The sequence below is a fragment of the Mycobacterium sp. NGS51 genome (assembly GCF_059812525.1).
In genome coordinates, this window is record NZ_JCALCV010000002.1 from 284,561 (window position 1) to 341,336 (window position 56,776).

At 64.8% G+C, this 56,776-nt stretch carries 55 protein-coding genes and 1 pseudogene (2 of these 56 cut by a window edge); 30 read left to right on the forward strand and 26 right to left on the reverse strand.

Going from position 1 to position 56,776, the window contains the following annotated elements; genetic code table 11:
* The 4 genes from purH to AC5Y5W_RS04020 form a co-directional block, all read right to left on the reverse strand.
* Positions 1-1,093: the 5' portion of a bifunctional phosphoribosylaminoimidazolecarboxamide formyltransferase/IMP cyclohydrolase gene (gene purH / locus AC5Y5W_RS04005; RefSeq protein WP_500022114.1), read on the reverse strand. 476 nt of this gene lie to the left of the window's left edge; 1,093 of the gene's 1,569 nt are visible here — the first part of the coding sequence; it begins with the start codon at positions 1,091-1,093; the stop codon falls past the left edge of the window.
* Positions 1,090-1,719 carry a phosphoribosylglycinamide formyltransferase gene (purN, locus tag AC5Y5W_RS04010; RefSeq protein WP_500010115.1) on the reverse strand — a complete coding sequence of 210 codons (630 nt, stop codon included), beginning with the start codon at positions 1,717-1,719 and terminating at the stop codon, positions 1,090-1,092. Before purN ends, purH begins: the two co-directional genes overlap by 4 nt.
* Positions 1,720-1,747: 28 nt before the next feature.
* The gene (locus AC5Y5W_RS04015; protein ID WP_500010114.1) at positions 1,748-3,079 is read right to left on the reverse strand and encodes a cell division protein PerM; all 1,332 of its coding nucleotides are present in this window, start codon (positions 3,077-3,079) and stop codon (positions 1,748-1,750) included.
* A 95-nt stretch (positions 3,080-3,174) separates the two neighbouring features.
* The gene (locus AC5Y5W_RS04020; protein WP_500010113.1) at positions 3,175-4,077 is read right to left on the reverse strand and encodes a DUF5336 domain-containing protein; all 903 of its coding nucleotides are present in this window, start codon (positions 4,075-4,077) and stop codon (positions 3,175-3,177) included.
* Between the two features lie 246 nt (positions 4,078-4,323).
* Here AC5Y5W_RS04020 and AC5Y5W_RS04025 point away from each other — a divergent pair, with 246 nt between their 5' ends.
* Positions 4,324-5,172 (forward strand): LLM class F420-dependent oxidoreductase, encoded by an 849-nt coding sequence (locus AC5Y5W_RS04025; protein ID WP_499887002.1) that lies wholly within the window; start codon positions 4,324-4,326, stop codon positions 5,170-5,172.
* Between the two features lie 70 nt (positions 5,173-5,242).
* On the opposite strand, the gene AC5Y5W_RS04030 is transcribed toward AC5Y5W_RS04025, so the two are convergent.
* The 3 genes from AC5Y5W_RS04030 to sucC are packed head-to-tail and all read right to left on the reverse strand — an operon-like array spanning position 5,243 to position 8,904.
* Entirely contained in the window at positions 5,243-6,784 is a 1,542-nt protein-coding gene (locus AC5Y5W_RS04030; RefSeq protein ID WP_500010112.1) for an acetyl-CoA acetyltransferase, read from the reverse strand.
* Between the two features lie 37 nt (positions 6,785-6,821).
* The gene (sucD, locus tag AC5Y5W_RS04035) at positions 6,822-7,724 is read right to left on the reverse strand and encodes a succinate--CoA ligase subunit alpha (RefSeq protein ID WP_500010111.1); all 903 of its coding nucleotides are present in this window, start codon (positions 7,722-7,724) and stop codon (positions 6,822-6,824) included.
* A gap of 16 nt (positions 7,725-7,740) precedes the next feature.
* Positions 7,741-8,904, reverse strand: a complete 1,164-nt coding sequence (gene sucC, locus AC5Y5W_RS04040) for an ADP-forming succinate--CoA ligase subunit beta (RefSeq protein WP_500022115.1) — start codon at positions 8,902-8,904, stop codon at positions 7,741-7,743.
* Positions 8,905-9,159: 255 nt separating this feature from the next.
* Here sucC and AC5Y5W_RS04045 point away from each other — a divergent pair, with 255 nt between their 5' ends.
* Both AC5Y5W_RS04045 and AC5Y5W_RS04050 read left to right on the forward strand, forming a co-directional pair.
* Positions 9,160-10,224 (forward strand): M23 family metallopeptidase, encoded by a 1,065-nt coding sequence (locus tag AC5Y5W_RS04045; protein ID WP_500010109.1) that lies wholly within the window; start codon positions 9,160-9,162, stop codon positions 10,222-10,224.
* Positions 10,225-10,350: 126 nt separating this feature from the next.
* Positions 10,351-10,893 carry a hypothetical protein gene (locus AC5Y5W_RS04050; RefSeq protein WP_500010108.1) on the forward strand — a complete coding sequence of 181 codons (543 nt, stop codon included), beginning with the start codon at positions 10,351-10,353 and terminating at the stop codon, positions 10,891-10,893.
* A gap of 8 nt (positions 10,894-10,901) precedes the next feature.
* Here AC5Y5W_RS04050 and pcrA read toward each other — a convergent pair whose 3' ends face one another.
* Positions 10,902-13,208: a DNA helicase PcrA gene (gene pcrA, locus AC5Y5W_RS04055; RefSeq protein WP_500022116.1), complete on the reverse strand. Its 2,307-nt coding sequence runs from the start codon at positions 13,206-13,208 to the stop codon at positions 10,902-10,904.
* A gap of 202 nt (positions 13,209-13,410) precedes the next feature.
* Here pcrA and AC5Y5W_RS04060 point away from each other — a divergent pair, with 202 nt between their 5' ends.
* From AC5Y5W_RS04060 to pgi, 3 genes are all read left to right on the forward strand, one after another.
* On the forward strand, positions 13,411-13,719 hold the full coding sequence (locus AC5Y5W_RS04060) for a chorismate mutase (RefSeq protein WP_500010106.1): 309 nt from the start codon (positions 13,411-13,413) through the stop codon (positions 13,717-13,719).
* A 108-nt stretch (positions 13,720-13,827) separates the two neighbouring features.
* Complete coding sequence (ric, locus tag AC5Y5W_RS04065; protein ID WP_500022117.1) at positions 13,828-14,511, forward strand: iron-sulfur cluster repair di-iron protein; 684 nt, start codon at positions 13,828-13,830, stop codon at positions 14,509-14,511.
* Positions 14,512-14,550: 39 nt separating this feature from the next.
* Positions 14,551-16,209 carry a glucose-6-phosphate isomerase gene (gene pgi, locus AC5Y5W_RS04070; protein WP_500022118.1) on the forward strand — a complete coding sequence of 553 codons (1,659 nt, stop codon included), beginning with the start codon at positions 14,551-14,553 and terminating at the stop codon, positions 16,207-16,209.
* Positions 16,210-16,216: 7 nt separating this feature from the next.
* Here the strand turns inward: pgi and AC5Y5W_RS04075 are convergent, their stop codons facing one another.
* Positions 16,217-16,792, reverse strand: coding sequence for a TetR/AcrR family transcriptional regulator (locus AC5Y5W_RS04075; protein WP_500010169.1), 576 nt, complete (start codon positions 16,790-16,792; stop codon positions 16,217-16,219).
* 92 nt (positions 16,793-16,884) lie between these two features.
* Here AC5Y5W_RS04075 and AC5Y5W_RS04080 point away from each other — a divergent pair, with 92 nt between their 5' ends.
* A complete protein-coding gene (locus AC5Y5W_RS04080) occupies positions 16,885-18,213 on the forward strand; it encodes an oxygenase MpaB family protein (protein ID WP_500022151.1) in 1,329 nt (442 codons plus the stop codon).
* Positions 18,214-18,230: 17 nt separating this feature from the next.
* Here the strand turns inward: AC5Y5W_RS04080 and AC5Y5W_RS04085 are convergent, their stop codons facing one another.
* From AC5Y5W_RS04085 to cobF, 5 genes and pseudogenes are all read right to left on the reverse strand, one after another.
* The gene (locus tag AC5Y5W_RS04085; RefSeq protein ID WP_500022119.1) at positions 18,231-18,980 is read right to left on the reverse strand and encodes an SDR family oxidoreductase; all 750 of its coding nucleotides are present in this window, start codon (positions 18,978-18,980) and stop codon (positions 18,231-18,233) included.
* A gap of 91 nt (positions 18,981-19,071) precedes the next feature.
* Complete coding sequence (locus AC5Y5W_RS04090) at positions 19,072-19,545, reverse strand: zinc finger domain-containing protein (RefSeq protein WP_500022152.1); 474 nt, start codon at positions 19,543-19,545, stop codon at positions 19,072-19,074.
* A 153-nt stretch (positions 19,546-19,698) separates the two neighbouring features.
* Positions 19,699-19,935 (reverse strand): annotated as a pseudogene (locus tag AC5Y5W_RS04095) (DNA-formamidopyrimidine glycosylase family protein); the annotation flags it as partial.
* A gap of 16 nt (positions 19,936-19,951) precedes the next feature.
* The gene (locus AC5Y5W_RS04100; protein ID WP_500022120.1) at positions 19,952-20,353 is read right to left on the reverse strand and encodes a phage holin family protein; all 402 of its coding nucleotides are present in this window, start codon (positions 20,351-20,353) and stop codon (positions 19,952-19,954) included.
* 10 nt (positions 20,354-20,363) lie between these two features.
* Positions 20,364-21,110: a precorrin-6A synthase (deacetylating) gene (cobF, locus tag AC5Y5W_RS04105; RefSeq protein ID WP_500022121.1), complete on the reverse strand. Its 747-nt coding sequence runs from the start codon at positions 21,108-21,110 to the stop codon at positions 20,364-20,366.
* A 171-nt stretch (positions 21,111-21,281) separates the two neighbouring features.
* Here cobF and AC5Y5W_RS04110 point away from each other — a divergent pair, with 171 nt between their 5' ends.
* From AC5Y5W_RS04110 to AC5Y5W_RS04125, 4 genes are all read left to right on the forward strand, one after another.
* Positions 21,282-22,178, forward strand: a complete 897-nt coding sequence (locus AC5Y5W_RS04110; RefSeq protein ID WP_500022122.1) for an AurF N-oxygenase family protein — start codon at positions 21,282-21,284, stop codon at positions 22,176-22,178.
* On the forward strand, positions 22,175-23,344 hold the full coding sequence (locus tag AC5Y5W_RS04115) for a DUF4873 domain-containing protein (protein WP_500022123.1): 1,170 nt from the start codon (positions 22,175-22,177) through the stop codon (positions 23,342-23,344). The genes AC5Y5W_RS04110 and AC5Y5W_RS04115 overlap by 4 nt, the downstream gene beginning before the upstream one ends.
* 207 nt (positions 23,345-23,551) lie before the next feature.
* Entirely contained in the window at positions 23,552-24,310 is a 759-nt protein-coding gene (locus tag AC5Y5W_RS04120) for an STAS domain-containing protein (RefSeq protein ID WP_500022124.1), read from the forward strand.
* Between the two features lie 121 nt (positions 24,311-24,431).
* A complete protein-coding gene (locus tag AC5Y5W_RS04125; RefSeq protein ID WP_500022125.1) occupies positions 24,432-25,298 on the forward strand; it encodes a TIGR03619 family F420-dependent LLM class oxidoreductase in 867 nt (288 codons plus the stop codon).
* A 3-nt stretch (positions 25,299-25,301) separates the two neighbouring features.
* Here the strand turns inward: AC5Y5W_RS04125 and AC5Y5W_RS04130 are convergent, their stop codons facing one another.
* The 3 genes from AC5Y5W_RS04130 to AC5Y5W_RS04140 form a co-directional block, all read right to left on the reverse strand.
* Positions 25,302-26,102 carry an enoyl-CoA hydratase/isomerase family protein gene (locus AC5Y5W_RS04130; RefSeq protein WP_500022126.1) on the reverse strand — a complete coding sequence of 267 codons (801 nt, stop codon included), beginning with the start codon at positions 26,100-26,102 and terminating at the stop codon, positions 25,302-25,304.
* A 166-nt stretch (positions 26,103-26,268) separates the two neighbouring features.
* Positions 26,269-28,206: a fumarylacetoacetate hydrolase family protein gene (locus AC5Y5W_RS04135; RefSeq protein WP_500022127.1), complete on the reverse strand. Its 1,938-nt coding sequence runs from the start codon at positions 28,204-28,206 to the stop codon at positions 26,269-26,271.
* Between the two features lie 13 nt (positions 28,207-28,219).
* Entirely contained in the window at positions 28,220-28,972 is a 753-nt protein-coding gene (locus AC5Y5W_RS04140) for an ANTAR domain-containing protein (RefSeq protein ID WP_500022128.1), read from the reverse strand.
* A gap of 127 nt (positions 28,973-29,099) precedes the next feature.
* On the opposite strand from AC5Y5W_RS04140, the gene AC5Y5W_RS04145 reads away from it, so the two are divergent.
* Positions 29,100-29,483, forward strand: coding sequence for an anti-sigma factor antagonist (locus AC5Y5W_RS04145; protein WP_500022129.1), 384 nt, complete (start codon positions 29,100-29,102; stop codon positions 29,481-29,483).
* Here AC5Y5W_RS04145 and AC5Y5W_RS04150 read toward each other — a convergent pair whose 3' ends face one another.
* Entirely contained in the window at positions 29,484-31,733 is a 2,250-nt protein-coding gene (locus AC5Y5W_RS04150; protein ID WP_500022130.1) for an ATP-dependent DNA ligase, read from the reverse strand.
* 130 nt (positions 31,734-31,863) lie between these two features.
* Between AC5Y5W_RS04150 and AC5Y5W_RS04155 the strand changes: the two genes are divergently transcribed.
* Genes AC5Y5W_RS04155 through ku form a run of 5 tightly spaced genes read left to right on the forward strand, consistent with a single transcriptional unit; the run spans position 31,864 to position 37,417 of the window.
* Positions 31,864-33,405 carry a mannitol dehydrogenase family protein gene (locus AC5Y5W_RS04155; RefSeq protein WP_500022131.1) on the forward strand — a complete coding sequence of 514 codons (1,542 nt, stop codon included), beginning with the start codon at positions 31,864-31,866 and terminating at the stop codon, positions 33,403-33,405.
* Positions 33,402-34,181: an HAD family hydrolase gene (locus AC5Y5W_RS04160; protein ID WP_500022132.1), complete on the forward strand. Its 780-nt coding sequence runs from the start codon at positions 33,402-33,404 to the stop codon at positions 34,179-34,181. The genes AC5Y5W_RS04155 and AC5Y5W_RS04160 overlap by 4 nt, the downstream gene beginning before the upstream one ends.
* Before the next feature lie 13 nt (positions 34,182-34,194).
* Positions 34,195-35,601, forward strand: coding sequence for a mannitol dehydrogenase family protein (locus AC5Y5W_RS04165; protein ID WP_500022133.1), 1,407 nt, complete (start codon positions 34,195-34,197; stop codon positions 35,599-35,601).
* Positions 35,598-36,464 (forward strand): carbohydrate kinase family protein, encoded by an 867-nt coding sequence (locus tag AC5Y5W_RS04170; protein ID WP_500010080.1) that lies wholly within the window; start codon positions 35,598-35,600, stop codon positions 36,462-36,464. Before AC5Y5W_RS04165 ends, AC5Y5W_RS04170 begins: the two co-directional genes overlap by 4 nt.
* A 38-nt stretch (positions 36,465-36,502) precedes the next feature.
* Positions 36,503-37,417 (forward strand): non-homologous end joining protein Ku, encoded by a 915-nt coding sequence (gene ku, locus AC5Y5W_RS04175; RefSeq protein WP_500022134.1) that lies wholly within the window; start codon positions 36,503-36,505, stop codon positions 37,415-37,417.
* A 13-nt stretch (positions 37,418-37,430) separates the two neighbouring features.
* Here the strand turns inward: ku and AC5Y5W_RS04180 are convergent, their stop codons facing one another.
* A complete protein-coding gene (locus AC5Y5W_RS04180; protein ID WP_500022135.1) occupies positions 37,431-38,885 on the reverse strand; it encodes an HNH endonuclease signature motif containing protein in 1,455 nt (484 codons plus the stop codon).
* Positions 38,886-38,987: 102 nt separating this feature from the next.
* Between AC5Y5W_RS04180 and AC5Y5W_RS04185 the strand changes: the two genes are divergently transcribed.
* The 7 genes from AC5Y5W_RS04185 (at position 38,988) to AC5Y5W_RS04215 (ending at position 46,305) form a co-directional block, all read left to right on the forward strand.
* A complete protein-coding gene (locus AC5Y5W_RS04185) occupies positions 38,988-39,776 on the forward strand; it encodes an SDR family oxidoreductase (RefSeq protein WP_500010077.1) in 789 nt (262 codons plus the stop codon).
* A 1-nt stretch (position 39,777) separates the two neighbouring features.
* Complete coding sequence (locus tag AC5Y5W_RS04190) at positions 39,778-40,854, forward strand: NAD(P)H-dependent amine dehydrogenase family protein (RefSeq protein WP_500010076.1); 1,077 nt, start codon at positions 39,778-39,780, stop codon at positions 40,852-40,854.
* A 49-nt stretch (positions 40,855-40,903) separates the two neighbouring features.
* Complete coding sequence (locus tag AC5Y5W_RS04195; RefSeq protein ID WP_500010075.1) at positions 40,904-42,127, forward strand: Nramp family divalent metal transporter; 1,224 nt, start codon at positions 40,904-40,906, stop codon at positions 42,125-42,127.
* Complete coding sequence (locus tag AC5Y5W_RS04200; protein ID WP_500010074.1) at positions 42,127-43,188, forward strand: poly-gamma-glutamate hydrolase family protein; 1,062 nt, start codon at positions 42,127-42,129, stop codon at positions 43,186-43,188. The genes AC5Y5W_RS04195 and AC5Y5W_RS04200 overlap by 1 nt, the downstream gene beginning before the upstream one ends.
* 19 nt (positions 43,189-43,207) lie before the next feature.
* The gene (locus tag AC5Y5W_RS04205; RefSeq protein WP_500010168.1) at positions 43,208-44,032 is read left to right on the forward strand and encodes an LLM class F420-dependent oxidoreductase; all 825 of its coding nucleotides are present in this window, start codon (positions 43,208-43,210) and stop codon (positions 44,030-44,032) included.
* Positions 44,033-44,116: 84 nt separating this feature from the next.
* A complete protein-coding gene (locus tag AC5Y5W_RS04210) occupies positions 44,117-44,632 on the forward strand; it encodes an SRPBCC family protein (RefSeq protein WP_500010073.1) in 516 nt (171 codons plus the stop codon).
* Between the two features lie 272 nt (positions 44,633-44,904).
* The gene (locus AC5Y5W_RS04215) at positions 44,905-46,305 is read left to right on the forward strand and encodes an NAD-dependent succinate-semialdehyde dehydrogenase (RefSeq protein ID WP_500010072.1); all 1,401 of its coding nucleotides are present in this window, start codon (positions 44,905-44,907) and stop codon (positions 46,303-46,305) included.
* A gap of 91 nt (positions 46,306-46,396) precedes the next feature.
* Here the strand turns inward: AC5Y5W_RS04215 and AC5Y5W_RS04220 are convergent, their stop codons facing one another.
* Positions 46,397-46,843, reverse strand: coding sequence for a type II toxin-antitoxin system VapC family toxin (locus tag AC5Y5W_RS04220; protein ID WP_500022136.1), 447 nt, complete (start codon positions 46,841-46,843; stop codon positions 46,397-46,399).
* Positions 46,803-47,042: an AbrB/MazE/SpoVT family DNA-binding domain-containing protein gene (locus tag AC5Y5W_RS04225; RefSeq protein ID WP_500010071.1), complete on the reverse strand. Its 240-nt coding sequence runs from the start codon at positions 47,040-47,042 to the stop codon at positions 46,803-46,805. The genes AC5Y5W_RS04220 and AC5Y5W_RS04225 overlap by 41 nt, the downstream gene beginning before the upstream one ends.
* A 131-nt stretch (positions 47,043-47,173) precedes the next feature.
* On the opposite strand from AC5Y5W_RS04225, the gene AC5Y5W_RS04230 reads away from it, so the two are divergent.
* Positions 47,174-47,407, forward strand: coding sequence for an antitoxin (locus tag AC5Y5W_RS04230; protein ID WP_500010070.1), 234 nt, complete (start codon positions 47,174-47,176; stop codon positions 47,405-47,407).
* An 8-nt stretch (positions 47,408-47,415) separates the two neighbouring features.
* Positions 47,416-47,853 carry a type II toxin-antitoxin system VapC family toxin gene (locus AC5Y5W_RS04235; RefSeq protein WP_500010166.1) on the forward strand — a complete coding sequence of 146 codons (438 nt, stop codon included), beginning with the start codon at positions 47,416-47,418 and terminating at the stop codon, positions 47,851-47,853.
* Positions 47,854-48,353: 500 nt separating this feature from the next.
* Here the strand turns inward: AC5Y5W_RS04235 and AC5Y5W_RS04240 are convergent, their stop codons facing one another.
* The 4 genes from AC5Y5W_RS04240 to AC5Y5W_RS04255 form a co-directional block, all read right to left on the reverse strand.
* Entirely contained in the window at positions 48,354-49,286 is a 933-nt protein-coding gene (locus tag AC5Y5W_RS04240; RefSeq protein WP_499896300.1) for a M56 family metallopeptidase, read from the reverse strand.
* Positions 49,283-49,672: a BlaI/MecI/CopY family transcriptional regulator gene (locus AC5Y5W_RS04245; RefSeq protein WP_500022137.1), complete on the reverse strand. Its 390-nt coding sequence runs from the start codon at positions 49,670-49,672 to the stop codon at positions 49,283-49,285. Before AC5Y5W_RS04245 ends, AC5Y5W_RS04240 begins: the two co-directional genes overlap by 4 nt.
* Positions 49,673-49,736: 64 nt before the next feature.
* Positions 49,737-49,916, reverse strand: coding sequence for a hypothetical protein (locus AC5Y5W_RS04250; protein WP_499896303.1), 180 nt, complete (start codon positions 49,914-49,916; stop codon positions 49,737-49,739).
* An 11-nt stretch (positions 49,917-49,927) separates the two neighbouring features.
* On the reverse strand, positions 49,928-51,382 hold the full coding sequence (locus AC5Y5W_RS04255) for an NAD(P)/FAD-dependent oxidoreductase (RefSeq protein WP_499896305.1): 1,455 nt from the start codon (positions 51,380-51,382) through the stop codon (positions 49,928-49,930).
* Positions 51,383-51,656: 274 nt separating this feature from the next.
* Between AC5Y5W_RS04255 and AC5Y5W_RS04260 the strand changes: the two genes are divergently transcribed.
* From AC5Y5W_RS04260 to AC5Y5W_RS04275, 4 genes are all read left to right on the forward strand, one after another.
* On the forward strand, positions 51,657-52,067 hold the full coding sequence (locus AC5Y5W_RS04260; protein WP_499896307.1) for a DUF302 domain-containing protein: 411 nt from the start codon (positions 51,657-51,659) through the stop codon (positions 52,065-52,067).
* A 92-nt stretch (positions 52,068-52,159) separates the two neighbouring features.
* Positions 52,160-52,408, forward strand: coding sequence for a metal-sensitive transcriptional regulator (locus AC5Y5W_RS04265; protein ID WP_499896771.1), 249 nt, complete (start codon positions 52,160-52,162; stop codon positions 52,406-52,408).
* 86 nt (positions 52,409-52,494) lie between these two features.
* Positions 52,495-52,926 carry an MmpS family transport accessory protein gene (locus tag AC5Y5W_RS04270; protein WP_499896773.1) on the forward strand — a complete coding sequence of 144 codons (432 nt, stop codon included), beginning with the start codon at positions 52,495-52,497 and terminating at the stop codon, positions 52,924-52,926.
* Entirely contained in the window at positions 52,923-55,805 is a 2,883-nt protein-coding gene (locus AC5Y5W_RS04275) for an MMPL/RND family transporter (protein WP_499896309.1), read from the forward strand. The genes AC5Y5W_RS04270 and AC5Y5W_RS04275 overlap by 4 nt, the downstream gene beginning before the upstream one ends.
* Here the strand turns inward: AC5Y5W_RS04275 and cydC are convergent.
* Positions 55,730-56,776, reverse strand: the 3' portion of a protein-coding gene (cydC, locus tag AC5Y5W_RS04280; protein ID WP_499896310.1) for a thiol reductant ABC exporter subunit CydC. Its footprint extends 681 nt past the window's final position; the window shows 1,047 of its 1,728 coding nt (coding positions 682-1,728); its start codon lies off the right edge, out of view; it ends in the stop codon at positions 55,730-55,732. The genes AC5Y5W_RS04275 and cydC overlap by 76 nt on opposite strands.

A 56,776-nucleotide genomic window follows, 5' to 3' on the forward strand; every position in this document is an offset into this window, starting at 1 on the left:
GCTCGGAAGCTACCAGCACCCGGATGTTCTTCTTGCGCGCCAGCACGTCGACGGCCCCGGGCGCATACGCCGGCGCCACGATCACTTCGGTGAAAATGGTGCTGACGTATTCGGCCATCTCGACACTGACTTCGGTGTTGGCCGCGATCACTCCACCGAACGCGCTGAGCGGGTCGCACTCATGGGCTTTGCGATGCGCGTCGGCGACCGAAACCGAGGAGATCGCGATCCCGCACGGATTGGCGTGTTTGATGATCGCCACACAGGTCTGCTCATGGTCGAACGCCGCCCGCCAGGCGGCATCAGCATCGGTGAAATTGTTGTAGGACATCTCTTTTCCGTGCAGCTGGTCAGACTGCGCCAGTCCGGGCCAACCGCCGTCGTCGGTGTAGAGCGCCGCCTGCTGATGCGGATTCTCGCCGTACCGCAGCAGTGCCGAGCGCCGCCACGACCCGGCGAACCACTCCGGGAAAGACGTCTGTGGCCGCTCAGGCGCCAGCGTCGACTCCATCCAGCCGGCGACCGCGATGTCGTAGTCAGCGGTATGCCGGAATGCCAAGGACGCCAACTTCTTCCGCTCGGCGAGAGTGAAACCGCCGTTGGTCACTGCGGCGAGCACGCCGTCATAGCCGAGGGGGTCGACCACCACTGCGACGCTGGGATGGTTCTTGGCTGCGGCCCGCACCATCGACGGTCCGCCGATATCGATCTGTTCGACGCATTCGTCGACGCCGGCGCCGGAGTCCACCGTCTCGCCGAACGGATACAGATTCACCACCACCAGCTCGAACGCGGCGATCCCAAGCTGCTCGAGGGCCGCAGCGTGCTCCGGCTTGCGCAGGTCGGCGAGCAACCCGGCATGCACATGCGGATGCAGGGTCTTGACCCGGCCGTCCAACACCTCCGGAAAGCCGGTGACATCCTCCACCGGAGTGACCGGAATGTCCTCTCCTGCAATCGTTTTCGCTGTTGAGCCGGTCGAGACGATATCGACGCCGGCGGCATGCAGGCCGCGGGCCAGGTCGATCAATCCTGTCTTGTCGTAGACGCTGATCAATGCGCGACGGACCGGCCGTCTCCCGTCGTTGCTCACCCGATAATCGCCTTTCGTCCGCTCCACGTCACGCCGCCGGTTGCCACCGCGGCCACCACGTCCACCAACAGCTGCCGCTCGGTGACCTTGATTCTCTCGTGCAGGGTCTGCTCGTCGTCGCCCTCGAGCACCGCAACGGCTTGCTGAGCCAGTATCGGCCCGGTGTCGGTACCGGCGTCGACCAGGTGCACCGTACAGCCGGTGATCTTCACCCCGTAGTCCAGCGCGTCGGCGACCCCGTGCGCACCGGGAAACGCCGGCAGCAGGGTCGGATGCGAGTTGACGATGCGGCCCGAAAAACGTGAAAGAAACTGCGGTCCAAGGATCTTCATGAATCCGGCGGAGATGATCAGGTCGGGCGAATGCGCTGTGGTGGCTTCGGTGAGCGCGGCGTCCCAAGCGTCACGATCCGGGTAGTCCTTGAGCCGGGCGGTGAAGATCGGCAGCGCCGCTGCGGTGGCGACCTCGGCGGCCCGGCAAGCACGATCCACCCCGACAGCGACCACTCGGGCGGGGTAATTTCCGACGGCGGCGCCGAGCAGTGACTCGAGCAGCGAACCGGTACCCGACGCCAGAACCACCAGCCGTGCCGGCGCGCTGGGAGGCACACGGAGCGGTTGCTGCACAGGCTGAGCGTAGCTGGACAACCGAGCCTCAGTCCGGGTCTGGCGGCAGGTCGCCCGTGTCGGTCGGTGTTTCGGGCTCGTCGGCGGCGGATTCGACGACGGAATCAACCTGCGCCTGGTCCGGCAAGTCTGGTCGGTCGTCGGGCTCGGCGGCAGGCGGTACGGTTTTGGGCCTCCGAGGCCGGTCGTCGGGCTCGGCGGTAGACGGTACGGTTTTGTGCTTCCGGGGCCGGCGGCTGACCCCGCCGGCCATCACGACCGTGATCAATCCCACGATCGCGAACCAGAGGAATACCGCGACGGCGAAGGTGCCCTGGTCGACGCCGACAGCGCCGAAGTTGCCCAACTGCCCACTGCCCGCGTAACCCAGCAGTGCCATCGTCAGCGCTGCGAACACAGCTGCAACCAACAACTTGGCCACTGCCGCCCACGCCGGAAGCGGGCGGCGTGCGCATTGCTGGCCGACCGCCACGCCGGAGGATGCACCGATGATCAGCAGCGCGACCCACGCCGGCCCCAACGGCGGGGTGGGAGCCGCAGCCAGAACAGGCAGGGCGGGAATGTCGCCACCGAACACGGTGAACGAGCTGAACGTCGCGAATCCCAGATGGACACTGGATCCGACCGCGACTGCGGCGGTCCCGACGATGACGTTGGGCACATACAACACCGACAGCGCGGTCAGACTGAACTGGCCGAATATCGAATCGGTGATCGCATAAAGGTCGTGCATCGTTCCCCAGTGCACGATCAGCGAGCCGGCCGTCACCACCCCGGATAGACCCAGCAACGCCAGCATGCCCGCGACCGCGCCGCGCAGTGAATCAAACAGCCAGTGGGGCAACGACGAAACCGCCAAGGCCCGGCGGCCCACCCGGGAACAGACCCCGATCGTCGCGCCGATGCCGTGCACCACCAGCACGCTTACGAACGCCCGCAGCGCACTCGGCGTTTGCAGTTCGGTGATCACCGAGGCGGCATCATGGATGACGGCCAACGAGATTGCCGCGATCAGCAGCGGCCCGCCCAGCGCTGACGCCACTATCCAGCGGATAACGAACCACGACGCCGTGGTGGCCGTGGCTTGCGCCGTGGTGCGGGCAGCGCCCCACACCATCAGCAGCACCGGCAACAACGGCATCACACCGAGTTCACGGCCGCCGATCGAGATCGGGACCTGGTGAACGCCCAGCCACATGCTCGCGATGGCGCCCAACGCGCCGGTCATGTCGCTGTTGGCCATCAGCAACTGCAGCAACGTCACCGCGGCGATGATGACCAGTGCCATCACAGCCGGGCCGAAAGCCACCCGCAACAGGTCACGGGCCTGACGGGCGCCCGCCGCTGGATTGTCAGCCACCCACGTCACTCTTCGCGCACGTTGCTAACCAGCTGCGCTCGTCGTCGTCGCGCTGTCGATCACCACATACTCCCGGTGGCGATCCGCTGCGCCCGTCAGGACTGAGACGGGCCTGATGACGGAGACTGCGGTTGCTGTCCCTGACCGTACGACTGCTGGCTCTGTCCCGAACCGCTTTGACTGCCGGAGCTCCCCTGACCTGAACTCTGGGACCCCGAACCGCTCGACGGCGGTTGGCCGTAGCTGGGGAAGCCCGTGGGCGGCGTGGCCGGCCCGTGTTGGGAGCCCTGCTGCGAAGACTGCTGCTGCTGTTGCGGGCCGGTCTGCTGGCCAACTGTGCTGAAACCGCCGGTCGACGGCGAAGACGGGTAGCCGCCATACTGCGATCCGTAGCCCTGGGGCGACTGCGGGCTGTGCTGCTGCTGGTAGTGGCCCTGCTGCTGGCCGTAGTAACCGGACTGTCCGCCGTACTGGCCGTAGTGACCGCCGTACTGGTCGTACTTGGGTCGCGGCGCAGGCGGGGTGATGACGCCCGCTTCCAGCAGGAGCGCAACGACCGCGACGATCGCCTGGATCACGCCGCAGGCCAGGATGAACCACAGCGCCCAGGCGGCCGACACACCGCTCGGCGTGCTGAGCGTCTCTTTGATCGCCGTCAGCGCGCCCAACACCGCAATCGCCGCGACCACCGCCGCGTACTTCTTGGCCTTGGGCACCAAACTGACGGCGGCGAGCAGCGCGGCCACCAGCGCCGCGAGGATCCCGATTCCGATGTCGCCGGAAACCGGTACGGCCGGACCGACGTCGGAGTCGACATTGAACATGGTGCCGAAGCTCGCCAAGTAGCTCGCCAAGCCGAGGGCCGCCACCGCGATGGTCAGGTAAAGGCCCAAACTGCTCGCGTGGTCATCGGATTTCGCGAACGACGGTGTGGATGCCCCGTAGGAGCCCTGCGACTGAGCGGGCGGATATCCGGGACTGCCGGGCGAGTAGGTCATGGCTTCTCCTGTGCTTCCAGTGCTGTTCCGGCCCCACTGTCGTGCGGCGCTTGTAACTGCCACGCGCCGCTCCCCGCGGCGCTACGTCGGACCGCTCCATGAACGCCGTGACGGCTGGCGCGGCGTTGCGACGCGATTCGATCATCCACGCTAGCGCACCGACTGGTGAAGGCGCTGCGCCCCTCGCGTGTCAATCTGTCACCCCCGCGGTTGCCCGTTGGATTGGAACACGTTCTAATTCAGGGCATGGATTACGGGCTTGTGCTGTTCACCAGTGACCGTGGTATCTCCCCGGCCGCGGCCGCCACCCTCGCTGAAAACCATGGCTTCCACACCTTCTACGTCCCGGAACACACGCACATCCCGATCAAGCGCGAGGCGGCACACCCGACCACCGGCGACGAGTCGTTGCCCGACGACCGCTATATGCGCACGTTGGATCCGTGGGTGAGTTTGGGCGCGGCGTGCGCGGTCACTTCACGGGTCCGGTTGTCCACAGCGGTGGCGCTGCCGGTGGAACACGATCCGATCACGCTGGCCAAATCTATTGCCACGCTGGACCATCTGTCCGGCGGCCGGGTAAGCCTCGGCGTGGGATTCGGCTGGAACACCGACGAACTCGCCGACCATGGTGTGCCGCCCGGCCGGCGCCGCACGATGCTGCGCGAGTACCTCGAGGCGATGCGGGCGTTGTGGACCGAGGAGGAAGCCGCCTATCAGGGTGAGTTCGTCAACTTCGGGCCCAGTTGGGCCTGGCCCAAGCCGGTGCAGTCGCATATCCCGGTGCTGGTGGGTGCGGCCGGTACTGAGAAGAACTTCAAGTGGATCGCGCGCAGCGCCGACGGCTGGATCACGACCCCACGGGACTTCGACATCGACGAGCCGGTGAAGCTGTTGCAGGACACCTGGGCGGCCGCGGGCCGCGACGGGGCGCCGCAGATTGTGGCGCTGGACTTCAAGCCGGTGCCCGAGAAGTTGGCCCACTGGGCCGAACTGGGCGTCACCGAGGTGCTGTTCGGCTTGCCGGACCGTTCCGAAGACGAGGTGGCCGCCTACGTGGAGCGGTTGGCCGGGAAGCTGGCCGCTTCCGTTTAGTGCGAGCGTGCGTGTCCCCGGTCGACACGCCGCGGCGAATCCCGGGAACATGCACGCTCGCGGAAAAGAGTTAGGCGAGTGTGCAGCGATTGCCGTAATCGAACGCGCGCACCGAAACCGACTGTCCGAGCGGATCGCCGTCGGTGAGCAGCGCGATCAAGTCATCGTCCTCGGTGGTGGCCAAAAACCGGCTGTCGTCGGCGGTTAAGCGGCCGATGACGATCCCGGTCAACCGGCCCTTGTCGCGCCGGACCGTGTAGGTCTCGACGGTGCCGGCCCCCTCGGCCTGCTCGGTCACCGCCACCGTGGGCGCTTCAGCGATCTGTGCCTGCAGCTGCGCGCTGCCATCGGTCTTCCATCCCACCGGGGTGGTCGAGTAGACCCCGACCGAGTACTTGCTCATGATGCCGCCATTTGCTCCGACGACACCGAATTGCCCTGGCCTACTGCGCATCTGCGCGACGGTCTCGGCCACACCGTGCATCGAGTAGTTATTGCCGGCCCCGCCGAAGAACGGCAGGCCACCGGTCAGGGTCAGCCCGCGCGGATCGTCGGGTGCAATGCCTATCCCGTCGCAGATGTTGAACACCGGCACCGGGAAACAGCTGTACAAATCGAACGTGGCGATGTCGTCGATCCCGATGCCGGCAACTGCCAGCGCTTCGCGCACCGCCATCACCGCCGACGGGGCATGCCCGAGATCGGGCCGATCCAGCAGGCTCTGTTCTTCCATATCGGCATGGCCGTGCAGGTAGACCCAGTTCTCTTCGGGCACACCGAGTTTGCGCGCGGCCTCCACCGACATCAACAGTGCGGCCGCACCCTGGTTGACCTGATCGCGGGCGACGAGCAGCCGCGGGTACGGCTCGGAGATCATCCGGTTGCTCTCTGTGACGGTGATCAGTTCCTCGACATCGCGCTGCACCGGCGCAGCGGCGAACGGATTGTCAGCGGCGACAGTCGAAAACGGCGCGAACAACTCACCCATTCGCCGCAGATAGTCGGCCGGTCCCAGCCCGGTCTTGGCCCGTCGCGCATTCTCCAGCAACGCATATTGCGTGGGCGCATCCACCAAGCCGTGCACCACCGTGTAGCGGCTGATGAGTCCCTCGATGCCGTAGCCGCGGTCTTCCAGCGAGCCCTCGACCGTCTCGGTGAAGTCCGGCCGGTTGTCGGCCGTGGCGAAGTAGCGCGTCGTCGACGTCGCGTCCGACCCGAAGATCAACACGACCTCGGCCTGGCCGGCGGCGATCCCACCGGCCAACTCGGTGATCAGGTGCTGCGGGCCTTGTCCGCCCACCACCTCCAGAATCGCCCGGGCCGGGTCGGCGCCGATCCGGTTGGCCACCGAGCGTGGGTAGTTGTTCGACTTGCCCAACACCGGCTGGGCCGGTCCGGAGATCTCGAACTGGCGCACGCCCGCGACGGTGTCGATCGCCGCGGCCACCTTGGCGACGTCGGCGCCGCAATCGTCCAGCGCGGCGCGGGCCCCGGCGGCGGCCAGCTCCACGGCTGACATCGCGCGGTAGTACGGGTCATCGATCCGTTCGGCGGCCTGCCCGACACCGACGACGACGGGAGTGCGGGGGTCGATGGCGCCGCTCCTCCTCATCGCTGCGCTCTGCATCGTCGCCGGCGCGGATCGACAGTCACAAGTCCTGCAGGAGCTTCCGCGCCAGCGCCGCGGTCTCGGATGGCGTTTTTCCGACCTTGACGCCGGCCGCCTCCAGGGCTTCCTTCTTGGCGGCCGCGGTGCCCGACGAACCGGACACGATGGCTCCGGCGTGCCCCATCGTCTTGCCCTCGGGTGCGGTGAACCCGGCGACGTAGCCGACGACGGGCTTGGAGACGTTGGCCTTGATGTAGTCGGCGGCGCGTTCCTCGGCGTCGCCGCCGATCTCGCCGATCATCACGATGACCTTGGTCTCCGGATCCTTCTCGAACGCCTCGATGGCGTCGATGTGAGTGGTGCCGATCACCGGGTCGCCGCCGATACCGATCGCAGTGGAGAACCCGAAGTCACGCAGCTCGAACATCATCTGATAGGTCAACGTGCCCGACTTCGACACCAGGCCGATCGGACCCGGCCCACTGATGTTGGCCGGCGTGATCCCGACCAGCGCCTGGCCGGGGGTGATGATCCCGGGACAGTTCGGGCCGATGATCCGGGTCTTGTTGCCCTTGCTGACGTTATAGGCCCACGCATACGCGCTGTCCTGCACCGGGATTCCCTCGGTGATGACAACCAGCAGCGGGATCTCGGCGTCGACGGCCTCGATGATGGCGTCCTTGGCGAACTTGGGCGGCACGAAGATGATCGAGACGTCGGCGCCGGTCTCTTTCATGGCCTCCGCGACACTGCCGAAGACCGGCAGCTTGATGACCCGGCCGCCTTTGTCCTCATGGGTGACGGTGGTGCCGGCCTTACGGGCGTTCACACCGCCGACGATCTGGGTGCCGGCCCGCAGCATCCGGGCGGTGTGCACGGTGGCCTCACTGCCGGTGATGCCCTGAACGATGACCTTGTTGTCTGCGGTCAAAAAGATAGCCATATCGAGGGGTCCTTTCTCAGGCGCTCGCCAGCTCGGCGGCTTTGTCGGCGGCCTCATCCATCGTGGCCACCAGCGTCACCAGCGGGTGGTTGGCCTCGGCCAGGATGCGCCGGCCCTCCTCGACGTTGTTGCCGTCGAGCCGAACCACCAGCGGCTTGGTCGCGGTATCGCCAAGCATCTGCAGCGCCGACACGATGCCACTGGCCACTGCGTCGCACGCGGTGATACCGCCGAACACATTGACAAACACGCTCTTGACCTGCGGGTCACCCAGGATGACGTCCAGGCCGGCCGCCATCACCTCAGCGGACGCGCCGCCGCCGATGTCGAGGAAGTTGGCCGGTTTCACGCCGCCGTGCTTCTCGCCGGCATACGCGGCCACGTCCAGCGTCGACATCACCAAGCCGGCGCCGTTGCCGATGATCCCAATCTGTCCGTCCAGCTTGACGTAGTTGAGGTCGTGTTCTTTGGCCTTCAGCTCCAGCGGGTCGGTGGCGTCGCGATCCTCGAACTCGGCATGCCCGGGCTGGCGGAAGTCGGCGTTGCCGTCGAGCGTCACCTTGCCGTCCAGCGCCAGGATCTGATCGTCGGGGGTGCGCACCAGCGGGTTGACCTCGACCAGGGTGGCGTCCTCGGCGACGAAACACTCCCAGAGCTTCTGGATGGTGACTGCCGCGGCATCAAGCACCTCGGCCGGCAGATGACCCTGTTCGGCGATGGACCGCGCAAACGCCAGATCGACGCCCTTGACCGCGTCGACGGGGACCTTGGCCAGCCGCTCGGGCTTGGTGGCGGCGACCTCCTCGATCTCCATGCCGCCCTCCACCGAGCACATCGCCAGGTAGGTGCGGTTGGCCCGGTCGAGTAGGAAGGAGATGTAGTACTCCTCGGCGATGTCGCTGGCCTCCGAGACGAGCAACTTCTTCACGATGTGGCCCTTGATGTCCAGACCGAGGATGTTGTTGGCGTGGGTGTAGGCGTCTTCGGGTGTCGCGGCGTACTTCACCCCGCCGGCCTTGCCCCGGCCGCCGGTCTTGACTTGGGCTTTGACCATTACCGGACGACCGATTTCCTGGGCTACTGCCTTCGCGTCGTCGGCGTCGGCGGTCACCCGGCCGGGCGTGGTGGGCACGTTGTGCTTGGCGAACAATTCCTTCGCCTGGTACTCGAAAAGATCCATGGGCTCACTTCTATGTGTCGGCCTTTGTGTCCGCGGGTCGGTTTCCCGAACCCCGCTTGCGGGAACTGTATCGACACGGCCGGAAGGTTCCATCGTCGGCATCCGCCGATGTGGTAGATCTCACCGCGCGGGTTGCGTGATTCAAGTCACATTCCCGGGCGGATCTTTGGCGCGGGATTGCCAGCTCCGCCGGTCTGCGGTTAACGTCTCAGGGTCCAGATAACGTTATGGTTACGACCCGAGGGACATTCCAGGTTGACCCAGCACCTTTCCGCCCGGTCTCCTGCCTTAGGAGATTCCCGCGGATCAAGCGACCGCTGGTCAGATTTCGACCGCAACGAAGTCACCGACATCATCCCGTTCAACGAGTTCGGGGAACTCGACAACCTCGATGACCTGGACTTCTGCGACAACAGCGTCTTCGACACCGAAGCAGCGGTGCTGCGGGCACCCGAGTTGGACGACCTCGACGACACCGACGATCTGACCCCGCTACAACTGGCCCGCCCCAGCAGGCACCGGTCGACGCCGGACGAGGCCCGCACCGACCGCCACCGGTTCGACCTGCGCAGTCATCCCAATGGTGTCGACGGCACCGACCCGCCCTGGCGTCGCGGGCAGCACCGCAAGCAGCCGAGCAGTGCGGTGCGCGGCCGGGTGTTGATCACCGCGATGGCGGCCGGGGCCGCTGCTGCGGCCGCGCACTCTGCGACGCATCCGTCCGACACTGCCAACGCCGAAACCGTCCTGGCCGCCGACGCCTCAGCGATCAACGGCGGGCCGATCACCACCTCTCCGCGGGGCATGCAGATGGTCACCGTGCAACCGGCTGCCAGCGCCGCGGTGCACAACGCGGAATTGGCCAAGGGCGTCGCGTTTGCGGCCGAACGCGCACAGCGCGAGGCCCGACTGCAGCAGCCGCTGTACGTCATGCCGACCAAGGGCCTATTCACCTCCAATTTCGGCTACCGGTGGGGAGTGCTGCACGCCGGTATCGACATCGCGAACTCGATCGGGACCCCGATCGTGGCGGTGTCCGACGGGGTCGTCATCGACGCCGGCCCGACTGCCGGCTACGGACAGTGGGTCAAACTGCGCCACGCCGACGGGACGGTGACGCTCTACGGTCACGTCAACACCACCACCGTCAGTGTCGGTGAGCGGGTGATGGCCGGCGATCAGATTGCCACGATGGGCAACCGCGGCAATTCCACCGGACCGCACCTGCATTTCGAGGTGTTGCTCAACGGCTCGGACCGGGTGGATCCGGTGCCGTGGCTGGCCAAGCGGGGCCTCAGCCTCGGCAGCTTCGCCGGTTGATCGGCGCCCCAGCCGACCCGGCGATAGTGCGCCTACCATCGATCTGATGGTCCTGTTCGCGACGGCGACGCTGCGGACGCCGCCACGGCCACACCGCCACCCGAGGACACCACAGGAAGGCCTGAGGTGACAACATCCCACGACGAAGCGCCCCGGACTCGCATCATCCGCCGAGCGCCCACCACGCCGCTCCCGGCGGTAGCAGACGATGCCCGCACCACCCACATCCCGCGCCAGCCCCCGACCCCCAGCGGCTACCCCGCCCAGCGCCCCGGCGCCGGCACCCAGACTGCGGAGGTACCGGCCAGCCGGGTAGCCATCGCAGCCGCCGCTGTCAGCATCGTCAGCGGCTGGGCCACGTCGGTGGTGGCCACCGAATTGATCGCGGGCTGGTGGCAATCCGATCGGTTGTTTTGCGTCGCGGTCGCGTTTCTCGCCTTGGTGTTCGCGCTGGCCACCGTGTCGGGCGTGATCATGCTGTTGCGGCGGCGGACGCTGGGCCGCTACCTCATCGTGGCCGGCGCCGTGGTCGCGGTGCTGACTTATCTCGGCATCTTCATCGCCGGCGCGCACGTCGCGTGGATTGTGCACACGCTGTGGGTGCTGCCGGTCGCCAGCGCGGTGCTGGCAATGCACCCGGAAACCAAACGCTGGCTGCCTCAGCGTTAGCCCGCGGGCTAAAGCTTGGTGACCGGGGCGTGGTTGTGCATCAGCTTGACTCGCCCCGAGCTGCCGAAGTCGATCAGCGACATCGCCGATTCCCCGACCCCGGAAACTTCCTCCACCCGGCCCAATCCGTACTTGTCGTGCGATACCCGGTCACCGGGCTGCAACACCAGCAGCGGGCGTTTGCTCGACGACGTGCGGGCCGGTGACGGCCTCGCCGACCCAAACCGGCCGGCGCCGCTCACCGGTGCGCTGAACGTCGGCGCGGGGTCGGTGCGCCGCCAGTCGATGAGGTCCTCCGGGATCTCGCGCAAGAACCGCGACTCGGGGTTGAGCATCGGCTGTCCCCACGACGAGCGGACCTTTGCCCGGCTCAGATAAAGCCGCTGCCGTGCCCGGGTGATACCGACATAAGCCAGCCGCCGCTCCTCGCAGAGCTCGGTCGGATCGCCCAATGCCCGCATATGCGGGAACATGCCGTCCTCCCACCCGGTCACGAACACGACCGGAAACTCCAGCCCTTTGGCGGTATGCAGCGTCATCAACGTCACCACACCGGCAGTATGTTCGGGGATCTCGTCGGCATCGGCGACCAGCGAAACCCGTTCCAGAAACTGTGCCAGCACACCGGTGTCGGGGACGTCTTCGTCGTCGGGAGCATCCTCGAGTGCGGCCGCGTTGGCCAAATCGGTGGCGAATTCGTGTGCGACGCTGACGAGTTCGTTGAGGTTGTCCAGTCGGGCAAGATCTTGCGGGTCGCTGGAGGATTCCAGCTCCGTGCGGTAGCCGGTGCGGTCCAGCACCGCCTCGACCAGCTCGCCCAGGTCGCCGTCAAGGTGGCCCCGCAGCTCATCGAGCATGTCGACAAAACCCTTGATCGCATTGACCGCACGGGAATTCAGCATCGGGACTTTGCCGTCCGCGGCGGCCTGCAGCGCGTCGGCGAAAGTCGCCCCGGTGTTCTCGGCGTAGACAGCCACACAGGCCTCGGCCCGGTCACCGATCCCCCGCCGCGGTGTGTTGAGAATGCGGCGCAGGCTCACCGCGTCGCCCGGGTTGTCCAGCACCCGCAGGTAGGCGACGATGTCGCGGATCTCCCTGCGCTCGTAAAACCGCACTCCGCCAACGACTTTGTACGGGATACCGGCCCGGATGAACACCTCTTCCAGCGACCGCGAGGAGTTGTTGGTCCGGTAGAAAACCGCCACGTCGTTGTAGGTGATCTCACCGTTCTGCGCCAGTGCGTCGATCTCCTCGGCGACAAAGCGCGCCTCGTCGTGCTCGTTGTCGGCGACATAGCCGACGATCAGCTCGCCCTCGCCGGCATCGGTCCACAGCCGCTTCTCCCGGCGCCCGGAGTTTCGGGCGATCACCGAGTTCGCCGCCGACAGGATGTTCTGCGTCGACCGGTAATTCTGTTCCAGCAGAATCGTTGTGGCGTTCGGGTAGTCGCGTTCGAAATCTTCGATATTGCGGATCGTGGCACCGCGGAAGGCGTAGATCGACTGGTCGGCATCGCCGACCACGCAGAGCTCAGCGGGCGGCACGTCGTCCTCGGTGCCGTGCCCGGCGAGTTCACGCACCAGCACGTATTGCGCGTGGTTGGTGTCCTGGTATTCGTCGACCAGGATGTGCCGGAACCGCCGGCGGTAATGCTGAGCGATCTGCGGGAAGGCTTGCAGCACTGCGACGGTCTCGCCGATCAGGTCGTCAAAGTCCAGCGCGTTGGCCGCCCGCAGCCGGTGCTGGTATTCGGAGTAGACGGCGGCCACGGTGCGGGCCAGGTCATCGGATTCCTCGGACAGATTCGACAGCGCCCGTTGCGGGTCGACTAGCTCGTTTTTCAGGTTGGAGATGGCGTTGGCCAGCAGCCGCGGCGAATACCGCTTGATGTCCAGCCCCATGTCCTTGCCGATCATCTGCAGCAGCCGCCGCGAATCGTCGGCGTCGTAGATCGAGAAGTTGGAATTCAGGCCGGGGACCAGCGCGGCCTGGTTGCGCAGGATCCGCACACAGGTCGAATGGAACGTCGACACCCACATAGAGAACCCGGCGCGTGCTCCTGTCAGCTGGATCACCCGCTCGCGCATCTCGGCGGCGGCCTTGTTGGTGAAGGTGATGGCCAGAACCTGACCAGGGCCGACGCCGCGGGCAGCCATCAGGTAGGCGATCCGTCGCGTCAAGACGGCGGTCTTGCCCGATCCCGCGCCCGCGACGATCAGCAGCGGCGAACCTTCGTGCAGCACGGCCTGGCGCTGCTGCGGGTTGAGCCCGTCGAGGAGTTGGTCTGCTTCGGCGTCGGCAACGTGCGCGGTCATATGCGTCCAAACTTACCGCCGTTCGGTGACACCTTTTGCGCTGGCACGACCGTTAGTGGCACACTTCAATTCGTGCTCTACACGCAGCATCGATTTTTCTACGGGTACCGGACAGCGGTGCCCGTGGTCTAGCTGCTTCCCAGAGCCCCGCGGTCCGCATCTGCGATCCGGGGCTCGTCTGTTGTGTGAGGCCCGGACACGGATGAGATCAGAAGCCACCAACAGCGAGAATGCGGAGTCACAACCCATGACTACAGACACCGAACAGCTTTCCGATATCGATGAGCTGCGGCATGAGATCGACCGCCTCGATGCCGAGATCCTGGCCGCGGTCAAGCGTCGCACCGAGGTCTCTCAGGCGATCGGCAAAGTCCGGATGGCCTCCGGCGGGACGCGCTTGGTGCACAGTCGCGAGATGAAAGTCATCGACCGGTACAGCGAGCTCGGTCCCGACGGCAAGGACCTGGCCATGCTGCTGCTGCGGATGGGCCGCGGACGGCTCGGCCACTAGAGGCTTTAGTCATCTCCTGGCTGTGGGTCATGTCACCGATCGGACCCCTAAGAATTAATGCCGGCAAATCCTAAGCTTTTTGGTGCGACCCGAGCGAAGGAAGTTCCGATGGCCAGCTACACCTCCGACACCATCCTTGGCGACATCGTGACCGCGGATCCCTCCCGCACTCGGATTCTGGAACGCTTCGGTATCGATTACTGCTGTAATGGCCAACGGCCGCTGGGTGACGCGTGTACCGCAGCACAGATCGATACAGGCGAGCTCCTCGCCGCGTTGAACGCCGAAGAGCCCGGACCGCGGGCCGGTTGGGCAGATCTCGATGATCCGGCATTGATCGAGCACATACTCGCCAGCCACCATCGGTTCCTCTGGGAAGAATTTCCGCGGATGTCGGCACTGGTGGACAAGGTGGCAACGGTCCATGGCCCAAACCACGCCGAGTTGGCCCGGGTGCGAGAAGCATTCGACGAGCTACGCCATAAGGTCGAGCCGCACCTGCGCACCGAGGAGACGGCATTGTTCCCGGAAATCCTTGCGCGCAACGGCGCCGGCGGTCCCATCTCGCAGGAGCTGCACGCCGCGTTGGACGAGAACATGAAGCAACATGACCGCGCCGGTGAACTGCTCGCCGAGTTGCGGCAACTTACCGGCGGTTACACCGTTCCGCCTGACGCCTGTCCCACCTACACGGCCATGCTGGCCGGCCTGGAAGAAATCGAATCCGACTTACACATGCACGTTCACAAGGAGAACAACGTGCTGTTTGCCCGCGTGCTCGCCAACAATTGACCGAGTCACGCCTTGACCGGCCCGACTAGGGTCGAAAATATGATTGCCGCTATCCCTGACATCACCGTCACCCCGGCCTGGAAAGCGCTGCGCGGACATCACGACCAGATCAAAGACCGCCACCTGCGCGAGCTCTTCGCCGACGACCCAGACCGTGGCCGCGAATTGACGGTCACCGTCGGTGACCTCTATATCGACTACAGCAAGCACCGCGTCACCCGCGAGACGCTCACGCTGCTGGCCGACCTGGCCCGAGCGGCCGGACTCGAGCAGCGCCGCGACGAGATGTTCGCCGGCAAGCACATCAACACATCGGAAAACCGGGCGGTGCTGCACACCGCGCTGCGGCTGCCGCGTGACGCCACACTGACCGTCGACGGGCAGAACGTCGTCGAGGACGTGCACGCCGTGCTCGACGCGATGGGTGATTTCACCGACCGGCTGCGCAGCGGCGAGTGGACCGGTGCGACCGGTAAGCGGATCAGCACGGTGGTCAACATCGGTATCGGCGGCTCGGACCTCGGGCCGGTGATGGTGTACCAGGCGCTGCGCCACTACGCCGACGCGGGCATCTCGGCGCGGTTCGTCTCCAACGTCGATCCGGCCGACCTCGTCGCGACGTTGGCTGATTTAGAACCGGCCACAACACTTTTCATCGTCGCCTCCAAGACGTTTTCCACCCTGGAGACACTGACTAACGCGACCGCGGCGCGGCGCTGGCTGACCGATGCGCTGGGCGACGACGCGGTGGCACAGCATTTCGTCGCGGTGTCCACCAATAAGGAACGCGTGTCGGACTTCGGCATCGACACCGAGAACATGTTCGGCTTCTGGGACTGGGTCGGCGGACGGTATTCGGTCGATTCGGCGATCGGGCTGTCGGTGATGGCCGCAATCGGCCGAGAAGCCTTTGCCGACTTCCTGTCCGGATTCCACATCGTCGACGAGCATTTCAAGACCGCTCCACTGGAATCCAACGCGCCGGCGCTGCTCGGCTTGATCGAGCTGTGGTACTCCAACTTCTTCGATGCGCAGTCGCGGGCAGTGTTGCCGTATTCCAATGACCTGGCGCGCTTCGCGGCCTATCTGCAGCAGCTGACCATGGAGTCCAACGGCAAGTCGACCCGCGCCGACGGTACGCCCGTCGTCACCGACACCGGCGAAATCTATTGGGGCGAGCCGGGAACCAACGGGCAACACGCCTTCTACCAGTTGTTACACCAGGGCACCCGGTTGGTGCCCGCGGATTTCATCGGGTTTTCCCAACCGCTCGACGATTTGCCGACCGCCGACGGCGACGGCAGCATGCACGACTTGTTGATGAGCAACTTCTTCGCCCAAACGCAGGTGCTGGCGTTCGGCAAGACCGCCGACGAGATCGCCGCCGAGGGAACATCGCCGGAGGTGGTGCCGCACAAGGTCATGCCCGGCAACCGGCCGACCACGTCGATTCTCGCGAGCCGGCTCACCCCGTCGGTGCTCGGGCAGTTGATCGCGCTCTACGAGCACCAGGTGTTCACCGAGGGCGTGGTGTGGGGCATCGACTCGTTCGACCAGTGGGGTGTGGAGTTGGGCAAGACTCAGGCCAAGGAGCTGTTGCCGGTGCTTGCCGACGACGCCTCGCCGGATAAACAGTCGGACAGCTCGACCGACGCGCTGGTGCGTCGCTATCGCTCCGAAAGAGGCCGTACGGCCTGATATTTCGTCACCGCGACGGGACCACCAGCTCGGAACCGAATCGCCGCACAAAGGTGCGAAGCCGTTCCACCGTCGCGGTGTGCGGATCGCTGAGGTGCAGCTGCAACAGCTCGCGACCGGAAGCATGCAGGATCCGGGCGGTGTATTCGGGATCATGCAGATTGGGGTTGATGCGCAGCAATTCCTTGACAAAGAACTCACGTACGACGGCCTCGGATTGAGCCAGCCGGGCATATAACTCCGGCGGCGCGCCCTGCGGTGGGAACAAAAACAGCCGCCACGTCGCCGGGTGGGCATCCACGGCGGCCAGCACACCATCGAACGCGAGCACCAGCGACTGATCTTCGCCGGCAACATCCAATCCGGAGATCGCTTCGGCGAACTGCGCGCCGGCGCGTGCTGCCTCACGGTCGATCAACTCGACGAACAGCCCCGCCAGGTCGCCGAACTTCTGATAGATCAACGACCGATTGATGCCGGCCTGCTCCGCGATGCGGTTCGGCGTTGCCGCGTGAAACCCTTCGGCGTCGACGATCGCGTGGGCGACGTCGAGGATCTGCGCGCGCCGCCCCTCGGCGGTCATGCGCCGCTTCGGGCTGGCCACAGTCACACTTGACAGCATAACTAACAACTTGTGAGTATTACTCACTAAGTGTTAGTTAGCCGGAGGCAGTGATGGTCACGTATTACCCCGAACTCGCTCAGCGAGTCCGAAGCCAGCGCGATTTGCAGCCCGACCTCTATGGAGACTTCGACTTCGAGCAGCCGCCGGATCGCCTGGCGACCGAGCCGGACGTCGACTCGGCCCTGCCCACCTGGGTCGCCGACCGTGCGCCGATCCTGGAAGACGACCGCGTTCTGGAACTGATCAGCACGGCCACCCTGCTCGGCGACGTCGTCGCCGATCCCTACGCGGCGCTGATGGCCACGCACAGCGTCACGCAGCTGATCGACATGCTCAAAAGGGCGTGCCGCGAGGGCATCGACGCGGTGCCCGAGGCGCCGCCCGAGCTCGCATCGTTCATCGCCGCGATGGAGGCCACCCCGGAGTGGATCGACTTCGACCGGGTACGCGAAGGCGCCCGGCAGGAGCGCATCCCCGCGGCGCTGCTGGCCCCCTTCATCACGCGCGGGGCCTTCATCGCGACCTTCACCAACACCTACGCCGCGCTGCCGATGGCCCTGACCGGTGCGCTCTCGGGCAAGCGGGCCGCCCGGCGAGTCAACGAGACGGCCAGTTTCTTCGCCGTCACCACCCTGCCCGGCGCGCTGGACCGTTATGGCCCGGGCTTCGAAGCCGCCGCGATGGTCCGGTTGATGCACTCGATGGTCCGCTACAACGCGCTGAAGAAATCTGGAAAAGCGGGCCTCAAATGGGATAAAGCCGTCTACGGCATGCCGATACCGCAGGTCGACCAGATGCCCGCCGGAATGATCGGCCAATACCTGTTGGCCCGCAAGGCGCGTCAGCAGGGTCGGACGAAATTCACCAAAGAAGAACGCGCCGCCGTCGAATTCGCCAGGTATCGCTGCTTTCTGCTCGGCCTGCCGCCCGAACTCCTGCCCTCCGAACCCGCCGACATCATGCACGTCATGCACGCGCGCTCGGCGCTGCTGCGCGACGGATTCGACGACCTCTGCCGCGAACTGGTCAGCGGCACGATGGCGGCCTATCTGCGCCCCGACACCACGCTGTTCGACCGGTGCGCCGAGGCGGTCGAGAAGAGCTTTTCCAAGCTCACGTTCGTCCGCACGTTCTGCGGTGGTGACCGCGACATCGCCGAAGCCATGGGCGTATCGATGGGGCCGACCGACCTCATGCGCGTCGCCCTCACCGCGCCCTTCATCATCGGGCGTTTCACCGCCGTGAGTCAGGCCAGCCGCATCCCCGTGCTTCGAGAAATCACCGACGCATATGTCATCGGCCTGCTCAAGCTTCGGCTGGCGACCTACGGCAAGCCCGAATTCACCACCGACGCAGGGCATTACACGCCAGTCCCGTAGTGGAGTCTGCTCGCCAGCTAAGCGAAACGCTTCGTCAGCTGCGGCGGCAGCACTCGCATCAATCGAACCAGCGGTGCCCACGGCCAGGCCGGGACGACGGCGCGGCCAGACTCGCGTTCGATCGCGGCGACCATCGCCTTCACCCCGGTCTCGTTGTCCACCATCAGCATGGTGCTCGCCGACTTAGCCGTCATCTCCGACTCGATGTAGCCGGGCTCCAGCACGGTGACCCTGATCGGGCCCTTGGCGTACTCGGCGCGCAGTGATTCGCCCAGCGACGTCACACCGGCCTTGCTGGCCGCATAGGCCGCCTTGACGCCCGGCACCCCCTTGTTGCCCAGCACCGACGAGATCAGCACCAGGTGCCCCGAGCCGGTTTGCTTGAACATCTCCAGCGCGGTTTCGATCTGCACGAGCGCCGCCACCAGGTTGGTCTCGATGGTCGCCTTGTTGGCCCACAGCTTGCCCGAGCCCAGCGGCGCGCCCTTGCCGATGCCGGCGTTGACGATGATGCGGTCGATGCCGCCGAGCTCGTCGGACAGCTCGCCGAATACTTTGGGGACCTGCTCGTGGTCGTTGACGTCCAGCGCGGCGACAGCTACCGCGATGCCCGGATGTTGTTGGGTCAGTTCGGCTTTGAGCTCGTCCAACCGGTCGGTGCGACGGGCGCACAGCGCCAGGTCGCGGCCCTTGGCGGCAAAAGCGCGGGCCATCCCGGCGCCCAGGCCCGAGCTTGCGCCGGTGATGAGGATCTTCTGTCGAGGCATTGCAACACCCTAATGGGTGCCCCTCGAACGTCGAGTTGTTGGGCCAAATCACTGGTGGGCCACACAACAAGTCGACGCTCGCGCAGCGCAATTATTTCAAGAGCCGCGACATCCGCCGGTCGGCCAACACCTTGCCGCCGGTCTGGCAGGTCGGGCAGTACTGAAACGACTTGTCGGCGAACGACACTTCGCGCACGGTGTCCCCGCACACCGGGCACGGCATCCCGGTGCGCGCATGCACCCGCAGCCCGGAACGCTTCTCGCCCTTCAACGTCGCGGCCTGTTGGCCGACCGAGCGGGACACCGCGTCGGTGAGCACCGACACCATCGCCTCGTGCAGTGCAGCCAGTTGACCGTCCGAGAGTTTGCCGCCGGTCGCGAACGGCGAGATCTTGGCGACGTGCAGGATCTCGTCGCTGTAGGCGTTACCGATGCCGGCGATCACCTTCTGATCGGTGATGACGGTCTTGATCCGGCCGGTGTTGCCCGCCAGCAACTCGGCCAGCTCCTCGACGCCGACCTGCAGTGCGTCCGGCCCGAGCACGCTGATCCCCGGCACTGCCATCGGGTCCTCGACGAGCCACACCGCCAACCGTTTCTGAGTGCCGGCCTCGGTGAGGTCGAACCCGGGCGCTTCGCCGGGCACACCGAGATGAACCCGCAGCGCGATCGGGCCCTTGCCCGGCCGCAGCGGCGCGCCGGCCAACTTGTCGGACCACCGCAACCAGCCCGCCCGGGACAGGTGCGCGATCAGGAACAGGTCGCCGACCTGCAGGCCCAGATACTTGCCCCAGCGGTGCGCCCCGGTGACGGGTTGGCCGGGCAGCGCGCCCACCGGCGGGTCGAAGGTCTTGAGCACCGAAAACGCCACAACATCGACCCGGCCGATCGTCAAGCCGACGGCGTGTTGGCGCAGGTAGTCCGCGAGCGCTTCGACCTCGGGAAGTTCGGGCATGCGTCCAGTGTGCCGGTCACACCCGAGTGATGCGCCGGGCGTCGCGCACCACGAGGGACAGCAGCCAGCTCACGATCGACAACACGATCGCAGCCCAGATGGCGGTCCACCAGAAGTGGTCGATTTGCAAGCCCCAGTGCGTGGTGTGCTCGGTGATTCCGGCGGTGATCCACAGCATCAACGCATTGATCGCGATGTGGATCAACCCAAGCGTCAGAATGTACAGCGGAATCGACAGGATCTGCACGATCGGTTTGATGATCGCGTTGACCAGGCCGAAGATCACCGCGACGATGAAGACGATCCCGATCCTCTGCATCGGTGTTCCGCCACCGACAAACCTGATCCCGTCAACAACAAGTGTGACTACCCACAACGCGAAGCCGGTCACCGCAGCACGAAACAGAAATGGACCCATGGCGGGGAACCTACTCCGCCGTGCGCAATAAATAGGTATCCATAATCCAGCCGTGGCGGGCCCGGGCCTCGGCGCGCAGCGACGCGATCCGCTCGCCGTCCTCGCCGATCGTGCCCGATACCAACAGCTCATCTTCCGTGCCCAGATAGGCGCCCCACCAGATCCGGGTGGCTGGCGGACAGCCGAGAAATGAGCAATCGCCGTCGAGCATGACGACCGCCGACCCGGACAGCCCATGAGCGCGAAGCTGTCGGCCGGTGGTGATCAGCACGGGTTCGCCGACGTCGTTGAGCGGAATGCGGTGTCGTGCCGTCAGCGCCTGCACGGCGGTGATGCCCGGGATGACGTCGTAGGTGATGTCGACCTCGGCAGCGACCATGTCCAGGATGCGCAGCGTGCTGTCGTAGAGCGACGGGTCACCCCAGGCCAGAAACGCACCCACGTCGCCGGGACCGAGTTCGGCGGCGATCGCGGCCGACCAGAGCCGCGCGCGAGCCGCGTGCCAGTCCGACACCGCGCCTCGATAATCACCGTCCGCAGAACGTGTGGGGTCGGGTAACTCGACGAATCGATATCCCGGCTCGCGGATGAACCATTCGCAGATCTCTCGACGCAACCCCACCAGATCGCTTTTGGCAGAACCCTTGTCCATTGCGAAGAACACCTGAGTGTCGTTGAGTGCCTCGATCGCCTGCATCGTCAGATAACCGGGATCTCCCGCGCCGATCCCGATGACGTGGATGTGCCGTCCGCTCATTGCCGAGACAGCCTAGTCGCAAATGAATAGCCGGGACCGCAAGTATCCGGTACCGTAGGTATTGACATCTTGGCCCGGCTTTTCCTACCTTTGGAGCAGCTGATGAAGGGACGTCGACGATGACTCGCGCCGGCGACGATGCAGAGCGCACCGATGAGGAGGAGCGGCGCCATGACTAGTGCCGTCAAGGGCCCCGGTCGCGAGGAATTCTCCGAGCGGTTGCTCAAAGGCTCGGTCAAGAGGTCTTATGCGCCGGTCGTCGACATCGACTGGGACGCCCCGCTTGACCCGGACAAGTTCTTTCTTCCGCCGAAAATCGTGTCGCTCTACGGCACGCCGATGTGGGAGGAGATGACGCGCGCCCAGCGCATCGAGCTGTCTCGCCAGGAACTGGTCAACACGCTGTCGGCGGGCATCTGGTTCGAAAACATGCTCAACCAGGCCCTGCTGCGCAAGCTCATTCACGCGGATCCGACCACCCGGTCGTCGCACTACGCGCTCACCGAACTCGGTGACGAAACCCGCCACATGGTGATGTTCGGCATGGCCATCGAGCGGGTGGGCGCCAAGCCGGTGCGCCCTCGGCCCTACCAGCGGATGGTGATCAACATCCTGCCGCTGTTCTTCCGCGGACCGGTGCTGTGGGTGGCAGCGCTGATCGGCGAAGAGATTTTCGACTCACTGCAGCGGCAGATGATGGACGACCCCGAGTTGCAGCCGATGATCCAGCGGCTGATGCGGATTCACGTCACCGAAGAAGCCCGCCACATCCAGTTCGCGCGCGACGGCCTGCGCAAGCGGGTGCCGCACATGGGACGGCTCAACCGGTGGCTGGTTGCCAACGTCAACGGCCTGGGCGGCTGGTTCTTCCGTTACCTGTTCACCAACCCGGTGCCCTACGCGCGGGCAGGGCTGGATGCGCGACGGGCGCAGATCACCGCGCGAAACAGCCCGCACCGTCACGAGATTCAGATCGCCGGCTTCGCCCCGCTGGCGGCGTTTCTGACCGAAGTGGGCCTGATGGGCCGGATCGCCCGGCGTGGATGGACGCGCAGCAAGTTCCTGTGATCAGTAATGCGCAAGCGGTCGTCGTCGTCGGCGACGCAACGGCCGCCGCGGAACTGCGCAAGGCCGGTATCACTGATTTCACGCTCGTAGACGATGAAGTCGTCAGTTCGGTATTCGACGACGACACCGCCAGCTGGGCGCTGACGACCAGTGGCGGCGAAACATACCGTGGCCGGGTTGTCGTCGCGTGCACGTCGCCGCTTATCCCGTGGATCCCGGACCTGCCCGGGTGCAACGACTTTCGCGGACCGGCATTCGCGGCCGCTGCAGGAGATAGCCAATTCGAACCGGCCGGAAAAACGGTGGCGATAATCGGCGCCGACTCCGCCGCCGGACAGTGGATCGACCGGCTGACCACATCAGCGGCGTCGGTCGAGGTCTTCCCCCATCCACCGCGGCGGATCATCCGCACGACCCGCGGGCGATGGCGGCGTCGCCGCACAACGGTCGAGCCGGTGCGTTCGCCCATCGACGTCATCACTCCGTCAGGCATCCGGACCCGCGACGGTGCTCACCATGGCGTGGACGCGATCATCTACGGCACCGGTTTCACGATTCCTGCACACCTCCCGCAAGACACGCTGGTCGGCGCCGACGGACTGGGCATCCAACAGGCATGGCGGGACGGCATGGAGCCCTACCTCGGCGCAGCTATCCACGGCTTTCCCAACTATTTTCTGGCCACCTCGCCGGACACCGAGCGCTACGTCGCTGAATGCCTGCAGTTGATGAGCCGCAGTGGCAGTACCCGCATCGAGGTGCGCCGCAGCAGTGCGCAGACGTTCAACGAACAGGCTCACCTGCGCTGCGCCCGCCGTCGTCTCAGGGCCTCGGCATTCGAGCTGTCGGCCGGCAGTGAACTTCACGACGAGACCTATGCCGGCCCGGCGACGCTGACCGTTGCCGGCGCCGGCCGCGAGGTACGCGTCCACCTGTCCGGCCACGTCGACCCGATTGACGGCCGATACCATTGGCAGGGAACAATTTTCGACGAATTGCCACCGGGTCTTCTCAAACAGGCACGAGCGGCGACCCTGGCGGTGGGCGGTCGTCGTGCGCCGGCGCGGATCACTGAAGAAACATCGCAGGGTACGTACTCGATCATCGGCCTGGGCACGCCGCCATTCGCACTGACGGACATCGAACTCGCTGGGCCGCAGCACTAGGATTCGCGCTCGTCCGATCGCCCGCAGACGCGGAGTCTGGTCAGGTGTCTCGGTAACAGGGTTGCATTCGTGTGTCTATGGGTAACCCGGGGACGATGAGAAGCGCTATGGCAGCCGAAAACACCGCAATCGCCGACGAAGCAGAACACGCAACGTCCATGCTCGGCAGCCGGCTGCCGGACTCCTACACCAAACTCCGGCAGACCGGTGGCTAGGCACGCCAGTGAGCTGGCGTTTTCCACGGAGACCGCCGGGACGGCTTGCGTGCTCACCGTCGACGGCGTCCTCGACAGCGCTACCTACCTCGAATTGAGGGGCGCCATCATTAAGGCGGCTCTCGACCAACCGCGGGGGGTCCTCGTCGATGTCGATGCGCTCGACGTTCCGGCATCCAGTGCCTGGTCGGTGTTCACCAGCGCGCGCTGGCATGTGAACACTTGGCCCGATGTTCCGATCGTGCTGGTGTGCGCGCACAGCGCCCGGCGAAGCACCATCTCCCAGACCGGTGTGACGCGCTATGTGCAAGTACACGCAACTGTCGACGCAGCGTTGAACGCGCTGCCCGTCATGGTGCGGCGGACGCGGCAACAGGCTCGGGTGGAGCTGCCCGCGTCACTCGCCAGCCTGCGTCGGGCGCGCGGGCTGGTCGGCGAGTATTTGGCGGCCTGGTCGCAGACCGAACTGATTCCGGTGGCAACCGTAGTCGTGAATGTGCTCATTGAGAACGTGCTGCAACACACCGCCAGCGCACCCGTGCTGGCGCTGGAAACCAACGGGACGGCGGTCATGCTGTCCGTGCAGGACCGCAACTGCGCTCCGGCGGTCCGTCGGGAAGATCCGTATCGTGGCGGCGGGCAAGTGTCAGGCTTGGCAATCATCGCTGCGGTGTCCCGAGCCTGGGGCACCACACCGACTGCCTCGGGAAAGACGGTGTGGGCGGTCGTGGGTCCGGAGAACCAGCTTTAGACCAACTTTGCGACATCCACGACACGATTCGAAGGTCCGCTGGCCAGCACCGACCCATTGCCTGTTGTAACAGGTTCTAGTATTCGGTTGGCGTCTTGCCATTCCCAGGACTGGAGGCGATGTGCGGTTCAACTATGCCGAGGCGATGACCGATCCGACGTTTTACCTCCCGCTGGCACAGGCGGCCGAGGCAGCAGGGTACGCCGGCATGACTATTCCCGACAGCATCGCCTATCCGTACGAATCCGACTCGACGTACCCGTATACGCCCGACGGCAACCGCGAGTTCCTGGACGGCAAGGCGTTCATCGAGACGTTCGTCCTGACCGCCGCTCTGGGTGCGGTGACGACCACGCTGAGGTTCAACTTCTTCGTGCTCAAGCTGCCCATCCGGCCGCCGGCTCTGGTGGCCAAACAGGCCGGCTCGCTGGCGGCGCTGATCGGCAACCGGGTAGGCCTGGGTGTCGGCACCAGCCCGTGGCCCGAGGATTACGAGTTGCTCGGCGTCCCGTTCGCCAAGCGCGGCAAACGGATTGACGAATGCATCGAGATCGTGCGCGGTCTCACCACCGGCGACTACTTCGAGTTCCACGGCGAGTTCTACGACATCCCCAAGACCAAAATGACCCCGGCGCCCACCAAGCCGATCCCGATCCTGGTCGGCGGGCACGCCGACGCGGCGCTACGGCGGGCGGCACGCGCAGACGGCTGGATGCACGGCGGCGGTGACGCCGCCGACCTCGACGAGTTGATCCTGCGGCTCAAGCGGTTTCGCGCCGAAGAAGGCAACGAGGACCCGTTTGAGATCCATGTGATTTCGGCCGACGCCTTCACTGTCGACGGTATCAAGCGGTTGGAAGACAAAGGCGTGACCGACGTCATCGTCGGCTTCCGCGTCCCCTACATCAAGGGACCCGACACCGAGCCGCTCGATACCAAGATCGGTAACCTGGAGAAGTTCGCCGAGAAAGTGATAGCGAAAGTCTGACCGTTACAGCGGATCCCATTGCGCGGTCCGTTTTTCACGATGCGCCTTGGCCGCCTCGACCGGGTTGTTGGTGAAGCCACTGATGATCTGGGTGCGGTTCTCGATCTCCTTAGCGTGCCGCAGGCTGGGCGCATCCAGCGCCGCGTTGAGCCCGATCTTGGTCTGCCATACCCCGTACGCATTATTGGCGGCAATCGAGCGGGCCATCCCCAGCGCTGCATCGATCAGCTCGTCCGGTGCCACCACCTCGTGGACCAGGGTGACCCGATGGGCCTCGGCCGCGTCGATGATCCGACCGGTCAACATCAGTTCCCGGGCCACGCCCGCTCCGACGACCTTGGGCAGCAGGTAACTGGTGCCCATGTCCATCGAGGAGAATCCAGCTTTGATGAATACCGACCCGAACCGGGCCGCCTCGGACGCGATTCGGATGTCGCAATGCAGGGCATAGGCCAGTCCGCCGCCGACGGCCACCCCGTTGACCGCGGCGATCACCGGGATGGGTAACTCGTAAAGCCGGGTCAGTTGATCGGCCAGCCGGACCTGGCCGTCGTAGCTGGTCTTGAACTCGGCCGCGGCGGGTGTTGTCCAGGGCGCACCGGTGCCGCTGAGGTCGGCGCCGGCGCAAAAGCCGCGTCCGGCGCCGGTCAGGATCGCCACCCGGTACTCGCCTGCGCTGAGTTGGTCCAGCGCGTCGTCGACGCCGTCGAGCAGTGACCCGTCGATCGCGTTGAGGCGTTCCGGCCGGTTCAGTGTGATACAGGCGATGTTGTCCTCGAGGCGTTCCATTTCCACAGCAGCCATACCGGAACCGTAGGCGACTGACGCCCTACGGTGGCGTCAAGGGTGTGAGCGACCTATGAAGGGCGGCCAATGACTGAGAACATCCTCTCGGATGCTGTGATCGCGGCGATGGGCATCGCTGCTGACCGCGACGCGATTCTGGCGGCTGCCATTGTTGCCGTGACTGTCAGCTGTGCTTGGCGAACCACTCGGCCTGCATGGCAAGTAGTGCCATCGGCTCCAATTGCGGTGTGCCCGGGTCGAGTTCGCGATAGCGTTGGTAGACGTTGACGACGAGGCGTTCGGCGTCCAGCCAAGTCGCATACTCACCGAGGTCGATGGCGTCAGCGGCCTCGGCGAACGATAAACCGTTGCGCCAAGCCGCCTCGGCCTGCTCGTTGACGTGAACAAGATATCCGCGAACTGCACGGATACCGTCCACGTCGGTGACCGGGCCGTGGCCCGGGACCACAGTCACCGGGTCTAGCGCGATCATCGCGTCGCAGGCCGCCACCCAATTGGTGATCGGACCGGCCCACACGATCGGCGTGCAGCCGATGAACAGCAGATCACCTGCGAACAGGACACCGGCGTCGGGCACGTGCACAACCGAGTCGGCTGCGGTGTGGGCGGGTCCCAGGTTCAGCAACCGCACTTCGCGTCCGCCGATCTCGACGGTGAGTTCGTTGTCGAAGGTCTGGTCGGCGTTTCGCAGCCGGATGCCGCTGAAGTCGAAGGGCCCGAAGCGGTCTCGCAGATATCGCGTTGCGATTGGGCCCAGGTCGGCGGTTTGGGTCATCGCCAGCATTTCGGGGGCCATCCCGTGTGCGATCTCCTCGGCGGTGCCCTTGGCGGCGATGATCCGCACCGAGGGGTCCAGCAGTTGGTTGCCGTGGGTGTGGTCACCGTTGGAATGGGTGATCAGCGCGTCGGTGATCGGCGCCTCATCGGTGACCGGCTTAATCGCGGACAGCATCTCGCGGGTCAGCGCCAGGTCGAAGAGCGTGTCGACGAGCAGCGACGCACCGCTGCCCGCGACCAATCCGGCGTTGCTCCAGCCGTATCCGCCGTCCGGCAGCGTCCATGCCCACACCCGCGGCGCGACCTCGTGCAGTCCGCGGGTATACGGGATTTTCGCCGGCGCCCGGTTGACGCGGGTGCTGGAAGCGGCCTGCGGGTTGGGCCGTGGCGGCAGACGGTGCGGTGCGGGTGTGTGGCGAACAGTTTGGCGGGTTTCGCCGAGCCCGTGGACTTTCAGCGTGACGACATCGCCGTCGTGCAGCCAGCCGGGGAACGATTCTGGGTTCGCCGGGTCGAGGTGCTCGACAAGAGTACACGTCGGAACGGTGCCGGAGCCGAAAACGTCACCGGGAGTCAGGGTTACGCCCCGCGAGGCGTAGGAGATCACTTCACCGAAGCTCCAGTCCATCGAGCCTGTGGAGCCCGACCCGATCACCGTGTCGTTGATCATTGCGGTGACATCGAGGCTGAGTTTGCCGTCGCGGCGGTAGGGCTGCAGTTCGTCGGGTGTGACCAGGTAGGGGCCTAGCGTCACGCCGCTGTCCTTGCCCTTGGCCTGCCCGATGCCCAGTTGGCCTTCCAACTGCTGCAGGTCGCGCGCTGACCAGTCGTTGAAGATCGTGTAGCCGATGATCGCCTGCTCCGCCTCCTCGACCGACAAATCTTTGCCAGCACTGCCGATTACTGCCGCGATTTCCAATTCGAAGTCTTGCCAGGCACTTCCGGGCGCCGTCGGAGCGTCTTCATACGGTCCGAGAATGGTCGACGGACAGGCGAAGTAGAACGCCGGGATGCGGTACCAGGTGTCGTTGAGCACCCGGCCGCCACCCATCGCCGCCTGGCAGTTGCGCATGTGGTCCAAAAAGCACAGCGAATCCCGGATCGACGGCGGGCGCGGGATCGGCGCGAGCAGTGTCACTTCGTTCAGCCGCACCACGGTGTGCGGCGACCGCAACACCGCCTGGCCCGCCTCGTGCAACCCGGCGGCGCCCCGCCCGATCAGCTCGAGCAACGTCACACCCGGCGGCGTCACATGGATCGCATCACCGGAGAGCACCCCGGTGCGCTCGTCGTCGTCGCCGTCTCGGTATGTCACCCACCGCATGTCGATTCGCCCGCTATTGCGCCGTGGCGCGGGAGTTGAGCCAATCCGGCAGGAAGGAGTCAAGCTTCCCGTGCTTCTGCGCGTCGACCATATTGAGCGCTACTTCCCGCAGTTTGATATTCCGGTCCTGAGATATTCGACGCAACTGCCCGAATGCCGTGTTGGCGTCGCAGGAGAATCGCCGCATCAATATGCCCTGCGCCTGGCCGATGGCTTCGCGGGTCGCCAGCGCACTGTGCAGGTGATCGATCAGCTGGCGGGCGTCGTTGTACAACGATGCATTGTCAAACGCGGTGCCGGCGTGCAGCGTGAACAGCAACACCAAGTCCAGTGCCTGATCGGTGAACTGGTGCGCGTGGCGCGAAAACAAGGTGAACCCGACCAGCGGCTGGCGTCGCACGGGCATCGGCAGCGCCAGGCAGCTGTGGAACCCGGCTTCGCGCATCCGGTCGGAAAAGCCCGGCCAACGCTGCTCGGTGTCCGCGTCGTCGACCCGGCGCGGCTCGCGGTAGCGCACCGCATCGAGGATCGGTCCAGGCCACGGCGTTCCTTCGGACAGCGAGTGGCACAGCGAGGTGACCTCGGCACCGGCAACCGTCTCCAGCTTTTCCTCGACGCCTACGGTGATCGTCACGTGGTCACACCCCGGGATGGTGCGCGCCGCACGCCCGACCAGCCGCTCGAGCACCATGGGCACATTCTCGTCCTCGCTTAGCCGGCCGACCTCAGCCAGCTCGTGTGCCAGCGAATACACCTGATCGTCCACGCTGCACCTCCTGCTGACACGCTGCTCTTAGACAGACCACCGCGTTCGTGCTAAAAATGCAAGATCAGCGTGCCTTCGACAGTGCAGGGCAGCGCCAAATCACACCAGAGCATTCTGGAGATATCGCATGTGCACTGTCATCGAAGAACTATCGGATACTGCCGCCCGGTTGCAGGTTGACCTCGCACACCACGGTTCTGCCGTGATCATCCATGCCAGCGGTGAAGTAGACGCCCACACGTTGCCGATCTGGCGGCAGGCGACGCTTGGGGCGGCCGCCCATATTCGCTCACCGGGGCCGCTGATCGTCGACATCAGCGGGTTGGGTTTCATCTCCTGGGGCGGACTGCGGACTCTGGCGGACGAGGCAGTCGAGTGTCGGCAGCGCGGGACCCGTCTGGTTGTGGTGAGCCAGGCAGCGATCGTGCACCGCATGATCGCGGCGGCCAAACTGCAGGACGTTCTTCCGGTCCGCTCGAGCGTCGAGGCTGCTCTGCGCACCACCGGGTAGTCATTCCCGCACCACCTCGCCCGGTGACTTGTCGGGCCGCAGACCGCGCCAGCTGGGTTGGCGCAGCCGGCCGTCCGAGGTCCATTCGCTGTAGCGGACCTCCCCGACCAGCGTTGGCTCGACGAACGTCACTCCCTTGGCGTCGCGAGTGGGAAGCCGTGCGCTGAACGGAGATTCGTCGGTGCGCAGCGGCGCCAACGTCTTCTTCAGATTGGTCAGGGCGTGTTCGGTGAAACCGGTGCCCACCTTCCCGGCGAAGTGCAGCTCACCGTCGGCGGGTATGCCCATCAGCAAGGAACCGATGCCGCTAGATCGTCCGCCCTCGCCGGCGCGCCAACCGCCGATGACAACTTCCTGGGTATTCCAGTGCTTGTCTTTGATCCACGACGACGAGCGACGGCCCGGCTGGTAGGTGGAATCGCGCTTCTTGGCGACGACGCCTTCCCAGCGATGTTTGCGCGAGTATTCCAGCGCTTCATTACCATCGCCGGGCAGTAAGTCCGGAACGATGAGATTGGTGCCGGTGGCCAGCGTTTCCAGCAGGCGGCGGCGATCGCGGTATTTGGCGCGCAGCAGCGACCGACCGTCCAGGTACAACAAGTCGAATGCCCAATATTGCATGCGGGTGGCCCGGACCCGGTTCTGCATCTCGGAGAAACTCGGCACGCCGTCTTCGTCAAGCGCGACAACTTCCCCGTCCAGGACCATCCGATGGTCTGTGAAATCGTCTGCCAGTGAACGTAATTGAGGATATTCCTTGGTGACTTCGCGTCCACGGCGTGATCGCAGCCGAACGGTGCCGTGGTCAGCGTCGACAATTAACCGGTAGCCGTCCCACTTGCCTTCGAACGCCCACTGCGACGCCTTCAGATTGGCCACCGAGCCCTCGGTGGCGAGCATCGGGCTCAGCCCCTCGAGTTCAAAGACCTTCTGGTCTTTCATCCGGTGCGCCAGCCACTGATCGCCCTTGGTCTGAATCAGTGCATAGCGACCGGAGATTCGGCTGCCGTGCAGCGTGACGATGACTTCGTCATCATTGAACTTCTCGGTCTCGTAGGTGCCGGCGTCCCAGATGATCACCTTGCCGCCGCCGTACTCCCCTTTGGGAATCGTGCCCTCGAATGTGGCGTATTCCAGCGGATGGTCCTCGGTGTGCACTGCCAGATGATTGACCGACGGGGTATCAGGCAAATTCTTGGGTACCGCCCAGGACACCAGCACACCGTCGCGCTCCAACCGAAAGTCGTAATGCAGCCGTCGGGCGTGGTGCTCCTGGATGACAAAGGTATTGCCCTGTCCGACAGCTGGCTTCTCGCTGGGTACCGGCTCCGGTGTTTTCGACGCGTCGCGCATACTGCGGTATTTGGTCAGTCGGTCCGGGGTTATGTCGGCGTCCAGCGCCGCCAGCAGATCACCGTCGCGCTCGACCCGTGCCAGCACCTCGTCGTAGCTCAACTGGCGAAGCCGCTTGTCGTCGAGTTCCGCCCAGCTGCGCGGCGCAGCGACCGTCGGATGATCGCGGCCGCGCAGTGAATACGGCGCGATCGTGGTCTTGGACCCGTTGTTCTGGCTCCAGTCCAGGAACACCTTGCCGGCCCGCACGCTTTTGGTCATCGTCGAGGTGACCAACTTTGGCATCACCTTTTCCAGTTGCTGGGCAACACGTTTGGCCAGCACCACGGCACCGCGGCTGGTTACCGGCTTGTCCAATGGGGCGTAGAGATGAATTCCTTTGCTGCCGCTGGTGAGCGGGAACGTCGTGAGCCCGATATCGGCGATCACGTCGCGCACCGCGCGGGCCACCTCGGCGAGTTGTGCCATGGTCACGCCTTCACCGGGGTCGAGGTCGAACACCAATCGCGTTGCAGGCCCGGGCTTGAGCTCTTCCCCGCTGCGCGTCCACTCCGCGGCGAAGCGCCACTGCGGCACGTGGACTTCCAGCGCAGCCTGTTGTGCGATCCAGGCCAATCCGGTCGAGCTGTCGATGATCGGATAGGTCGTCGTTCCCGACTTGTGCACCACACTTCCGCGAGGCAGCCATTCGGGCGCCGACGACGCCAGCTGCTTTTCAAAGAATGATGGCTCGTCGACACCATTGGGCCAGCGCTTGCGGGTGGCCGCGCGACCGGCGATGTGCGGCACCATCACCTCGGCGATGCCGGTGTAATAGTCGAACACTTCGGCTTTAGTGGTGCCGGTGGCGGGATAAAGCACCTTGTCGGGATTGGTCAGCTTCACCCGCGGCGCCATAGCAGCAAACCTACGCTGTGTGGCCTATTTCACCATGCCAGTTAATCGGCTGCTGAAGGCAGCAATGTCGGGTACGACGATGCCTTGCTCGCTTAACCATTTCCGTCCCGACGGGTACGTTCGACGACCTATGCGTTACGCAAACTCTCTTACGGAAGTCGTCACCCAGGGCCACACCACTGGGGTTCCGCTGAGTGACGCCACATTGCCACTGCATTCGTCACGGATCGACGTGCCGACCTACGACAGGTCGGCCCTTCAGCCGGGCGTCGTTCATATCGGAGCAGGCAATTTTCATCGTGCGCACCAGGCCGTCTACTTCGACGACCTGGCCCGCTCGGGTATTTCCGATGAATGGGGCGTCACCGGCGTCAGTCTTCGCTCGCGCGACGTCAAGGACTTGCTGTCCGCTCAGGACGGCCTCTACACCGTCGTGCAGCGCGGCCATGACCACCAAACGGCCCGCGTGGTCGGCTCGATCGCCGCCTACCACTACGCACCGAATGACGGCGATGCCGTCCGTGCCGCGCTCACTGATCCTCAAACCCGCATCGTCAGCCTGACGATTACCGGCAACGGGTACTTCCTGGATCCGGTGACCGGCGAATTCGATGCTGCCAACCCCGACGTGCGTGCCGACCTGGTCGCCGGCTCGGATTGCTATGCCACCGCGTGGGGCTACCTGGCCGAGGCCCTTGACCGGCGTCGCCGCGCCGGTACCGCCCCGTTCACGGTGCTCTGCTGTGACAACATTCCCGACAACACCCGGGCGGCGCGAACCGCGCTGGTCTCGTTCGCCGCGTTGAAGGACCCCGAGCTTGCCCGCTGGATCGACAGGAATGTCGCATTCCCGTCGACCATGGTCGACCGCATCACCCCTGCGACGTCCAACTCGGAGCGCCAATTCGTTGAGCAGACCTTTGGCATCGCCGACAAGTGGCCGGTGGTGACCGAACCGCATAGCCAATGGGTCATCGAGGACAGTTTCAGCTACGGCCGCCCGCCGCTCGATGCGGTCGGCGCCCAGTTCGTGACCGATGTCAGCGACCACAAGCTGGTCAAGACCCGCCTGCTCAACGGAACTCATATTGCGATCGGGTGTTTGGCCACGCTGGCCGGCTACCAGCGCACCGACGCGGCGATGCGCAACCCCGTCATCGTCGATTACGTCGAGCAGCTCTTGCGCAACGAGATTCAGCCGCTGTTACCGGCGGTCCCCGGGATGAACACCCCCGGCTATCGGGCCACGTTGCTCACTCGGCTTAGTAATCCCCGGATGAGCGACCAGTTGTCGCGACTCGCGCGCCGGGGATCAGAGAAGATCGCGTCGTTCCTGTTGCCGTCGCTGCAGGAGGCGATGGAGCAGGGCAGACCGCACACTCTGCTGCTGTTGGCCGTCGCCGGGTGGGCCCGGTATGTGCGCGGCTACGACCTCACGGGCCGCACAATCCGCATCGAGGATCCGCAGGCAGAACTGCTGACCAATTTGGCGACCTGCGGCAGGAACAACCCTGATCCGCTGCTGGGGCACGAGATCTTCGCAGAATTACGGGTGATTCCTGGCTTTGCGGAGCGCCTCGGCGAGATGATTACGGACATCGATGAGCGTGGTGTGATTCCTACACTGCGCCGGGCGTTACGGGACAATGCGCGGGAGTTGGTGTTGCAATGAACCAGCCGCTGACGTTCGTCCGCCAATTCGACCCGGCACCGATCACCACCTTGCTCTGCGACGCCGATGACAACCTTTTCCCTTCGGAGAAACCGGCATTCGCGGCCTCGGTTGGGGTGATCAATCGGTTCCTGGCCAGGTTCGACGTGCCGGCTCCCTTCACCGCAGAACAGCTGCGCAAGCAGGCCGTCGGAAAGAACTTCCGCAGCACCGCTCTCGACCTGGCCGTGCAGTCCGGAGTGTCCGTCGACGCCGACGAACTCGAACAATGGGTGCGGCAAGAACGCGAGCAGGTCACCGCGCACTTGGCCACCACGCTCAAGCCAGATCCGCAGGTGCTGGCTCCATTGCAGGCGCTGGCATCGCGGTATGCACTGGTCGCGGTAAGTTCCAGTGCGACCAAGCGCCTGGATGCCTGCTTCGCCGCCACTGACCTTGATCCGCTCATCCCGGCGGCGTTGCGCTTCAGTGCGGAAGATTCCCTTCCGATGCCGACCAGCAAGCCCGACCCTGCGGTGTATCTGCACACCGGCCAGGTGATGGACGTCGAGGCCCACGAGGGCTTGGCGATCGAAGATTCCGTGGCCGGTGTCACCTCCGCGGTCGCAGCCGGCTACCTCACCGTCGGTAATCTGATGTTCGTTGCCGACGACGAACGGCCTTGCCGCAGTGCAGAATTGATCGAAGCCGGTGCGGTCGCGATAACCGACTCCTGGCAGGCTCTCGCTGATGTTCTCATGTTGTCGCCCGTGACAGGTGGAAGTTTCACCGCTTAGGAGTTGGGCAATCATGCCTAACGTGACGAACCTCAACAATGCAGCGCTGACAAAGCTGCCGATCGCAACGCCGAGCTATGACCGCAGCAGCCTGGGCGTCGGTATCGCGCACATCGGGGCCGGTCACTTTCACCGCGCGCACCAGGCCTTCTACATCGACCGGTTGCTGCAACAAGGTCTGGCGCGTGAGTGGGGCATCTGCGGAGTGGGCGTACTGCCGTCCGACTGGCCGATGCGCGACGTCCTGCGTGACCAGGACGGGCTCTACACGCTGGTGCAAGAAAGCCCCGACGGCCATCGGGACGCACAGGTGATCGGCTCGATCATCGACTATCGCTACGCTCCGGACGATCCGGAGGAAGCGCTCGAAGTGCTGGCCGCAGCATCGACCCGGATCATCTCACTGACCATCACCGAGGGTGGTTACCGCGATCCCGAAGGTCCTGCGTTCGCCTTGATCACCGAGGCTCTGGCCAGGCGCCGTGCCCGCGGGATTGACGCACCGACAATCCTGTCGTGCGACAACATTGAGAGCAATGGTCTGGTGGCGCGGCGGGTCGTGCTCGCGAATGCCGAGCGGCGGGATCAGGAGCTGGCCGAGTGGGTGGCAGAGAACGTCCGGTTCCCAAGCTCGATGGTGGACCGGATCACCCCTTACACCACGCCGGAGATGACCGCGGCGATCCAGCGTGACCTTGGAGTCGCCGACCGGTGGCCGGTGCTGACCGAGGAGTTCGCCGCCTGGGTCATCGAAGATTGCTTCGGTGACGGCAGGCCGCCGTTGGAAGAGGCGGGCGTCTTGATGGTCGACGACGTCGTCCCCTACGAAATGATGAAGCTGCGCCTGCTCAACGCGGGGCATCAGAGCCTGTGCTACTTCGCGCATCTCTGCGGCTTCGAGTTCGTTCACGACGCGGCGCGTGATCCGTTGTTCAGCGAATTTCTGCGCCGCTACTTCGACTCCGAGGCCATCCCGACATTGGCGCCGGTGCCCGGCATCGATCTGCACGACTACAGCCGCACACTGATCGAGCGGTTCGCCAACTCGGGCGTGAGCGACACTGTTGCCCGGCTGTGCGCCTACTCGTCGGATCGCATCCCGAAATGGCTGTTTCCCGTCATCTGTGACAACTTGGCCAACGACGGGCCAGTGCGGCTGGCGGCGGCAACGGTGGCCAGCTGGGCCCGATATGCCGAAGGTGTCGACGAGCGTGGTGAGCCGATCGACGTGGTGGACCAGCTGGCGGACTCACTGGTGCCGATTGCCCAGTCGCAACACGAGAATCCCACTGCGTTCATCGACACCGTCTTGTTCGGGGATCTGGTCTGCCAGCCACGCTTCGTCGAGGCATACCGCTGGGCGCTGGATTCGTTGCATCGCAAGGGAGCTCGGGCGACGCTGGAGGAGCTGCTGCAGTGAACCGCGCGCTGGTGATCGGCGAGTCCTTGATCGACATCGTCGGGCCTGGTGAGCACGTCGGCGGCAGCCCGCTCAATGTCGCCGTCGGACTGGGCCGGCTGGGCCGCAGCGTCGATCTGCTGACTCATATCGGTGACGACGCATACGGACGGCGCATCGCGGAGCACGTGAATATGGCTGGGACGCAACTGGTCCCAGGAAGCGCTACCGCCGCGCGAACACCGACCGCGCGGGTCACGGTGGACGAGAAGGGGTCGGCCGACTACGTATTCGATCTGGCGTGGGAGCTGTCCGGTACACCGGAAGTGGCTCCCCCACTCGTCGTCCACACCGGATCGATCGCCGCGGTGCACGAGCCGGGTTGCCTGGCGGTCGCGGCGCTAGTCGACACATATCGCGTGTCGGCCACGGTAACCTTCGATCCCAATGTGCGGCCGGCGTTGATCGTCGACCGCGACCTGGCCCGGGAACGCATCGAGCGTCTCGTTGAGCGCAGTGACGTCGTCAAGGTCAGCGAGGAGGATCTGCGCTGGATTGACCCCGACCGCCCGCCCGAGCTGGTTGCTCGGAGCTGGCTGGCCTCGGGGCCTTCGATCGTCGCGATGACGATGGCCGAGAGCGGCGCTGCAGGGTTCTGTGCAGGTGGCGAGGTGCGCGTCCCGGCCAAGGCCGTGCAGGTGGTCGACACCGTCGGCGCCGGCGACGCATTCATGGTCGGCCTCATTGACGCGCTTTGGACGATGGGTCTGCTGGGCGCGGATCGCCGCGACGAATTGCGCCGAATCGGGTCTGATGCGCTGACCACCGCGCTTGACGCGGCGGCCCAAGCGGCGGCGGAAGCGGTGGCACGCCTGGGTGCGTAGAACGCTTATCCAGGTGACAGTACGGGCATACTGTCGCTATGCGTTCCATCTGGAAGGGCTCCATCGCCTTCGGCCTGGTGAACGTCCCGGTCAAGGTGTACAGCGCCACCGAAGACCACGACATCAAGTTCCATCAGGTACATGCCAAGGACAATGGCCGCATCCGCTACAAGCGGGTGTGCGAGGTGTGCGGCGAAGTCGTCGAGTACCGCGATATCGCACGGGCATATGAATCCGACGACGGCCAGATGGTGGTGATCACCGACGACGACATTGCGACGCTGCCCGAAGAGCGCAGCCGCGAGATCGAGGTGTTGGAGTTCGTTCCGGCCAGCGAACTGGATCCGATGATGTATGACCGCAGCTACTTTTTGGAGCCGGATTCCAAGTCGGCGAAGTCCTATGTGCTGTTGGCCAAGACGCTGGCCGAGACTGATCGGGTCGCGATCGTGCATTTCGCGCTGCGCAACAAGACCAGGCTTGCGGCGTTGCGGGTCAAGGATTTCAGCAAGCGAGACGTGATGGTGATCCACACACTGTTGTGGCCGGACGAGATTCGTGACCCCGATTTCCCGGTGCTGGACAAGAAGGTCGACATCAAGCCTGCCGAACTGAAAATGGCCGGGCAGGTGGTGGAGTCGATGGCCGATGAGTTCAATCCCGACCGCTACCACGACGACTACCAGGGGCAGTTGCACGAGCTGGTCCAAGCCAAACTCGAAGGCGGCGAAGCGTTTACCACCGAGGAACAGCCCAAGGAACTGGACGAGACCGAGGACGTCTCCGATCTGCTGGCCAAGCTGGAGGCCAGCGTGAAGGCCCGCTCCGGCAACGGCAAGGCGCCGGCCAAGAAGAGCACCGCGAAAAAGTCGCCGGCGAAGAAGACGCCCGCCAAGAAGGCACCGGCTAAGAAGGCGCCGGCCAAGAAAGCGAAATCAAGCTCCAAATCCTAACCGAAGAAACGCATTAGAAGGGCGGTGGCTCGTCGGGGTCACCCAGTTGCGGGGCCCGGGCGTGGGTGTAGGCGCGTTGCCGGGCGAGCCGGTCGTTACGATTTTGGTTGCGTTCGGCGGCGATCCGGCGTGATCGCTCCTGAGCCCGGGTGCGCTGCCTGGTGGGCATCATTGCGGTGCGCTCACCGCATCGGTCGTAGGACCTCGGCACCCGTTCGGGCAGTTCGCCGGTGGGCACGGTCAACGACGGAAACAGAAGTGCGCTGCCGGGGCTGGTGACGTATGTGTGCCCGGACGGCAGCGTCCAGATGACAGTGCCGTCGGGCAGCTGCTTATCGCGCCAGCCCCAAAATGTCTTGAGCAGATGGTGCTTTCGGCACAGGCACTTCAAGTTGGATGGGTGGGTGGCACCGCCCTCGGCATACGGGATGGTGTGGTCGACATCGCAATACACCGCAGGCTGGTCGCAGCCGGGGGCCCGGCACGTCAGATCCCGGCACCGTACGAACTCGGCCAGTTTGGCCGACGGGAGGTAGTGCGGTTCGCCGCCTGCGGGGACGAGGAGCGGCTGCAGTGTTGCCGACTTCGCCAACTCGGCGACAACCTCGGCCGGGATCAGCTGGTCCGCACCGGCCATATAGCCGGGTGAGGTCCCCTTGCCGTCGACACTGGCCTGCTCGGCGATGACATGGATCACCACGTTGCGATTCCGTACCCGGCCCCGCGCATCCGAACACTCCGAATCTCCACAGGTGCACAGCAGCCGGTCGGCGCCGGCGACCAGCGCGTCCAGGGCATCGGCGCGCCGTTGCGCCTTCGTCCGTGGATCGGCCTCGCACACGGTGCCGGCAAGTTCATCTAAGCGGCGATCCAATGCCCGACCGGTGCTGGCGAACACATTCCCGTAGACCTCGGCGATCCCCGGTACCGATTCCGACACATTCAAGTAGCGGTCTTTGACCTCTTTGTTGGTTCGCCGGATCGCATCAGGATCGACTCGAGCAACGATGGCATCGACTCGCCTTGCCAGGTTTCCCCGGGTAAGCGACGGCCAGCGCGGCGCGCGGATCGCCAGCTGCGCGTCGATGGCCGCCAGCGCCTTGTCATCGGTGACCAGCGCCGTGCGATCTGCGATCACCCGGAACATCGCGTAGTTGATGTCCCCCGTCGCCAGACACTCACCCACTTTGGGCAATCGCTCACGCATTATTTCGGCGTCGCTCATGTAGCTCGATGCCAGCGCGCGGCTGACCCGTAACGCCGCCGCCAACTCTGCCGCGATTGCGTCCCACAAGTCGGCCGTCCACTCCGCGCAATCGCCGTATTGCCGGTCCCGCAGTTGCATGAGATCGGCAATCGCGGTCAGCCGCCGCGCAATAGCCTGCGCTTCACCGCGTGCCGCCGCGCAGGCTTGCTCGAGTAACTCAGCCGACTCACCGGTGGTCGACAACTCCGAAGACTCGAACATAGGTTCGATACTACCACAGAATCAAGTCATAGCGCGCGGGAACTAGAACGTGTTTCAAAAATGCGGTTCCGCGAGGACCCGTGCCTTGTTACGGTGGCGGCCGTGATACTCGACAAATTCCGGCTTGACGACAAAGTCGCCGTGGTGACCGGCGCCGGCCGCGGTCTTGGCGCGGCAATCGCCCTCGCTTTCGCCGATGTCGGCGCCGACGTTGTGATTGCCTCGCGGACTCAATCTGAACTAGAGGCCGTCGCAGAACAGGTCCGCGCCGCCGGCCGACGCGCTCACGTCGTCACCGGGGATCTGGCCCATCCGGAGGTGACCGCGGAACTGGCCGGCCAGGCCGTCGAGGCCTTCGGTCGGCTGGATGTCGTCGTCAACAACGTCGGGGGCACGATGCCCAACGCGCTGTTGAGCACCTCGACCAAAGACCTCAAAGACGCATTCACGTTCAACGTCGGCACCGCTCATGCATTGACTGCTGCAGCGGTGCCCTTGATGCTCGAGCACTCCGGCGGCAGCATCATCAACATCACCTCGACGATGGGACGGGTGGCCGGACGCGGCTTCGCCGCCTACGGCACCGCTAAAGCCGCCCTCGCCCACTACACCCGGCTGGCTGCGCTGGATTTGTGCCCGCGGATCCGGGTCAACGCCATCGCCCCCGGCTCGATCGCCACCTCGGCGCTGGACATCGTCGCTTCCAACGACGAGCTGCGCGCACCGATGGAAAAGGCGACACCGCTGCGACGCCTCGGCGAACCGGACGAGATCGCTGCCGCAGCAGTATATTTGGCCTCTCCCGCCGGCGCCTATCTGACCGGCAAGGTACTCGAAGTCGACGGCGGAATCACCTTCCCCAACCTCGACCTACCGATCCCGGACCTGTGACATGACCATTCGCGTCGCTCAGATCGGCACCGGCAATGTCGGGATCCACGCCTTGCGGGCATTGATCACCAATCCACAGTTCGACCTCACCGGCGTGTGGGTGTCGTCGGAGGCAAAAGCCGGTAAGGACGCCGGCGAGCTTGCCGGCCTTGATGTCTCGACCGGCGTCGCCGCCACCACCGACTTGGACGAGGTGCTGGCCACCAAGCCGGAGTGCGCGGTTTACACCGCGATGGCCGACAACCGGCTCCCCGAAGCGCTCGAGGACTACCGACGAATCCTGGCCGCCGGCATCAACGTCGTCGGCAGCAGCGCAGTGTTCCTGCAGTATCCATGGCAGGTTCTTCCCCAAGAGATGCTCACACCGTTGGAAGATGCTGCACGGGAGGGCAATTCGAGCCTGTACGTCAACGGCATCGATCCCGGCTTCGCCAATGACCTGCTGCCGCTGGCACTGGCCGGCACCTGCCAGAACATCCAACAGGTGCGGTGCATGGAAATCGTCGACTACGCCACCTATGACAGTGCGACCGTGATGGTCGACGTAATGGGGTTCGGCAAGCCGATCGGCGAGACCCCGATGCTCCTGCAGCCTGGTGTGCTCAGCCTGGCCTGGGGATCGGTGGTGCGTCAGCTTGCCGCGGGGCTGGGCGTCGAACTCGACGAGGTCACCGAGCGATACGAGCGGCAACCCGCGCCGGAGGACTTCGAGATCGCCGCGGGGCACATCGCCAAGGGCAGCGCGGCGGCGCTGCGGTTCGAGGTGCTCGGGATGGTCGACGGCTCGCCCGCGGTCGTCCTCGAACACGTCACCCGGCTCCGCGAGGACCTGTGCCCCGACTGGCCGCAGCCCGCGCAGCCGGGCGGCTGCTACCGCATCAAGATCACCGGCGAGCCGTCGTACGCCGTGGATGTCTGCTTGAGCAGCCGCAACGGCGATCACAACCACGCCGGCCTAGTCGCCACCGCGATGCGAGTCGTCAATGCGATCCCCGCGGTGGTGGCCGCCCCGCCCGGTATCCGGACCACCCTGGATCTGCCGCTGGTCACGGGACGGGGCCTCTACGCGACTGGCTGAATGTTTCGGCTACCCTAACTTTCTTATTCGCATGCCGAAAGTGAGTTAGGTGGCGCACGACACCCAGACCCCGGACAAAACGGGCTGGTATCTGCTCGGACCGGCGTTCGTCGCCGCCATCGCCTATGTCGATCCGGGCAACGTGGCGGCCAACGTCAGCGCCGGAGCGCAGTTCGGTTTCCTGCTGCTGTGGGTCATCGTCGCCGCGAACGTGATGGCGGGGCTGGTGCAGTACTTGTCCGCCAAGCTTGGCCTGGTCACCGGGCGCACGCTGCCGGAGGCCGTCGGGGGGCAGCTGAACCGCCCGGGCCGGCTGGCCTACTGGGTGCAGGCCGAAGTCGTGGCGATGGCCACCGACGTCGCCGAAGTGATCGGTGGCGCCGTCGCGCTGCACATCCTGTTTCGTCTGCCGATGCTGCTCGGCGGGCTGATCACCGGCGTGGTGTCGTTGCTGCTGTTGGGAATCCAAGATCGGCGCGGTCAACGCCTCTTCGAGCATGTCATCACCGGGATGCTGGTGGTCATCGCGATCGGCTTCACGGCCAGCTTCTTCGTCGCCACGCCGCCGCCCGACGAAGTGATCGGCGGCCTGCTGCCACAGTTCCGCGGCACCGAAAGCGTACTGCTGGCCGCGGCGATGCTGGGTGCCACGGTCATGCCGCACGCTGTCTATCTGCATTCCGGTCTGACCCGCGACCGCCACGGGCATCCCGACCCCGGACCTCGCCGACGCCGACTGCTGCGCGTGACCCGCTGGGACGTCGGGCTGGCGATGGTTGTCGCCGGCGGGGTGAACGGGGCGATGCTGCTCGTGGCGGCGCTCAACATGCAGGGCCGCCATACCGGTTCCATCGAGGACGCCTACGCCGCCGTCCGCGACACCGTCAACCCGACGATCGCGGTGTTCTTCGCGATCGGGCTGCTGGCCTCCGGATTGGCCTCGTCATCGGTGGGCGCCTATGCCGGCGCGATGATCATGCAGGGTTTGCTGCACCGCTCGGTGCCGATGCTGGCCCGCCGACTGGTCACGCTGACGCCGGCACTGGTGATTCTGGCGTTCGGCTTGGAGCCCACCCGCACGCTGGTGTTGTCGCAGGTCGTGCTGTCGTTCGGCATCCCGTTCGCGCTCCTTCCGCTGGTCCGGCTGACCAGCAACCGCACGATCATGGGTGTCGACGTCAACCACCGCCTCACCACGGCTGTTGGCTGGGTGGTCGGCGTGCTGATTAGTCTGCTCAATGTGGTGCTGATTTATCTGACCGTGAAGGGCTAATGGCCGATCGCCGTCATGCCTACTTCGCGTACGGGTCAAACCTGTGCGTTGAGCAGATGTCGTCGCGGTGTCCCGACGCGGCAGACCCACGCCCAGCGGTACTGCATGGCCACGACTGGCTGATCAATCAGCGCGGCGTGGCCACCGTCGAGCCGTTTGCCGAGACTGTGGTGCACGGCGTCATCTGGCAGATCTCCGATCATGACCTGGCCACCCTGGACAGTGCCGAAGGCGTGCCCGTGCGCTACCGGCGCGACCGGCTGGCCGTTCACACCGACGAGGGGCTGTCGCCCGCCTGGGTCTACATCGACCACCGCGTCAACCCGGGTGCGCCGCGGCCGGGTTACCTCGAGCGCATCATCGACGGCGCGCTGCACCACAAGCTGCCACAACGCTGGATCGACTTCCTGCGCCGCTGGGATCCCGCCCACTGGCACCGACCGCTAACCGCTCCCGATTCACCTGCACCGCAAACGCTTTCAGAGTTGCTGGCGGATACCGGGGTGATCGAGGCGAGTCGGCTGCGATCACGTTTCGGCTTTCTCGCCATTCATGGCGGCGGGCTGGAAGAGATGACCGACGTGATCGCCGAACGTGCCGCCGAGGCCGCCGACGCATCGGTGTATCTGGTGCGCCATCCCGACCACTACCCGCACCACCTGTCGTCGGCTCGGTTCCACGCCCGCGAGTCGGCTCGTCTCGCGGAGTTCCTCGATCACGTCGACGTCGCGGTGTCGCTGCACGGCTATGGGCGTATCGGGCGCAGCACGCACCTGTTGGCAGGTGGCCGTAACCGCGCGCTGGCCGCCCACCTGGCCGAGCACATCGATCTACCCGGCTACCAGGTGATCACCGACCTCGACAAGATTCCCCTCGAATTGCGTGGCCTGCATCCGAACAACCCGGTCAACCGCACCCGTCGGGCTGGGGCGCAGCTGGAATTGCCGCCGCGGGTCAGAGGTATCAGCCCGCGCAGCCCGATGCCGGCTGAGGATGGGTTGTCACCGGTGACGTCGGCGCTGGTGCAGGGGCTGGTGGCGGCGGCTCACTCCTGGAAATAGAACGGAGATACTGGTGGGCTTGGAGAAGGAATGTGCCTTTCGTTTTTCGATCGGCATCCACGCAGTCAAGTCGCGCACCGCACTCGTCGATAAAGCGCGACGGCTGGAGGGTTACGGGTTCGATGTGCTGCATCTGCCCGATCACCTCGGTGCGCCGGCGCCGTTTCCTGCGCTGACCGCGATCGCTCAGGCCACCACGACGGTCCGGCTGGGCACCTACGTGCTCAATGCGTGCTTTTACAAGCCGGCCCTGCTGGCCCGCGACGTCGGCGCGGTCGATCTGCTCAGCGATGGACGGTTCGAGGCCGGTCTCGGTGCCGGTTATGCGCGTGAGGAATTCGAAGCTGCCGAGCTGCCTTACCCCAGCGCCGGGCGTCGTGTCGACTACCTCGAGCACGTCACGACGTACCTGAAGAAGCACCTCCCGAGCGTGCCGATCCTGATCGCCGGCAACGGTGATCGATTGCTGACAGTGGCGGCCCGCTACGCCGACATTATCGGGCTGACCGGGGCGAACCCGGGTGCGGTCGACGATCCGCTGGCTGAGCGCATCGACTTCGTTCGCGCCGCTGCCGGTGACCGATTCGGGCGGCTCGAGTTGAACCTGGCGATCACCGCGGTGCCGACGGATAACTCGGGGATGCCCGATCTGTCCTTGACCCGTAGGTATGCGCCGACACTGTCGGACGAGGAGATATTGGCGTTACCCGCCGTGCTGAGCGGATCATCGCGCGACATGGCCGACAAGTTGCGCGGATTCCGCGACACCTACGGGCTGACGTCGTTCACCGTGCAGGAGAACCACGCCGACGGCTTCGCCAAGGTGATTGCGGAGCTGCGGTAATCCTGGTGAGCGTTCCGGCGCACACCGCGAAATCACCCAAACCGCTTGACCGGCTACGACCCTGAAATGTCTACGGTTGGATCTATGACACGAACCATGACGGTCTCGGACACCGTCGACATCAATGCCGACGCAGAAGAGCTCTACTCGTTAATCAGTGATCCGACCCGGATGGGGCAGTGGAGCCCGGAGAACCGCGGAGCGATTGTCTTGAATTCAGCGGAAGACGGAACCGCGTTTGTCGGCATGATGTTCGAAGGACGCAACAAGCGCGGTCCGGCTCGTTGGACTACCCGATGCACCGTCACCGCTGCTGACCCCGGGCGTCGGTTCGCCTTTCAGGTTCACACGATCGGTGTGAAAAAGCCTCGACTGCGAGCGGCGAATGCATCTTGGGAGTACCGGTTCGAGCCGATCGGCGACGGCAGGACCCGGGTCACCGAGACGTGGACTGACGACAGGACGTCGTGGCCAGGGCCCGTGGTAGCGGTGTTCGACCGAGTTGTGACGTCCGGCAAAAGCTTTGCGGAATTTCAGCGGACCAACATCCGCACGACGTTGGATGCGCTCAAGCGGGCGGCAGAAGGCGCGCCGGCGTGACGTGGAACTGGATCAACCATCTGTATCTTCCATCCCGGCGTTAAGGTACCAATTCGCCATATTCGCAATGTGTTTCACCTTCGTGACGTCTCGGCGCAGTGTTTCGCAGTCGCGGGTCTGCGATCGACATCGCGAAGTGCCGAGGGCACCGTTTCCGCTATAGATCCCAGCACTGGCGCGCCTCGAAAGCACACCGAGGTACATGTTTGTCGATCTCCGGTCGTGGGCATCCCAGCCAATGCCCCAATTGAGGTTCGAAGGGTAAGAATTTCATGCCGATCGCCACTATCAATCCCGCCGACAATTCCACGGTCAAGCAGTTCGACGAGTTCACCGACCAACAAGTCGACGACGCCATCGAGGCCGCGGACTCCGCATACTCATCGTGGCGCGCCACCGACAAGGCCGAGCGCGCGGCGATTCTCGCACGAGCCGCGCAGCTTCTGACGGACCGGACGGGCGAGTTTGCACCACTGCTCACGTTGGAAATGGGCAAGCTGATCGGTGAAAGCAAAGGTGAAGTCGCGCTGGCGTCGGCGATCTTGAAGTATTACGCGGACAACGGCGAACAGATGACTGCCGATGAAAGCATCGACGTCGACGATGGTTCGGCCATCGTGCGCACCTGCCCGATCGGTGCTCTGCTCGGCGTGATGCCGTGGAACTTCCCGCTATATCAGGTGGTCCGCTTCGCCGGGCCGAATCTGTTGCTGGGCAACACGGTTCTGATCAAGCATGCGAGCAGTTGTCCGCAGTCGGCGTTGGCGCTGGAGAAGCTGTTCGCCGACGCGGGCGCCCCACAGGGCGTGTACACGAACCTCTTCGTCTCCGCATCAAAGGTCGCCCGCATTATCGATAACCCCAAGATCAAGGGCGTGTCCTTGACCGGCAGCGAGGACGCGGGGGCCAGTGTGGGCGCGCAAGCCGGCAGGAACCTCAAGAAGTCGGTGCTCGAACTCGGCGGCAGCGACCCGTTCATCGTTCTCGACGACGGCGGCGACTTTGGCCGCCTCATCGAGGGCGCCGCAAACGGACGCATGGCCAACACCGGACAGAGCTGTGTAGCGTCCAAGCGTTTCTTCGTGCACAAAGACCTCTACGACGGTTTTGTCGAGGGGCTTGCCGAGGCGTTCGCAAGCCTGCAGTTGGGGGATCCACGGGACGAATCGACCACGCTGGGGCCATTGTCGTCCGAGCAGGCGGCGAAAGATCTCGACGAACTCGTTGCCGACGCGCTCCACAAGGGTGCAACAGCAGTAGTCGGTGGTCACCGCGCCGGGCGCCCCGGCGCCTACTTCGAGGCAACGGTGCTCACCGGTGTCACCGAGGACATGCGCGCGTTCAGCGAAGAGTTGTTCGGCCCGGTAGCCGTCGTGTACGCCATAGACGATGACGACGACGCCGTGGAGAAAGCCAATGCGTCGAGCTTCGGACTGGGAGCCACCGTCTTCTCCGGTGACGTCGAAGCCGCGCAGTCGGTCGCCGACCGACTCGACAGCGGCATGGTGTGGATCAACCATCCCACGTGGACATCGCCCGAACTTCCCTTTGGAGGGGTCAAGCGCTCCGGGTTTGGGCGCGAGCTCTCGCACTACGGAATCGGCGAGTTCGCCAATCACAAGCTCATTCGTACCGTTCCGAAGGAGTCGAAGATCGGCGGTGCCGGCGGCTAGCTTGCGCGCGCCGAGCCGCTAGCCTATCGGGTGAAACATACTGCGCCGATTCGGCAAAACAACCTGCCCTTTGCGGGCGGTAACGCTGCCGTCAGTCCACGAACCGGTACTCGACGTCGAGCGAGCGGTAAGTTCGCTCGGCCCGACGGTCACGGGTAAGTAGGGTGCGTTGATTGGTGACGGCGGCCTGTCCGACGAGGGCGTCATAGACCGATCCGCCCACGATACCGAGGTCGGCGAGTCGCTCGCGAAGATCGCGGGTTCCGGTTGCGTCGAGCCAACAGTCTTCCGGGAAAGCCGCAGCCAGTACCGAAGCTGCTTGGCCGGCACTCAAGCGCAGCGGAAGCGGGAGCCGTGTCAGCACCGAATACGTCTCGAACGTAGCGTGTCCCGCAAGCGCAGGACGATAGTCGACAAGAGCTCGGCGGCAGGCGGGGTGCGCTTCGTGGGCCGGATCGAGAGCGGCGACCGCAATGCTTGTGTCGCACGCCCAAAGGTCACCGTTGAATGTCATCGCGCAGTCGACGCACGTCGTCATCCGTCAGCACAGCACCTTCGACGTCGCCGAGTATCGGCAGCCCGTCGCTGGTACCGATTGCACGTTCGCGGCGCCGAACGGGCTCTATCCGCAGACCCGACCCGTCTGGAATCAGTTCGAGCGGTGTGTCCGGTGTGATTCCCAGCGCGACGCGCAGCGACTTGGGAATGACAACCCGCCCCACTCGGTCGACCGTCACGTACACCAGCATGATATTACCACTGCATTGCCAAATTGGTAGACTTCGCCCGTCAACGCGGTCCGCGCCGTTGCGCTGGGTCCTGCGGATTTAGAAGACGTGCATTTTTGATGTAGATGTAAAATCAATGTATGATTCGTACGCAAGTCCAGCTTCCGGATGAGCTGTACCGCGACGCCAAGCGTGTCGCGCATGAGCACGAAATGACGCTTGCCGAGGTCGTTCGTCGCGGGCTTGAGCACATGGTGCAGATTTATCCGAGGCGCGACGTAGCGCCCGAGGCCTGGCAGCCGCCCACGCCCCGTCGACTCGGTCCGTTTCTTGCGTCCGAAGAAGCGTGGCGCGACCTTGCGAACGAGACGTGAGTCACCCCGTGCTCTCCATCGATACGAATGTCCTGCTGTATGCCCAAAATCAGGATTGCCCCGAACATGACGACGCCGCTGCCTTCCTCGTCGAGTGCGGTGGTCGGAGCGACGTCGCAATCTGTGAGCTCGTGCTTATGGAGCTGTATCAATTGCTGCGAAACCCTGCGGTGGTGCCGCGACCGCTCGATGGCCCCGAGGCGGCGGAGGTCTGTCAGACGTTCCGTCGTAACCGACGCTGGGCGCTCATTGAGAACGCCCCAGTGATGAACGAGGTGTGGGCGTTGGCGGCCGCGGCCGGAATTGGTCGCCGACGCCTATTCGATGCCCGGCTGGCGCTGACATTGCGGCACCACGGTGTCGACGAGTTCGCTACCCGAAATATCAACGATTTCACCGACTTCGGCTTCTCACGCGTATGGGATCCGATAACGGCGGACCGCTGACCACTTAGCTTTACGCCTGCCGAAACCGACATGGGCGATGAGCGAACAGCCCCGCACGATCAGCCATAAGCGAATCACTGGCGTGCCGGCAGCCTCGAACCAGGATGTATGCGCCAGATTGAGCGCTGGCTCGACGACTTCCTGCACCACTCGCAGTGACGAGCTGATCTGCACCCGGGCGGACGAATGATGGCCTGCAACAAGGCTCACCCGCGCCCGCCACGCACGTCCAAGCGTCGCGTGGCCTTCGCCGTGCCCGCTACACTCACACCCGCCGCACCCCGACAACCATGCCTACCGTCGGGAACGGCATCAGGACGCCCAGAAGACCGTCGAAATCCGGCCAGCGCCGCGACCGGCTAGGTTTTGGTCAGGTATTCAGAGACGTCCCCGGCCCTCGGGGACCTGACGAAAACTCTTGGAGGCCTGGTCTCTGGCGGTGAGCTCGTACCGCCGGGAACGTGACTTTCCCGATTTGGGAACGCGCGATGCCCGCAGCGTCATAGGTGGCAAGCTAGCCCAGCTGCCAGCGGCGTCAGGATCGCAAGCCAGATCGCGGTCGTCGGCGCCAGCCTCTCGCGCCACTGGATACCGCGGGACGCCGGGCTGGTCAGCCGTGCGGCGCGGGCCGGTACTGCAGTACCGGCGGCTCCCAACGCAGTCGACGACGCTACCGACCTCTGCCCCGCCAGGGCCAACAATCCGCTCAGCAGTGGCACCGGACCGTAGCAACGGACCGCGACATCGTCGGCACACATCTCCAACAGGTCGGCGACCGCATCCGCTGCCGCGGGAAACAACGGCAGCCGCGGCATGCTCGTAGCAATCGCTCGCAGCAGCATGTGCAGACCGTGGTGACGGCCGGTCAGATGAGCTCTCTCATGCGCCAGTACAGCGGCCAACTGCGATTCGTCGAGCCGGTCGAAGGCGGCGGTGGTGACGATGATGGCATTGGGCCGACCCGCCACGCAATAGGCAGTAGGCTCACTTGCGGATATCACCACTACACCGGGCTGGTCACTGGGCCGGCCGATCATCAGGGCGATCGACGCGTGGCGACGGCTGCACGACCGCTGTTGCCGCAGCCGGCGAGCACTACGCAGGATCACCACAGCGGTCGCCATCAAGCCCACTGTCAGGAAGCCCAAAGCGAAGGCCGAACCGGCCTTCTGCGGCAGTCCCAAGTGGCCCGCGATACCGAGTATCTTCCGGCATATTGTGAGTGTCGAATGCCGCCCTATACTCATTAACACGTCGATGAGCAGGATGACCAGCGCGCCAACCCACGTGGCGATAACTGCGGTCACCGTCGTCACCCACGCCGCTACAGCGAGACGTGGATGCACACCACGCCCGGTGACGCGCCGGAGCAGCGGCGGCCCGAACCAAGCCAGCGCCAACGCGTGCAAAACCAGCAAAATAGCGGTGTTCATGTGAGGTTCCCGCCCTCGATGATGCGACGCAGGGCGGCCCGAACCTCTATCGAGTCTTCCTGGCTCATCTGGCCGAGAAAAAACGACAGCACTAGATCTGAGTCGCCGCCGGTGTCCAACGCATCGCGCATCAGGGCGGCTGAATATTCCTCTCGGGTCATGGTCGGCCAGTAGTGGAAGGCCTTGCCGGCCTTTTTGCGCTGCAGCCAGCTTTTGCGGTGCAGGTTGTCCATGGTCGACATCACAGTGGTGTAGGCGATCTGCCGCTCGCGTACCAGATCCTCGAAGATGTCGCGCACCGTGACCACGTCCCCCCGCCTCCACACCCGGTCCATGACGGCGGCTTCGAGACTTCCAAAACTATGAGCGGGCACGAGGTCCATCATTTAGTTGCACGGCAGGGGCGGTGTTGGCCTTGACAGTAGCAGGAGAACACACACCAGCCATTAATCAGCGACGATGCCCGCGCAAGATGATTCGCGTCATCCTAAGCGTGAAGTGGGTGAACCGCCAGGACTGCACGAGCATGTTTTGCCGCATCCGAAGCGTCGCACGGGTGGGCAGCGGGGCGTCGGCAATGCTCTCGGCGGTGCGGGTGTTGGCGTCTGAGTTGAGGCCGTTCTCGTCCACGGGGGCGCCTTTCATTCGGGGATCAGCCACCACAGCGGTCGGGCCTTGGCTTTATAGATGAACATGTAGTGCAGCATCAGCTTCATCCAGTGGCCGGCCAGGCCGAGTTCACCGAACGTGCCCGGGATATCGCGCCCGGTCTGCGGATACTTCGCCGGGTCGGGAACGACCGGGAACATCGTCATCGAGGCGGCCGAGCCCTTACGCAAACCGGTGCCGGCTGAGGCGATACACGCAGCACCCATGGTCGCCATCGAGGCCTGATGGGCGATAGCGTCGGGGTTTTTGATCCGGTCACGGATGGTCTCGGCGACCGTCTTGGCCATGACGCCCGATGGCATCCCGGTGCGCGGCGGTGCAGGCGTGATCACCGTTCCCTTGACGCTTTTGCGCGGCCGGGAGATCGGGTGCGGGGGGGCAAACGCGATGCCCGGGGCGAAGATGTTCGGGTAGGCGGGCGACTCGTAGGTGCGCGGCCAATCCTCGGCGCACCATTCGTCATACGGCTTGCCCGAGTAGTCGGCGTCGACTTTGAGAAAGCCCGACGGTGCGAACAGCACCGACGTGATGTCGTCGCCGTCTTTGTCGTAGGCGGCCAGCGGCGCACCCCGAAACGGCGGCAGCAGCATCGCGAAGTCGAAGTCAAGGTCGTGCTCGTTGCCGTCGAGTTGCTCGTAGCGCAGCTTGCCGTCCATCACCTCGTGCACGGCAGCCTGGGTGATCGCCTTGACCCCGCGCTCGCGGAACAGCGATTCGGTCCACATCCGGCTGGACTGTAAGAAACCTTTATCGATGAATTTCATGCCGTTGACGCCGAAGTCGCCGAGTTCGTATTCGTTGGTCAGGTAGATGATCTCGGCGAGGTCACGTACGCCGGCATCCCGCAGGACTCGATCGACGTTGAAGGTGTACTCGAATGCAGCGCCCTCACAGGTGCAGGTGCTGTGACCGATGCCGACGACCAGACGCTGCCGCTCTCCGGCCTTCAGTTTGGCGACGACCTGTTCGAAGGCCTTGCCCGCCTCGACGGCGTGCTCGGCGGTGCATACCGACCAGGAGTGCCCGCCGGGCCCCAGGCCGGGTGTGGCCGCGAAGTTCAGCTGCGGACCGGTGGCGTTGATCAGGTAGTCGTAGGTGAGGTTGCCGGTCTCGTCATGGCGTTCGGCGTCGGTGTAGGTGAAGTCCACCGACGGCGGCGAGGAGTCGCCGGTGCCCTCGGGGCGGATCGCGGTAGCAAAAGCCTGATGGAACTCGATGCCCTTGCGGCGGTAAACGGGCCGCAGTGGGATCAGCACCTTGTTCGCCTGCATCCGGCCAACCCCGACCCAGATGTTCGACGGGATCCAGTTCCAATCGGCGTTGGGGGACACCACCACGACCTCGTGTGCGCGCGGCAGCCATCGCCGCAGGTGCAGCGCGGCGAAGTGTCCGGCGATACCGGCGCCAAGGATGACGACTCGTGCCATTTGACTCTCCTCACTAGAACCGGGCCACCAAAACTAGAACCGGGCCATAGAGCGGCATTGTCACAATCATATACCCTGGCGGGTATAAAGCCAACCCGAACAGTCGCCGTCCTCGTCGTCCGATGGCTGCCACCGGCGACGTGTCCCGCATGTGCCGCCACCTAACGTTGAATACCCACACCGGTATGGGTTACCCTTCATGCGTGGACACCTGCCGGGGTATACAACAAGGCTACCCGTCACACATCGCCGCTATCGGGTAAGGAGACATGACATGTCCATCGCCATAAGCACATCCATCGACGCAGCCGACTTCGACAAAGTGGTCTCGAGAACTCGGGAGATATTGAAAGACAACGGGTTCGGGGTATTAACTGAGATTGACGTGCAAGCGACTCTGAAGGAAAAGCTGGGAGAGTCGATGGAGCGTTATCTGATCCTCGGTGCCTGCAACCCGCAGCTGGCACATCGGGCTTTGTCGGCGAAGAAGCAGGTCGGGTTGCTGATGCCGTGCAACGTCATCGTCCGCGAGGATCCGCAGAACCCGGCAACGGTACACATCGAAGCGATGCACCCCCGGTTGATGGCGGAGGTCGTCGACGATCCGGGTCTGTCGCCGGTCGCCGAACAAGCCACCCGCCAACTAGAAACCGCGATAAGCGCGCTCACCCAGGAACTGCGATGACCTCGATCGAGCGAGGTCCGGGGTGGCTGGCGGCAACCCCCGCCTGTAGAAGACAGTAGAACGAAGAGCAGATCGTGGCGTCCGCCGATGCGATGGATCTGGTACTGACACGGCTACGCCGTGCACAAGGCCAGCTCTCAGGGGTCATCGCGATGATCGAAGCGGGCCGTGGCTGCAAGGAAGTTGTCACGCAGCTGGCTGCGGTCTCTCGTGCGCTCGACCGTGCCGGCTTCATGGTGGTCGCGGCCGGGTTGCGGCAGTGCATCATCGGGACTGACAGTGCCGACGGCCCGGCGCGCACCGAGGCCGAACTCGAAAAGCTCTTCTTGTCGTTGGCCTGAGATCGTTTCCCGGCCCCGCGGACGGGAATGTACGGATGAACAAGTTCACGTCCGAACGCTAGCCCCTAAAGCGAAGGGAGACCCTCATTTTCGCGCCACTGAAGCGGGCCTGGGTGCCCGTAGTCGTCGTCGTGGCGGCCACTCTCGGGAGTATCGCCGTTATCAACCTTCGCGGCGTATTCGGCTCCGACGCGATTTTCTCCTGGAACGGAAGCGGCTCTGAAGTGATCGAGTCGATCAATACCAAACATGTGACCTACGAGGTTTTCGGGCCACGCCATGCCGCCGGGGGGGTGAGCTATTTGAACGTCGATAGCCAGGCCGAACAGGCAGAGTTCAGCAGCCTGCCCTGGACCCACGAGATGACGACGACAAACCCGGCGGTCATCGCCAACGTGTTGGCCCAAGGCGACAGCGACGGTATCGGGTGTCGCATCACCGTCAACGGTGACATCAAAGACGAGCACTTCTCCGACGGGCATCACGCCCAGGTGTTTTGTCTGGTGAAAGCCGCATGAGCAGCCACCACGACACCCGCCCGCTGTACATGCGGGCGGTCCGTCGGCTCGCGGTCCCGATTATTCTCGCCTGGCTGGCGCTGACGATCGCGTTGAACGTGTTGGTGCCGTGGATCGAATTCGTCGCCAGGGATCATGCGGTCACGATGTCGCCGCAGGATGCGCCGGCGATGATCGCCGCCAAACAGATTGGTAAGACCTTCCAGGAGTTCGATTCCGACAGCATGGTCATGCTGGTCTTAGAAGGCGACCAGAAACTCGGCGAGGATGCCCACCGCTATTACGACACCTTGGTGGAAAAGCTGGTGGCGGATCACGAACACGTCCAGCATATCCAGAATTTGTGGGGAGATCCGATCACGGCCGCTGGCGTGCAAAGCACCGACGGCAAGGCTGCGTACGCGCAGATCCACACGGCCGGCGATCAGGGCAGCACCCTGGGAAGCGAGTCGGTCGACGCGGTCCGCAAGATCGTCGACGCGTCACCGCCACCGGACGGGGTGCGGGTGTATGTGACCGGGCAGGCCGCGCTCACCACGGACATGACCGAGGCCGCCGACAAAAGCATGTTCAAAATGATGGGCGTGACCGGCGTGGTCATCATGATCATGCTTGCGCTTGTTTATCGCTCCGTCAGCACGGTGCTTCTGGTCCTGTTGATGGTCTTCATCGAGATGCTCACGGCCCGTCAAGTTGTCGCGGTTCTTGGCCACTACGGCCTGCTGGGATTTTCGACATTCGTCGTCGCCATGCTGTCGTCGCTGGCCATCGCCGCAGGAACGGATTATGCGATTTTTCTCATCGGGCGCTACCATGAGGCGCGCCAGGCCGGCGAAGACCGAGAAACCGCCTGGTACACGATGTTTCACGGCACCCAGCACGTTATTTTAGGTTCGGGCCTGACGATTGCCGGCGCGTCATTGTGTTTGCACTTTGCGCGGTTGTCCTATTTCAAGGCCTTGGGCATCCCGTCGGCGCTGGGTTTGCTTGTCGTGATCGCCGGCGCGCTCACTGTGGCGCCGGCGATCGTCGCGGTGGCCAGCCGCTTCGGCCTGTTGGACCCCAAGCGTGTCGAGGGGCGTGGGTGGCGGCGCATCGGCACGGCCAACGTCCGCTGGCCCGGACCGGTCTTTGTGGCGGCGCTACTGGTCACCCTGGCCGGCATGCTCCTGGTACCGAGCATGAAGATCAGCTACAACGATCGCTACTACATCCCCAGCGATCTCCCGTCGATCGTCGGGTATGACGCCGCGGAGCGACATTTCAGCGCGGCCCGGATGAATCCCGATATTCTCATGATCGAAAGCGATCATGATATGCGAAATTCCAGCGACATGCTCATTTTGGACCGGATCGCCAAGAACATGTTCCGCACCCGCGGCGTGGAGAGAGTACAAGGCATTACCAGGCCGCTGGGCAGCCCGATCGATCACACGTCGATACCGTTTCAGATCAGCATGCAGGCGGTCCCGATACAGGAAAACCTGCAGTTCATGCACGACCGGATGGCCGACATGCTCACGATGAGCGACGACCTCGGCGCCATGATCAATTCCATGCAGCGGCTGCGTGACCTGGTTGGGCAGATGAGCGACACGACCGGGAACATGGGCGATCACATGGTGGAAATAAAACACACCGCGGATGAGATACGCGATCACATCGCCGATTTCGACGACGTCATACGACCGATCCGCAACTACACCTACTGGGAGGCGCACTGCTTCAACATCCCGGTCTGCTGGGCGGCGCGGTCGGTGTTCGAGGCCTACGACGGGGTGGACAGATTCAGCGAAAACATGCAGCCGCTGCTTCAAGACATCGACGACCTGAACACGGTGCTGCCCCAAATGGTCGCGGAGTTTGCGCCGATGATCGCGGTCGCGCGGTCCATGCAGGGCAGCCTGCTGACCATGCACAGCAGTTTCTCGGGCCTGATCACCCAGATGGAGCGGATGACCGACACGGCCAGCGCAATGGGGCAGGCCTTCGATTCCTCGAAGGCCGACGACTACTTCTACCTGCCGCCGGAAGCCTTCGACAACCCCGATTTCCAGAAGGGGTTGCAACTCTTTTTGTCCCCGGACGGCAAGGCCGCGCGCTTCATCATCACCTACGACGCGGACCCGGCAACCCCCACCGGCATCTCCTTCGTCAAGCCGGTACTGGCCGCGGCGCACGACGCGGTGAAGGGCACCCCGCTGACCGGCGCCAAGTTCTACCTCACCGGCACCGCCGCGGTCTACAACAACATCCAAACCGGCGCGAAATACGACATCCTGATCGTCGGGGTAGCCGCGGTGACGCTGATCTTCATCGTCATGTTGATCATCACCCGCGCGCTGGTGGCCGCAGCCACGATCGTCGGCACGGTGCTGTTGTCGCTCGGTGCCGCTTTCGGGCTAACGGTGCTGGTCTGGCAGCATATTTTCGGCCTGGAACTGAACTGGATCGCGCCGGTGTTCGGGGTGATCATCTTGCTGGCCGTCGGATCAGACTACAACCTGCTGCTGGTCTCCCGCTTCCAAGAAGAAATCGGCGCCGGAATCAAGACCGGCATCATCCGCTCCATCGGCAGCACGGGCTCGGTCGTCACCGCGGCGGGCCTGGTGTTCGCCTTCACCATGATGTCCATGGTCGCCAGCGACCTGTACTCCATAGGACAGGCCGGCAGCACGATCGGGCTCGGGTTGTTGTTCGACACTTTGATCGTGCGTTCCTTCCTGACGCCGTCCACCGCGGCGCTGCTGGGACGCTGGTTCTGGTGGCCGCACAAAGTGCGGGCTACCCCCGGTCGGGCTGCCTACCGAGCCGAGGCCCCACGGGCAGCAGACGATGATCCGACTGTTGCACACGCCGGCAGGCGCGGGGTGGAGTAGCCGCCGGCGTTGACGTTCAGTTCCGGGCAGCCGATGTCGTTGGGTAGATGGTGAGTGGCCACGACCACCGTCCGTTCTGCGCTGACCAGCCCGCCATCGGGGTCGAGCAGCCTGCGCAGCAGCACCTCGGCGTCGCCGGCGTCGAGGTGTTCGGTGGGTTCGTCGAGCAGCACGATGCGCGCCGGTGAGATGATGGCCCGGGCCAGCAGCAGCCGGCGGCGCTGACCTGCGGACAGTGCCTGCGCACCGCCGGATAACACCGTCGCCAAGCCGTCGGGCAGGCCGGCCAGCCACCCACCGAGTCCGACCCGGTGCAGCACCGCCATCAGCTCGTCGTCGCGGCAGTCGCCGCGGGCCACCAGCATGTTGTCGCGGACGGTGGTGGCGAAAGTGTGTGCGTCTTCGGCGAAAAAGGTGATGGCGTTGCGCAATTGGTCTTCGTCGAAATCACTGAGCGCGGTCCCGTCCAACTCGGCCTGGCCGTGTAGTGGCGGCAGCAGGCCGGCCAGCGTCATCAGCAGCGTCGTTTTGCCGGAGCCGCTGGGGCCGGTGACCGCGAGCCGGGCACCGGGTTGCAGGTCCACCGTCACCAGGGTCGAGCGCTCGGCGTGGTGACCGACGCGGATATTGGCGGCGCACAGCCGGTGGGTCACCGGTGGATGCGACTGCGCCGGCGGGCGAGCCGGGTCGGTGCCCGGCTGGTCTGCGGGGGCCAGGTCGAGCAACCGCCGCGCCGCGATCCGCGACCGGGTCAACTGGATGGCCGCGGCCGGCAACGCCGCGGTCGTCTCGAATGCCGACAGCGGCAACAGCATCAGGATCGCCAGGGTGGTGGGCGCGACGGTGGGCGCGATCGAGATCGAGGCTATCACCGCGCCGAGCACGCTGACCCCGATCGCTGCGGTGGGCATGGCGGCGGCCACCGCGGCCGGGGTTGCCGCGGCGTCGATCGCGTCGGCCCAGGCGCGTTG

Bases quoted from the DNA above. Each gene is read 5' to 3' on its own strand.
- AC5Y5W_RS04020 (WP_500010113.1), bottom strand. From the start codon at position 4,077: ATGACCTACTCGCCCGGCAGTCCCGGATATCCGCCCGCTCAGTCGCAG.
- AC5Y5W_RS04025 (WP_499887002.1), top strand. From the start codon at position 4,324: ATGGATTACGGGCTTGTGCTGTTCACCAGTGACCGTGGTATCTCCCCG.
- AC5Y5W_RS04030 (WP_500010112.1), bottom strand. From the start codon at position 6,784: ATGAGGAGGAGCGGCGCCATCGACCCCCGCACTCCCGTCGTCGTCGGT.
- sucD (WP_500010111.1), bottom strand. From the start codon at position 7,724: ATGGCTATCTTTTTGACCGCAGACAACAAGGTCATCGTTCAGGGCATC.
- sucC (WP_500022115.1), bottom strand. From the start codon at position 8,904: ATGGATCTTTTCGAGTACCAGGCGAAGGAATTGTTCGCCAAGCACAAC.
- pcrA (WP_500022116.1), bottom strand. From the start codon at position 13,208: ATGACCGCGCACGTTGCCGACGCCGAAGCAGACCAACTCCTCGACGGG.
- AC5Y5W_RS04060 (WP_500010106.1), top strand. From the start codon at position 13,411: ATGAGATCAGAAGCCACCAACAGCGAGAATGCGGAGTCACAACCCATG.
- ric (WP_500022117.1), top strand. From the start codon at position 13,828: ATGGCCAGCTACACCTCCGACACCATCCTTGGCGACATCGTGACCGCG.
- pgi (WP_500022118.1), top strand. From the start codon at position 14,551: ATGATTGCCGCTATCCCTGACATCACCGTCACCCCGGCCTGGAAAGCG.
- AC5Y5W_RS04075 (WP_500010169.1), bottom strand. From the start codon at position 16,792: ATGACCGCCGAGGGGCGGCGCGCGCAGATCCTCGACGTCGCCCACGCG.
- AC5Y5W_RS04080 (WP_500022151.1), top strand. From the start codon at position 16,885: ATGGTCACGTATTACCCCGAACTCGCTCAGCGAGTCCGAAGCCAGCGC.
- AC5Y5W_RS04085 (WP_500022119.1), bottom strand. From the start codon at position 18,980: ATGCCTCGACAGAAGATCCTCATCACCGGCGCAAGCTCGGGCCTGGGC.
- AC5Y5W_RS04090 (WP_500022152.1), bottom strand. From the start codon at position 19,545: ATGGCAGTGCCGGGGATCAGCGTGCTCGGGCCGGACGCACTGCAGGTC.
- AC5Y5W_RS04100 (WP_500022120.1), bottom strand. From the start codon at position 20,353: ATGGGTCCATTTCTGTTTCGTGCTGCGGTGACCGGCTTCGCGTTGTGG.
- cobF (WP_500022121.1), bottom strand. From the start codon at position 21,110: ATGAGCGGACGGCACATCCACGTCATCGGGATCGGCGCGGGAGATCCC.
- AC5Y5W_RS04110 (WP_500022122.1), top strand. From the start codon at position 21,282: ATGACTAGTGCCGTCAAGGGCCCCGGTCGCGAGGAATTCTCCGAGCGG.
- AC5Y5W_RS04130 (WP_500022126.1), bottom strand. From the start codon at position 26,102: ATGGCTGCTGTGGAAATGGAACGCCTCGAGGACAACATCGCCTGTATC.
- AC5Y5W_RS04135 (WP_500022127.1), bottom strand. From the start codon at position 28,206: ATGCGGTGGGTGACATACCGAGACGGCGACGACGACGAGCGCACCGGG.
- AC5Y5W_RS04145 (WP_500022129.1), top strand. From the start codon at position 29,100: ATGTGCACTGTCATCGAAGAACTATCGGATACTGCCGCCCGGTTGCAG.
- AC5Y5W_RS04150 (WP_500022130.1), bottom strand. From the start codon at position 31,733: ATGGCGCCGCGGGTGAAGCTGACCAATCCCGACAAGGTGCTTTATCCC.
- AC5Y5W_RS04155 (WP_500022131.1), top strand. From the start codon at position 31,864: ATGCGTTACGCAAACTCTCTTACGGAAGTCGTCACCCAGGGCCACACC.
- AC5Y5W_RS04160 (WP_500022132.1), top strand. From the start codon at position 33,402: ATGAACCAGCCGCTGACGTTCGTCCGCCAATTCGACCCGGCACCGATC.
- AC5Y5W_RS04165 (WP_500022133.1), top strand. From the start codon at position 34,195: ATGCCTAACGTGACGAACCTCAACAATGCAGCGCTGACAAAGCTGCCG.
- ku (WP_500022134.1), top strand. From the start codon at position 36,503: ATGCGTTCCATCTGGAAGGGCTCCATCGCCTTCGGCCTGGTGAACGTC.
- AC5Y5W_RS04180 (WP_500022135.1), bottom strand. From the start codon at position 38,885: ATGTTCGAGTCTTCGGAGTTGTCGACCACCGGTGAGTCGGCTGAGTTA.
- AC5Y5W_RS04190 (WP_500010076.1), top strand. From the start codon at position 39,778: ATGACCATTCGCGTCGCTCAGATCGGCACCGGCAATGTCGGGATCCAC.
- AC5Y5W_RS04200 (WP_500010074.1), top strand. From the start codon at position 42,127: ATGGCCGATCGCCGTCATGCCTACTTCGCGTACGGGTCAAACCTGTGC.
- AC5Y5W_RS04210 (WP_500010073.1), top strand. From the start codon at position 44,117: ATGACACGAACCATGACGGTCTCGGACACCGTCGACATCAATGCCGAC.
- AC5Y5W_RS04215 (WP_500010072.1), top strand. From the start codon at position 44,905: ATGCCGATCGCCACTATCAATCCCGCCGACAATTCCACGGTCAAGCAG.
- AC5Y5W_RS04220 (WP_500022136.1), bottom strand. From the start codon at position 46,843: ATGACGACGTGCGTCGACTGCGCGATGACATTCAACGGTGACCTTTGG.
- AC5Y5W_RS04230 (WP_500010070.1), top strand. From the start codon at position 47,174: ATGATTCGTACGCAAGTCCAGCTTCCGGATGAGCTGTACCGCGACGCC.
- AC5Y5W_RS04240 (WP_499896300.1), bottom strand. From the start codon at position 49,286: ATGAACACCGCTATTTTGCTGGTTTTGCACGCGTTGGCGCTGGCTTGG.
- AC5Y5W_RS04245 (WP_500022137.1), bottom strand. From the start codon at position 49,672: ATGATGGACCTCGTGCCCGCTCATAGTTTTGGAAGTCTCGAAGCCGCC.
- AC5Y5W_RS04255 (WP_499896305.1), bottom strand. From the start codon at position 51,382: ATGGCACGAGTCGTCATCCTTGGCGCCGGTATCGCCGGACACTTCGCC.
- AC5Y5W_RS04260 (WP_499896307.1), top strand. From the start codon at position 51,657: ATGTCCATCGCCATAAGCACATCCATCGACGCAGCCGACTTCGACAAA.
- AC5Y5W_RS04265 (WP_499896771.1), top strand. From the start codon at position 52,160: ATGGATCTGGTACTGACACGGCTACGCCGTGCACAAGGCCAGCTCTCA.
- AC5Y5W_RS04275 (WP_499896309.1), top strand. From the start codon at position 52,923: ATGAGCAGCCACCACGACACCCGCCCGCTGTACATGCGGGCGGTCCGT.